Annotated in this window: 55 protein-coding genes and 1 tRNA gene (2 of these 56 running past the window's edge); 25 read left to right on the top strand and 31 right to left on the bottom strand. The window is 66.6% G+C overall.

Going from position 1 to position 55,753, the window contains the following annotated elements; translation table 11 throughout:
- The 3 genes in view from rimM to ffh are tightly spaced (at most 52 nt apart) and all read right to left on the bottom strand, a layout consistent with a single transcriptional unit that may run on beyond the window.
- Positions 1–188, bottom strand: the 5' end (the start) of a protein-coding gene (gene rimM / locus J2X37_RS02480; protein WP_310017340.1) for a ribosome maturation factor RimM. 328 nt of this gene lie to the left of the window's left edge; only the first 188 of its 516 coding nucleotides appear in the window; the start codon lies at positions 186–188; its stop codon lies beyond the left edge, outside the window.
- A 6-nt stretch (positions 189–194) separates the two neighbouring features.
- Positions 195–659, bottom strand: coding sequence for a 30S ribosomal protein S16 (rpsP, locus tag J2X37_RS02475; RefSeq protein ID WP_310017338.1), 465 nt, complete (start codon positions 657–659; stop codon positions 195–197).
- Between the two features lie 52 nt (positions 660–711).
- Positions 712–2,175 carry a signal recognition particle protein gene (ffh, locus tag J2X37_RS02470; RefSeq protein ID WP_310017336.1) on the bottom strand — a complete coding sequence of 488 codons (1,464 nt, stop codon included), beginning with the start codon at positions 2,173–2,175 and terminating at the stop codon, positions 712–714.
- A 395-nt stretch (positions 2,176–2,570) separates the two neighbouring features.
- On the opposite strand from ffh, the gene J2X37_RS02465 reads away from it, so the two are divergent.
- The 7 genes from J2X37_RS02465 to J2X37_RS02435 all read left to right on the top strand — a co-directional run bounded on the left by J2X37_RS02465 (position 2,571) and on the right by J2X37_RS02435 (position 9,080).
- A complete protein-coding gene (locus J2X37_RS02465; protein WP_310017333.1) occupies positions 2,571–4,241 on the top strand; it encodes an EAL domain-containing protein in 1,671 nt (556 codons plus the stop codon).
- A gap of 60 nt (positions 4,242–4,301) precedes the next feature.
- Positions 4,302–5,138, top strand: a complete 837-nt coding sequence (gene dapF / locus J2X37_RS02460; RefSeq protein WP_310017325.1) for a diaminopimelate epimerase — start codon at positions 4,302–4,304, stop codon at positions 5,136–5,138.
- Positions 5,135–6,397, top strand: a complete 1,263-nt coding sequence (locus J2X37_RS02455) for a MiaB/RimO family radical SAM methylthiotransferase (protein ID WP_310017323.1) — start codon at positions 5,135–5,137, stop codon at positions 6,395–6,397. Before dapF ends, J2X37_RS02455 begins: the two co-directional genes overlap by 4 nt.
- On the top strand, positions 6,394–7,329 hold the full coding sequence (gene ftsY / locus J2X37_RS02450) for a signal recognition particle-docking protein FtsY (protein WP_310017320.1): 936 nt from the start codon (positions 6,394–6,396) through the stop codon (positions 7,327–7,329). The genes J2X37_RS02455 and ftsY overlap by 4 nt, the downstream gene beginning before the upstream one ends.
- Complete coding sequence (locus J2X37_RS02445; protein ID WP_310017318.1) at positions 7,329–7,994, top strand: inner membrane-spanning protein YciB; 666 nt, start codon at positions 7,329–7,331, stop codon at positions 7,992–7,994. The genes ftsY and J2X37_RS02445 overlap by 1 nt, the downstream gene beginning before the upstream one ends.
- A gap of 143 nt (positions 7,995–8,137) precedes the next feature.
- Positions 8,138–8,710, top strand: a complete 573-nt coding sequence (locus J2X37_RS02440; protein WP_310017316.1) for a urate hydroxylase PuuD — start codon at positions 8,138–8,140, stop codon at positions 8,708–8,710.
- Positions 8,711–8,810: 100 nt separating this feature from the next.
- Entirely contained in the window at positions 8,811–9,080 is a 270-nt protein-coding gene (locus tag J2X37_RS02435; protein WP_310017315.1) for a DUF1294 domain-containing protein, read from the top strand.
- Positions 9,081–9,098: 18 nt separating this feature from the next.
- On the opposite strand, the gene J2X37_RS02430 is transcribed toward J2X37_RS02435, so the two are convergent.
- The 10 genes from J2X37_RS02430 to J2X37_RS02385 all read right to left on the bottom strand — a co-directional run bounded on the left by J2X37_RS02430 (position 9,099) and on the right by J2X37_RS02385 (position 17,594).
- Positions 9,099–11,000 (bottom strand): potassium transporter Kup, encoded by a 1,902-nt coding sequence (locus tag J2X37_RS02430; RefSeq protein WP_310017314.1) that lies wholly within the window; start codon positions 10,998–11,000, stop codon positions 9,099–9,101.
- Between the two features lie 103 nt (positions 11,001–11,103).
- The gene (locus J2X37_RS02425; protein ID WP_310017313.1) at positions 11,104–11,907 is read right to left on the bottom strand and encodes a tetratricopeptide repeat protein; all 804 of its coding nucleotides are present in this window, start codon (positions 11,905–11,907) and stop codon (positions 11,104–11,106) included.
- A complete protein-coding gene (locus J2X37_RS02420; protein WP_310018054.1) occupies positions 11,907–12,269 on the bottom strand; it encodes a cytochrome c-type biogenesis protein in 363 nt (120 codons plus the stop codon). Before J2X37_RS02420 ends, J2X37_RS02425 begins: the two co-directional genes overlap by 1 nt.
- Before the next feature lie 68 nt (positions 12,270–12,337).
- Entirely contained in the window at positions 12,338–12,904 is a 567-nt protein-coding gene (locus J2X37_RS02415; protein WP_310017312.1) for a DsbE family thiol:disulfide interchange protein, read from the bottom strand.
- Positions 12,901–14,883: a heme lyase CcmF/NrfE family subunit gene (locus J2X37_RS02410; RefSeq protein ID WP_310017311.1), complete on the bottom strand. Its 1,983-nt coding sequence runs from the start codon at positions 14,881–14,883 to the stop codon at positions 12,901–12,903. The genes J2X37_RS02415 and J2X37_RS02410 overlap by 4 nt, the downstream gene beginning before the upstream one ends.
- On the bottom strand, positions 14,880–15,338 hold the full coding sequence (gene ccmE / locus J2X37_RS02405; RefSeq protein ID WP_310017310.1) for a cytochrome c maturation protein CcmE: 459 nt from the start codon (positions 15,336–15,338) through the stop codon (positions 14,880–14,882). The genes J2X37_RS02410 and ccmE overlap by 4 nt, the downstream gene beginning before the upstream one ends.
- The gene (locus J2X37_RS02400) at positions 15,335–15,487 is read right to left on the bottom strand and encodes a hypothetical protein (RefSeq protein ID WP_310017309.1); all 153 of its coding nucleotides are present in this window, start codon (positions 15,485–15,487) and stop codon (positions 15,335–15,337) included. The genes ccmE and J2X37_RS02400 overlap by 4 nt, the downstream gene beginning before the upstream one ends.
- Positions 15,484–16,269, bottom strand: a complete 786-nt coding sequence (gene ccmC, locus J2X37_RS02395; RefSeq protein ID WP_310018051.1) for a heme ABC transporter permease CcmC — start codon at positions 16,267–16,269, stop codon at positions 15,484–15,486. Before ccmC ends, J2X37_RS02400 begins: the two co-directional genes overlap by 4 nt.
- 120 nt (positions 16,270–16,389) lie before the next feature.
- Entirely contained in the window at positions 16,390–17,448 is a 1,059-nt protein-coding gene (locus J2X37_RS02390) for a Glu/Leu/Phe/Val dehydrogenase dimerization domain-containing protein (RefSeq protein WP_310017308.1), read from the bottom strand.
- 69 nt (positions 17,449–17,517) lie between these two features.
- Positions 17,518–17,594, bottom strand: a tRNA-His gene (locus J2X37_RS02385).
- A gap of 232 nt (positions 17,595–17,826) precedes the next feature.
- Between J2X37_RS02385 and J2X37_RS02380 the strand changes: the two genes are divergently transcribed.
- The gene (locus J2X37_RS02380) at positions 17,827–18,459 is read left to right on the top strand and encodes a 2OG-Fe(II) oxygenase (protein WP_310017307.1); all 633 of its coding nucleotides are present in this window, start codon (positions 17,827–17,829) and stop codon (positions 18,457–18,459) included.
- An 85-nt stretch (positions 18,460–18,544) separates the two neighbouring features.
- On the opposite strand, the gene J2X37_RS02375 is transcribed toward J2X37_RS02380, so the two are convergent.
- The 5 genes from J2X37_RS02375 to J2X37_RS02355 are packed head-to-tail and all read right to left on the bottom strand — an operon-like array spanning position 18,545 to position 20,963.
- Positions 18,545–18,847, bottom strand: coding sequence for an antibiotic biosynthesis monooxygenase family protein (locus tag J2X37_RS02375; protein WP_310017300.1), 303 nt, complete (start codon positions 18,845–18,847; stop codon positions 18,545–18,547).
- Between the two features lie 5 nt (positions 18,848–18,852).
- Entirely contained in the window at positions 18,853–19,155 is a 303-nt protein-coding gene (locus J2X37_RS02370) for an antibiotic biosynthesis monooxygenase (RefSeq protein WP_310017298.1), read from the bottom strand.
- A gap of 13 nt (positions 19,156–19,168) precedes the next feature.
- Positions 19,169–19,723, bottom strand: a complete 555-nt coding sequence (locus J2X37_RS02365; RefSeq protein ID WP_310017296.1) for a nuclear transport factor 2 family protein — start codon at positions 19,721–19,723, stop codon at positions 19,169–19,171.
- A complete protein-coding gene (locus tag J2X37_RS02360; protein ID WP_310017295.1) occupies positions 19,720–20,343 on the bottom strand; it encodes a nuclear transport factor 2 family protein in 624 nt (207 codons plus the stop codon). Before J2X37_RS02360 ends, J2X37_RS02365 begins: the two co-directional genes overlap by 4 nt.
- Positions 20,340–20,963: a nuclear transport factor 2 family protein gene (locus tag J2X37_RS02355; RefSeq protein WP_310017293.1), complete on the bottom strand. Its 624-nt coding sequence runs from the start codon at positions 20,961–20,963 to the stop codon at positions 20,340–20,342. Before J2X37_RS02355 ends, J2X37_RS02360 begins: the two co-directional genes overlap by 4 nt.
- 236 nt (positions 20,964–21,199) lie before the next feature.
- Here J2X37_RS02355 and J2X37_RS02350 point away from each other — a divergent pair, with 236 nt between their 5' ends.
- The 3 genes from J2X37_RS02350 to J2X37_RS02340 all read left to right on the top strand — a co-directional run bounded on the left by J2X37_RS02350 (position 21,200) and on the right by J2X37_RS02340 (position 27,434).
- Positions 21,200–23,728, top strand: coding sequence for a TonB-dependent receptor (locus J2X37_RS02350; protein ID WP_310017290.1), 2,529 nt, complete (start codon positions 21,200–21,202; stop codon positions 23,726–23,728).
- A 186-nt stretch (positions 23,729–23,914) separates the two neighbouring features.
- Positions 23,915–25,285 (top strand): aromatic ring-hydroxylating dioxygenase subunit alpha, encoded by a 1,371-nt coding sequence (locus J2X37_RS02345; protein WP_310017288.1) that lies wholly within the window; start codon positions 23,915–23,917, stop codon positions 25,283–25,285.
- A gap of 28 nt (positions 25,286–25,313) precedes the next feature.
- The gene (locus J2X37_RS02340; RefSeq protein ID WP_310017285.1) at positions 25,314–27,434 is read left to right on the top strand and encodes a PQQ-dependent dehydrogenase, methanol/ethanol family; all 2,121 of its coding nucleotides are present in this window, start codon (positions 25,314–25,316) and stop codon (positions 27,432–27,434) included.
- Between the two features lie 31 nt (positions 27,435–27,465).
- On the opposite strand, the gene J2X37_RS02335 is transcribed toward J2X37_RS02340, so the two are convergent.
- Both J2X37_RS02335 and J2X37_RS02330 read right to left on the bottom strand, forming a co-directional pair.
- Complete coding sequence (locus J2X37_RS02335) at positions 27,466–27,927, bottom strand: nuclear transport factor 2 family protein (protein WP_310017284.1); 462 nt, start codon at positions 27,925–27,927, stop codon at positions 27,466–27,468.
- Positions 27,917–28,666, bottom strand: a complete 750-nt coding sequence (locus J2X37_RS02330) for a helix-turn-helix domain-containing protein (protein ID WP_310017283.1) — start codon at positions 28,664–28,666, stop codon at positions 27,917–27,919. The genes J2X37_RS02335 and J2X37_RS02330 overlap by 11 nt, the downstream gene beginning before the upstream one ends.
- A gap of 226 nt (positions 28,667–28,892) precedes the next feature.
- Here J2X37_RS02330 and J2X37_RS02325 point away from each other — a divergent pair, with 226 nt between their 5' ends.
- Positions 28,893–31,232, top strand: a complete 2,340-nt coding sequence (locus tag J2X37_RS02325; protein ID WP_310017282.1) for a TonB-dependent receptor — start codon at positions 28,893–28,895, stop codon at positions 31,230–31,232.
- Positions 31,233–31,338: 106 nt separating this feature from the next.
- Here J2X37_RS02325 and J2X37_RS02320 read toward each other — a convergent pair whose 3' ends face one another.
- Positions 31,339–32,826: a tetratricopeptide repeat protein gene (locus J2X37_RS02320; protein WP_310017281.1), complete on the bottom strand. Its 1,488-nt coding sequence runs from the start codon at positions 32,824–32,826 to the stop codon at positions 31,339–31,341.
- Positions 32,827–32,858: 32 nt separating this feature from the next.
- Here J2X37_RS02320 and J2X37_RS02315 point away from each other — a divergent pair, with 32 nt between their 5' ends.
- The 7 genes from J2X37_RS02315 (at position 32,859) to J2X37_RS02285 (ending at position 39,640) form a co-directional block, all read left to right on the top strand.
- On the top strand, positions 32,859–33,137 hold the full coding sequence (locus J2X37_RS02315; RefSeq protein WP_310017280.1) for an antibiotic biosynthesis monooxygenase: 279 nt from the start codon (positions 32,859–32,861) through the stop codon (positions 33,135–33,137).
- 87 nt (positions 33,138–33,224) lie between these two features.
- Positions 33,225–33,677 carry a cupin domain-containing protein gene (locus J2X37_RS02310; RefSeq protein WP_310017279.1) on the top strand — a complete coding sequence of 151 codons (453 nt, stop codon included), beginning with the start codon at positions 33,225–33,227 and terminating at the stop codon, positions 33,675–33,677.
- On the top strand, positions 33,674–34,975 hold the full coding sequence (locus J2X37_RS02305) for a M24 family metallopeptidase (protein WP_310017278.1): 1,302 nt from the start codon (positions 33,674–33,676) through the stop codon (positions 34,973–34,975). Before J2X37_RS02310 ends, J2X37_RS02305 begins: the two co-directional genes overlap by 4 nt.
- 13 nt (positions 34,976–34,988) lie before the next feature.
- Positions 34,989–35,990: a thiamine pyrophosphate-dependent dehydrogenase E1 component subunit alpha gene (locus tag J2X37_RS02300; protein WP_310017277.1), complete on the top strand. Its 1,002-nt coding sequence runs from the start codon at positions 34,989–34,991 to the stop codon at positions 35,988–35,990.
- A 14-nt stretch (positions 35,991–36,004) separates the two neighbouring features.
- Complete coding sequence (locus tag J2X37_RS02295; RefSeq protein ID WP_310017276.1) at positions 36,005–36,997, top strand: transketolase C-terminal domain-containing protein; 993 nt, start codon at positions 36,005–36,007, stop codon at positions 36,995–36,997.
- 24 nt (positions 36,998–37,021) lie between these two features.
- Positions 37,022–37,264 carry a biotin/lipoyl-containing protein gene (locus J2X37_RS02290; protein ID WP_310017275.1) on the top strand — a complete coding sequence of 81 codons (243 nt, stop codon included), beginning with the start codon at positions 37,022–37,024 and terminating at the stop codon, positions 37,262–37,264.
- A 3-nt stretch (positions 37,265–37,267) separates the two neighbouring features.
- Positions 37,268–39,640 carry a membrane-bound PQQ-dependent dehydrogenase, glucose/quinate/shikimate family gene (locus J2X37_RS02285; protein ID WP_310017274.1) on the top strand — a complete coding sequence of 791 codons (2,373 nt, stop codon included), beginning with the start codon at positions 37,268–37,270 and terminating at the stop codon, positions 39,638–39,640.
- A gap of 32 nt (positions 39,641–39,672) precedes the next feature.
- Here the strand turns inward: J2X37_RS02285 and J2X37_RS02280 are convergent, their stop codons facing one another.
- A complete protein-coding gene (locus tag J2X37_RS02280) occupies positions 39,673–40,209 on the bottom strand; it encodes a VOC family protein (RefSeq protein WP_310017272.1) in 537 nt (178 codons plus the stop codon).
- 172 nt (positions 40,210–40,381) lie between these two features.
- Here J2X37_RS02280 and J2X37_RS02275 point away from each other — a divergent pair, with 172 nt between their 5' ends.
- Positions 40,382–41,731: an aromatic ring-hydroxylating dioxygenase subunit alpha gene (locus J2X37_RS02275; protein WP_310017269.1), complete on the top strand. Its 1,350-nt coding sequence runs from the start codon at positions 40,382–40,384 to the stop codon at positions 41,729–41,731.
- Positions 41,731–43,077: an aromatic ring-hydroxylating dioxygenase subunit alpha gene (locus tag J2X37_RS02270; RefSeq protein WP_310017267.1), complete on the top strand. Its 1,347-nt coding sequence runs from the start codon at positions 41,731–41,733 to the stop codon at positions 43,075–43,077. The genes J2X37_RS02275 and J2X37_RS02270 overlap by 1 nt, the downstream gene beginning before the upstream one ends.
- 82 nt (positions 43,078–43,159) lie before the next feature.
- Here J2X37_RS02270 and J2X37_RS02265 read toward each other — a convergent pair whose 3' ends face one another.
- The 4 genes from J2X37_RS02265 to J2X37_RS02250 form a co-directional block, all read right to left on the bottom strand.
- Positions 43,160–44,338, bottom strand: coding sequence for an epoxide hydrolase (locus J2X37_RS02265; RefSeq protein ID WP_310017265.1), 1,179 nt, complete (start codon positions 44,336–44,338; stop codon positions 43,160–43,162).
- Between the two features lie 20 nt (positions 44,339–44,358).
- Complete coding sequence (locus J2X37_RS02260) at positions 44,359–45,117, bottom strand: SDR family oxidoreductase (protein WP_310017262.1); 759 nt, start codon at positions 45,115–45,117, stop codon at positions 44,359–44,361.
- Between the two features lie 44 nt (positions 45,118–45,161).
- Positions 45,162–46,082 (bottom strand): SDR family oxidoreductase, encoded by a 921-nt coding sequence (locus J2X37_RS02255; protein ID WP_310017260.1) that lies wholly within the window; start codon positions 46,080–46,082, stop codon positions 45,162–45,164.
- Between the two features lie 126 nt (positions 46,083–46,208).
- A complete protein-coding gene (locus J2X37_RS02250; protein WP_310017257.1) occupies positions 46,209–46,889 on the bottom strand; it encodes a TetR/AcrR family transcriptional regulator in 681 nt (226 codons plus the stop codon).
- Positions 46,890–47,146: 257 nt separating this feature from the next.
- On the opposite strand from J2X37_RS02250, the gene J2X37_RS02245 reads away from it, so the two are divergent.
- From J2X37_RS02245 to J2X37_RS02235, 3 genes are all read left to right on the top strand, one after another.
- Positions 47,147–48,802 carry an AMP-binding protein gene (locus tag J2X37_RS02245; RefSeq protein ID WP_310017255.1) on the top strand — a complete coding sequence of 552 codons (1,656 nt, stop codon included), beginning with the start codon at positions 47,147–47,149 and terminating at the stop codon, positions 48,800–48,802.
- Positions 48,803–48,957: 155 nt separating this feature from the next.
- A complete protein-coding gene (locus J2X37_RS02240) occupies positions 48,958–49,719 on the top strand; it encodes an SDR family oxidoreductase (RefSeq protein WP_310017253.1) in 762 nt (253 codons plus the stop codon).
- Positions 49,719–51,086, top strand: coding sequence for an aromatic ring-hydroxylating dioxygenase subunit alpha (locus J2X37_RS02235; protein WP_310017251.1), 1,368 nt, complete (start codon positions 49,719–49,721; stop codon positions 51,084–51,086). The genes J2X37_RS02240 and J2X37_RS02235 overlap by 1 nt, the downstream gene beginning before the upstream one ends.
- A gap of 3 nt (positions 51,087–51,089) precedes the next feature.
- On the opposite strand, the gene J2X37_RS02230 is transcribed toward J2X37_RS02235, so the two are convergent.
- From J2X37_RS02230 to J2X37_RS02210, 5 genes are read right to left on the bottom strand one after another with little or no spacing between them, the layout of a single operon-like run.
- Complete coding sequence (locus J2X37_RS02230) at positions 51,090–51,593, bottom strand: MaoC/PaaZ C-terminal domain-containing protein (RefSeq protein WP_310017248.1); 504 nt, start codon at positions 51,591–51,593, stop codon at positions 51,090–51,092.
- Complete coding sequence (locus J2X37_RS02225; protein ID WP_310017245.1) at positions 51,590–52,558, bottom strand: acyl-CoA thioesterase domain-containing protein; 969 nt, start codon at positions 52,556–52,558, stop codon at positions 51,590–51,592. Before J2X37_RS02225 ends, J2X37_RS02230 begins: the two co-directional genes overlap by 4 nt.
- Positions 52,539–53,003, bottom strand: a complete 465-nt coding sequence (locus tag J2X37_RS02220; protein ID WP_310017243.1) for a VOC family protein — start codon at positions 53,001–53,003, stop codon at positions 52,539–52,541. Before J2X37_RS02220 ends, J2X37_RS02225 begins: the two co-directional genes overlap by 20 nt.
- Entirely contained in the window at positions 53,000–53,803 is an 804-nt protein-coding gene (locus J2X37_RS02215; protein ID WP_310017241.1) for an SDR family oxidoreductase, read from the bottom strand. The genes J2X37_RS02220 and J2X37_RS02215 overlap by 4 nt, the downstream gene beginning before the upstream one ends.
- A 49-nt stretch (positions 53,804–53,852) precedes the next feature.
- Positions 53,853–55,079, bottom strand: a complete 1,227-nt coding sequence (locus J2X37_RS02210) for an aromatic ring-hydroxylating dioxygenase subunit alpha (RefSeq protein ID WP_310017239.1) — start codon at positions 55,077–55,079, stop codon at positions 53,853–53,855.
- Between the two features lie 210 nt (positions 55,080–55,289).
- On the opposite strand from J2X37_RS02210, the gene J2X37_RS02205 reads away from it, so the two are divergent.
- Positions 55,290–55,753, top strand: the 5' portion of a protein-coding gene (locus J2X37_RS02205; RefSeq protein WP_310017237.1) for a TetR/AcrR family transcriptional regulator. It continues 166 nt past the right edge of the window; 464 of the gene's 630 nt are visible here — the first part of the coding sequence; it begins with the start codon at positions 55,290–55,292; its stop codon lies off the right edge, out of view.

Genomic DNA, 55,753 nt, shown 5'->3' with positions numbered 1-55,753 from the left:
GCGATCGCGCCGCCCTTGCCGTCGTCGCGGATCGACTGCAGGGTCAGCGGACCGTCCCACCCCGGAACGAGGAAGGCGCGGAATCCCTTGAGGGACGCCACGCCTTCGCCGAACAGTTTGAGGCGGACCTCGCCCGTCACGCCGTGCGCGCCGGTGATGGCGGCGAGCGTGACGGTGCGGTCAGCCACGAAGAATCAGCCCTCGGCCTGTTCTTCGGTGGTGGCTTCGGCCGGAGCTTCCTCGGCAGCGGCTTCCTCGGTCGCTTCTTCGACGGCGGGGGCGTTGGCCTCGGCCTCGGCAGCCTTCTTGGCTTCCTCGGCTTCGCGCAGCTTCTCGGCCTTCTCCTCGGCGCGCTCCTTGGCCTTGTCGCCCGGCTCGGCCTTCTTGGGGTTGTTGCGAACGGCGCGCTCCTTGATGCCGGCGGCATCGAGGAAGCGGGCGACGCGATCGGTCGGCTGCGCGCCGACGCCCAGCCAGTAGCGGGCGCGGTCCTCGGTCAGCTTGACGCGGTTCTCGTCACCCTTGGCGAGCAGCGGGTTGTAGGTGCCGATCTGCTCGAGATAGTTGCCGTCGCGCGGGCTGCGCGCATCGGCGACGACGATGCGATAATAGGGACGCTTCTTAGCGCCACCGCGCGACAGACGGATCGAAACTGCCATTTTCCTGTTACCTTCTTCTTGAACCAGAAATCGTTACGGATACTTCAAAAAATCACTTCTTGTTGAGCAGGTTGGCGAGATCCGGCGGAAGCCCGCCCTGACCGCCGCCCAATCCGGGCATGCCGCCACCCATGCCGCCCAGCCCCGGCATGGCGGCATCGAGTCCGCCCTTGCCAAACAGGGCGCCCAGGCCCTTCAGCCCGCCCATCTTCTTGATCTGCTTCATGGCCTTGGCCATTTCCTGGTGCATCTTCAGCACCTTGTTGACGTCCTGGACCTGCGTGCCACTGCCCGCCGCGACGCGCTTCTTGCGCTTGGCGTTGAGCAGTTCGGGGTGCGCGCGTTCCTTGGGCGTCATCGAAGAGATGATCGCGTCCATGCGCAGCAGCACCCGGTCGTCCATGCCCGACGCGGCCATCGCGGCCTTCGCCTTCTTCATGCCCGGCATCATGCCCGCGATGGCGCCAAGTCCGCCCATCTTGGTCATCTGCTGCAACTGCATGCGCAGGTCGTCGAGGTCGAACTTGCCCGCCGCCATGCGCTTGGCGAGGCGTTCGGCGTCCTCTTCCTTGACCGTCTGCGCCGCCTTCTCGACCATCGAGACGATGTCGCCCATGCCGAGGATGCGGTTGGCGACGCGGCTGGGCACGAAGGGCTCGATCGCGTCGAGCTTTTCGCCGGTGCCGGCAAACTTGATCGGCTTGCCGGTGACGGCGCGCATCGACAGCGCCGCACCGCCGCGCGCATCGCCGTCCATGCGGGTCAGCACCACGCCGGTCAGCGGCACTTCGCCGGTAAAGCTCTGCGCGACGTTGACCGCGTCCTGGCCGGTCAGCGAATCGACGACCAGCAGCACTTCCTTGGGCGCCGAGACGGCGGCCACCGCCTTCATCTCGGCCATCAGCGCCTCGTCGACGTGCAGCCGGCCCGCGGTGTCGAGCATCAGCACGTCGAAGCTCTGCAGCTTCGCGGCCTGGATCGCGCGGTTGGCGATGTCGACCGGCTGCTGGCCCGCAACGATCGGCAGAGTGGCGACGCCCGCCTGTTCGCCCAGCACGGCGAGCTGTTCCTGCGCCGCGGGGCGGTTGACGTCGAGCGAGGCCATCATGACCTTCCGCCCCTCGGTCTCCTTCAGACGCTTGGCCAGCTTGGCGGTCGTCGTCGTCTTGCCCGAACCCTGCAGGCCGACCATCATCACCACGACCGGCGGCTTTGCGTCGAGGTCGAGCTTCGCCTGTGCGACCCCGTCCTCGCCGCCCAGCATCTCGACCAGCGCGTCGTTGACGATCTTGACGACCTGCTGGCCCGGCGTCACCGAACGCAGCACTTCCTGGCCGACGGCGGCCTCGGTCACCCGGTCGATGAAGCGGCGCACGACCGGCAGCGCGACATCGGCCTCGAGCAGCGCGATCCGCACTTCGCGCATCGCGGCGCGAACGTCGTCTTCCTTCAGCGCCCCGCGACCGCGCAGCGAATCGAAGACGTTGCCGAGCCGGTCCGACAGCGAGTCAAACATGGCGTGTCCTGGCGAACATCGTTGTCTCCTCTTGCGCGCCAACGGATCGACGCCAAAACCCTGATACCGAACGGGAAAAGCGAAAAACGCCGGTGGGCGAAACCTCGCCGACCAGCGCGTGCCAATCCCGCACGGACCTGTGAATGCACGGACCTTCGGCACACGTGGCACCGCTTTTCCGTGACGCGCCCTTACCAACCGCGGCGCGCGAAGGCAAGGCGTCGGCCTTCGCCACTCGGCCGAGGCATGCCCCGGACGACGAAGCGCCCTTCGCGCAGGACGTTCCGCAGCCGGCGCTTAACCCGATCTTTAGAGCATTGGCGATACTCCAGTCCTTCGTTCCGGCCCACGGTGTGCCGGGACAAGAGAGTCGCACGAAAGGACGCCGCCCCTCGATGACCGAGCCCGTTGCCGAATTCGACGAAGGGGCCGAGCACGTCTCGGACAACCTTCCGGCGGAACGGGACATCGTCGCCATCGGCATCATCGCGGCCGCGCTGATCATGTTCGTCGGCCATGCCGCCGCGGCGATGCCGGGGGTCATGGCCTATCTCGAAGGCCACGGCGAAGGCCCGGCGACCTATCTCGCCAGCGCCCTGCTGCTGAACATCGCGCTGATCCTGTTCGGCTGGCGTCGCCACAGCGAACTGATGCGCGAAGTCCGGTCGCGCCGCGCCGCAGAAGTGGAGGCGCGCCGCCTCGCCTTTACCGATCCGCTGACCGGCTCACTCAATCGCCGCTCGATCGGGCCGGAGGTCGACGCGCTGGTCGCCGAAGTGCGCAAGGACGCGAGCGGCCATGCGGCGGTCGCCTTCGTCATGCTCGATCTCGACCATTTCAAGCAGATCAACGACCTCAACGGCCACCGCGCCGGCGACTTGCTGCTCACGACGCTGGCGGAACGGGTGCGCTCCGTCCTGCCGGCGCGGTCACAGCTGGCGCGGCTGGGCGGCGACGAATTCGCCTGCGCCATTCCCTACGACCGGCGCGACGTATCGACCATCGACCGCATCGCCCGCGACATCATCGCCAAGGCGCGCCAGCCCTTCGACGTCGCGGGCGGGCAGCTGGCGATCAGCATTTCCGTCGGCATCGCCTGCTCCAGCGGGCTTGCCGAAGACAGCGCCAAGCCGTCCGAGGACCTGTTGCACATGGCCGACATGGCGATGTACCATGCCAAGAAGAACGGGCGGAACCGCTACGACTGGTTCGAACCCAGGATGGAGCAGGAGCTGCGCTCTCGCGCCGAGCTGGAGAACGGGATCCTGGCCGGCATCGCGCGCGGCGAATTCGTCCCCTTCTACGAGCAGCAGGTCGACGTCGAAACCGGCGAGCTGACCGGGTTCGAAATGCTGGCCCGCTGGCAGAGCCCGCAGTTCGGTCTTGTCGGCCCGGACCGTTTCATTCCGGTGGCGGAGGAGCTCGGCGTCATTTCCGATCTTTCGGAATGCGTCATCGCCCAGGCCCTGCGCGATGCGCGCGACTGGGATCCGCGGTTGACCCTGGCGGTCAACATCTCGCCCGTCCAGATGCGCGACCCGTGGTTCGCCCAGCGCCTGCTCAAGCTGATGGCGGAGGCCAACTTCCCGCCCGAGCGGCTGGAGATCGAGATCACCGAGATGTGCCTCAACGAGAACATCGGCCTCGTCCGTTCGCTCGTCATCAGCCTGAAGAACCAGGGCGTCACGGTCAGTCTCGACGATTTCGGCGTCGGCATCGCCACGCTGGCGCAGCTGCGCGCCCTGCCGTTCGACCGGATCAAGATCGACCGCGCCTTCGTCTCCCGCCTCGCCCGCAGCGAGGATACCGCCTCGGTCATCTCGACCATCGCCGCGATCGGCGAAGGCATGAACCTTCCGGTCACGGCGGAAGGGATCGAGAACGAGACCCTGCGCGATTCGCTGCTGCGCATCGGTTCGTTCAAGGGGCAGGGCTATTTTTACGGCAGGCCCGAGACCGCCGAACAGGTGCGCGCGCGCCTGCGCAGTGAGGCCAGGCTGGCGGCCGACCGGCGCAATGCGGTAGCACTCTCCACGCTGGAGGAAGTGCGCGTCGCGGGCGTCTGATCCGCGCCGGAACCCAAGCGACACTGGACGCGGAGGCGGCGGGTGCATAGATGCGCTGCCATGCGCATCGCTTTCACCAAGATGCATGGCCTGGGCAACGACTTCGTCGTGCTGGACGCGCGTGCGCAGGCGCTGCCGCCGCTGACGCGCGCCGCGGTCGCCGCGCTGGCCGATCGGCATACCGGCATCGGCTGCGACCAGCTGATCGCGATCGAGCCGAGCACCGCCGCCGACTGGCGCATGCGCATCTTCAACGCCGATGGCGGAGAGGTCGAGGCCTGCGGCAACGCCACCCGCGCGGTCGGCCTGCTGATCGGCGGCGAGGTCGCGCTGGAAACGCTGGGCGGCACCATCGTCGCGCGGCCCGATCCGCGCGGCGTGGCCGTGGACATGGGCGTGCCCCGCTTCGAGTGGGACCGGATCCCGCTGGCCTATCCGGTCGACACGCTCGCCATGCCGGTCGGCTACCCGGTAATCCTGGCGGACGGAAGCGAGCTGACGCTCGAAAATCCCGTGGCGGTGAATGTCGGCAACCCGCATGCGGTGTTCTTCGTGCCCGACACCCACGCCATCCCGCTAGCCGAAATCGGCCCGCAGATCGAACACGACCCGCTGTTTCCCGAACGCGTCAACGTCAATGTCGCGACCGTAACCGGGCGCGGCGCGATCGACCTGCGCGTCTGGGAACGCGGCGCGGGGCTGACGCGGGCCTGCGGCACCGGCGCTTGTGCCACCGCCATCGCCGCGATGCGCTGCGGGCTGGTCGACCGCGAAGTCACCGTCACCCTGCCCGGCGGGCCGCTGGTGATCGCGTGGAGGGGCGACGACCGCATCGTCATGACCGGCCCCGCAACGGTAAGCTTCACCGGCGAGTTCGAGTGGGACGATTACGCTTGAGCCTCGCTGCCGCGCCTGACGCCCCCTCGCCCGCGACGAACGCACCCGAAGTCATTACCCTGGGTTGCCGCCTCAACGCGGCGGAAAGCGACCGCATCCGCGCCATGCTGGACGGGCGCGGCGACATGGTCGTCGTCAACTCCTGCGCAGTGACCGAGGAGGCGGTGCGCCAGACGCGGCGCACCATCCGCCGCCTGCGCCGCCGCCGGCCCGACGCGCGCCTGCTGGTGACCGGCTGTGCCGCCGACATCGAGCGCGAGGCGCTGGCCGCGATGCCCGAAGTCGACACGATCGTCGCGAACGCCGACAAGCTGGCCCCGGCAAGCTGGGGCGCGGGACACAATGCCGCCGCCCTGCCTCCTTTGAAGATGCACCAGGGCAGCAGCACCGCCGCCACGCCCCGCACCCGCGGTTTCGTCGCGGTGCAGAACGGCTGCGACCATGCCTGCACGTTCTGCGTCATCCCGCAGGGGCGCGGGCAAAGCCGCTCGCTGACCGTGCCACAAGTGCTCGGCGAAATCGAACTGCACCTGGCCGAAGGCTGCCGCGAAGTGGTGCTGACCGGCGTCGACGTGACCAGCTGGGGCCACGACCTGCCGGGCGCGCCCGCGCTGGGCACGCTCGTCGCCGAGGTGCTGCGCGCCTTTCCCGCCCTGCCCCGGCTGCGGCTTTCCTCGATCGACGGGGCGGAGATCGATCCGCTGCTGGAGGATCTGTTGGCGGGCGAGGCGCGGGTCATGCCGCACGTCCACCTCTCGCTGCAGCACGGCCACGACTTGATCCTCAAGCGGATGAAGCGCCGCCACACCGCCGCGCAGGCGATCGCGCTCGTCGCGCGGCTGAAGGCGCGCCGTGCCGACATCGCGGTCGGCGCCGATCTCATCGCCGGTTTCCCGACCGAGGACGAGGCGATGCACCGCGCCAACTTCGCCATCGTGCGCGACTGCGCGGTGGTGCACGGCCACGTCTTTCCGTTCAGCCCCCGTCCCGGCACCCCCGCCGCGCGGATGCCGCAGCTGGATCACGCCACCATCATGCGGCGCGCCGCCGAACTTCGCGCCGCCGTCGCCGATACCCGCGCCCGTTGGCTCGGCTCGCTCATTGGCCAGCCCCTCGACGTCCTGGCCGAAAACGACGGCACCGGCCACGCCCCCCACTTCGCGCCCGTCCGTCTGCCCCCCGGCATGCGCGGCGGCGCCATCGTCCCCCTTCGCGCCGCGCGCGTCGAGGACGGCCTCATCATCGGAGAACAGGCATGAGCGAAAGCTGGTCGGACCGGCTTTTCGGCGGATTCCGCAAGACGAGCGAGAAGCTGACCGGCAACCTTTCCGGCGGCATCGTCTCCCTGGGGGGCGGGTCGACGAAACTGACCGAAGACCAGCTCGACGAGCTGGAAGACGCGCTCATCATGTCGGACCTCGGCCCGCGGGCGGCGATGCGCATCCGCGATGCGCTGGCCCAGCGCCGCTTCGCCAGCGGAGCGGACGAGCGCGCCGTGCAGGAAGCCGTGGCCGAGGAGATCGCCGAGATCCTGCGCCCCGTGGCCAAACCGCTCGAAGTTACCGCCTTCCCCCGCCCGCACGTCGTGCTGGTCATCGGCGTCAACGGCAGCGGCAAGACGACGACGATCGCCAAGCTCGCCCACCTGTTCCAGGAGGACGACTACGCCGTGATGCTCGCCGCCGGCGACACCTTCCGCGCCGCCGCGATCGGCCAGCTCAAGGTCTGGGCCGACCGGCTGGGCGTGCCGATCGTCACCGGGCCCGAAGGCGGCGATCCGGCGAGCGTGGTGTTCGACGGGGTCAAGGCCGCGACCGCCACGGGCATCGATGCGCTGATTGTCGACACCGCGGGCCGCCTGCAGAACAAGCGCGAACTGATGGACGAGCTGACCAAGATCCGGAAGGTGCTGGGCCGCCTCAATCCCGAAGCGCCGCACGACGTGGTGCTGGTGCTCGACGCTACCAACGGGCAGAACGCCTTGCAGCAGATAGACGTGTTCAAGGAAGTCGCGGGCGTCACCGGGCTGGTCATGACCAAGCTCGACGGCACGGCGCGCGGCGGCGTGCTGGTGGCGGCGGCGGAGCAGTACGGTCTTCCCATCCATGCCATCGGCGTGGGCGAGAAGATAGACGACCTGCGCCCCTTCGACCCCGACCTTGTGGCGCGCGTGATCGCGGGAGTGGCCTGATGACCGAACCGACCGGACCCGACGCACAAAGCCCCGCGAAGAAGAAGAGCGGCTGGCTCAACATCGCCATCGACTACGGACCGCTGCTGGTCTTCTTCGGCGTCTACAAGGCTTACAGCCCGGCGGTGGACGGCGATGCCGTCGGCCAGGTTCTGGCCATGGTGAAAGGCACCGGCGCTTTCATCGTTGCCGCGCTGGTGGCGGTGGCGGTATCGAAGTGGAAGCTGGGGCACGTCACCCCGATGCTCATGCTCTCGACCGCGCTGATCGTGTTCTTCGGCGGCCTCACCATTTTGTTTCAAGACCCGGTCTTCGTGCAGGTCAAACCGACGATTATCTACGTCGTCTTCGCGGTGGCGCTGCTGGCCGGATACTGGCGGGGCAAGGCGCTGCTCAAATACCTGCTCGACGCCGCGTTCGAAGGGCTGTCCGATCGCGGCTGGCTGGTCCTGTCGCGCAACTGGGGCTTCTATTTCGTGGCGCTGGCCGGGCTCAACGAAGTGCTGCGCCAGGTGCTGAGCTTCGAATCGTGGCTGGCCGCCAAGCTCTGGGTCTTCCTTCCGCTCTCGTTCCTGTTCACCTTTACCCAGTTGCCGATGATGCTGCGCGAAGGACTGGGCAAGGACGAGAAGGACGAGGCCGTCACCGAGCATCCGCCCGCCTGACGGCCCGCGCCGCGGCGCCTTGGATTGACCATGACCGGCCGGGGATTATCCATGACGGGATCGTGACAAGGCGGCAAATTTGGTGAAGCTATCGGCCCAGGGTCGCGCCGGGACGGTGGAAGTGCCGTCAGGGGGAACGACTCATGGCAAAACTTTTCGGCAACCTGCATCTCGTGCTGGTCATCGGCCTCGTTCTGGCGGTGGCGCTGATGGTGGCTTTCGCACCGGCGGCGCCGATCGACCTCAACACCGTGATGCGCTGGCTGCACCTGTTCTTCGGCGTGGTCTGGATCGGCCTGCTCTACTACCTGAACTTCGTGCAGGTGCCGACGATGCCGGCCATCCCCGCCGAACAGAAGGGGGCGATCACCGGGCACATCGCGCCCAAGGTTCTGTTCTTTTTCCGCTATGGCGCCTTGCTGACGGTGCTGACCGGGCTCTTCATCGCGATGGTCAACGGCTACATGATAGAGGCGCTGACCTTTACGGGCGAAGGCGCGGTGGCGCTGATCGGCATCGGCATGTGGATCGCGCTGATCATGGCGTTCAACGTCTGGTTCATCATCTGGCCATCGCAGAAGAAGATCCTCGGCATCGTGCCCGCCAGCGACGAGGCGAAGGCCGCCGCCGGGCACCGCGCGCTGATCGCAAGCCGCACCAACACGCTGCTGTCGCTGCCGATGATGTGGGCGATGGTCAGCGCGAACCTGGGCTGACGTTTCCGCAATCGGCGACAGGGGCGTGCCCGGCGGGCGCGCCCCTTTTCGCATTCGGCGAAAATCCCATCTTAACCCGCGGCATGGGATGGGCGGGGCGATGCTGATGCCTGTCGCGCTCTATCTCGTTGCGGTGAACCTCTGGACGCTTGCCGCCTTTCGCCATGACAAGCGGCAGGCGGTGGCCGGGCATCGTCGGATTGCCGAGCGTGACCTGCTGTTGCTGGCCGCAATCGGCGGCAGTCCGGGCGCTTTCGCGGGCCGCCACGCGTTTCGCCACAAGACGCGCAAGGAGCCGTTCTCGACCCTGCTGCAACTGATCGCCGCGGTTCAGGTCGGCCTCGCCGCGGGGTTGCTGGTTCTGGTCTGACCGCGCCGCGGCCTCCGCTCAGATCCTGACCTGCGAGCCCAGTTCGACGACGCGGTTGGTGGGCAGGCGGAAGAATTCCATCGCCGTGGCCGCGTTGCGCAGCATCCAGCTGAAGATCTTTTCGCGCCACAGCATCATCGCCGGCTTTTCGCTGGGCAGCAGCGTCTGGCGCGACAGGAAGAAGCTGGTCTGCATCATGTCGAACATGCCACCGCAGTGGTCCACCGCTTTCAGCGCGGCTGGCACGTCGGTTTCCTGCATGAAGCCGTAGTTCAGCACCATGCGGTAGAACCCGTCACCCAGGTCCTCGATCTCGACGCGCTGGCTCTGGTCGACATAGGGGACTTCGGCGATCGCCACCGTCAGCACCACGACGCGTTCGTGAAGCACCTTGTTGTGCTTGATGTTGTGGAGCAGCGCCGAGGGGACGCCCGCCGTGCTCGATGCCATGAAGATCGCCGTGCCGGGGACGCGGGTCGCCGAATTGGCCGCGCTCTTGGCGAAGATCTCGATCGGCAGCGCGATCTCGGTCATCCGCTCGCGCATCAGGCGTCGGCCCTTGGCCCAGGTGGTCAGCAGCGTGAAGGCGACCGCGCCGACCAGCAGCGGGAACCAGCCGCCGTCGGGAATCTTGGTCGCGTTGGCGAAGAAGTAGGCGCCGTCGACGATGGCGAAGAGCGCGATCACCGGCACCGCGAAGAACCACTTCCACTTCCACACCGCCAAGAGCAACACCGCCATGAGGCAGGTGTCGATCAGCATCGCGCCGGTCACCGCGATGCCGTAGGCGCTGGCAAGGTTCGACGAGTTCTCGAACGTGAGGACCAGCAGGACGACCGAAACCAGCAGCGCCCAGTTGATGAACGGGATGTAGATCTGCCCCGCCTCTGTCTCGCTGGTGTGAAGGATCGACAGGCGCGGCAGGAACCCCAGCTGCATCGCCTGGTGGGTGACCGAGAACGCGCCCGAGATCACGGCCTGGCTGGCGATGAAGGTCGCCGCCATGGCAAGGATGACGAGCGGCAGGCGGAACATGTCGGGCGCCATGATGAAGAACGGGTTCTTGATCGCTTCCGCCGCCTCGGCCCCGGTCAGGCTGGTGACCATCGCGGCCTGCCCGAAATAGTTGAGCAGCAGGGCGGGCATGACGAAGCTGAACCATGAAAGGCGCAGCGGCCCGCGCCCGAAGTGGCCCATGTCGGCATAAAGCGCTTCGGCCCCCGTGACCGCCAGCACGACCGAACCGAGCGCGAGGAACGCCAGCCACCTGTCGACCATGAAGAACTGCAGCGCGTACCACGGGTTCAGCGCCACCAGCACGCCCGGGTTGTAGAAGATCTGGATCGTGCCGAGCACCGCGAGCACGATGAAGTAGGTGATCATCACCGGTGCGAACAGCGCGCCGACCTTGGCCGTGCCGCGCCGTTGCAACAGGAACAGGAAGATCAGCAGCGCCAGCGCGATGGGGATGACCCAGACCTCGAACCGCTGTTCGACGACGGTCAGGCCTTCGACCGCCGAAAGCACCGAGATCGCCGGCGTGATCATCGAATCGCCATAGAACAACGAGGTCGCCAGTACGCCCAGCATGACCGTTATCCAGCCATACCGCGACCGGCCGATGTGGCGCGAGATCAGCGCCAGCAGAGCCAGGCTGCCGCCCTGCCCCTTGTTGTCGGCGCGCATCAGGATGGTGACGTACTGGATCGCGACGACCAGCGTCATCGACCAGAAGATCAGGCTGACCACGCCGAGGATGTGCAGCCGGTCCAGCGCCAGCGGATGCGGCCCGACGAAGGTTTCGCGAAACGCGTAAAGCGGGCTGGTGCCGATGTCGCCGAAGACGATACCGATCGCGCCCGCGGCCAGCTTCACCTTGGCGCTTGTTCGCGAGTCGTCGCCGTTTGCTGCCTGACTCATCGCCGGAAACTGCCCCTTGCGAAGCCCGCATCGATGACGCCGGCCATAAGGGGGGTGCGATTAGCAGCCTCTTTTCGCACCTGCAAGAAAAGCCGCGCGGGCGTCACGGGACGGCACGATCCGTCGTCGGAGAGGACGTTTCGGGCGAAGCGGAGGCAGATGGCGATGCGACCGGCGACGCAGCGGGCGCGTCCTGTTCCACCGGCACCGGGCCGGACGGCATCGCCGCGCCGAGGTTGGGGCCGGGGTTCGCTCCGGAGTTCGGGCCGGGGGCGGCGCCGCGAGTCATGGCGATGATCTGATCGAGCCGTTGGAGGCGGATCACCAGATCCTGCCGCCACGGCTCCTGCGGATCGCCGGGGCGGTCGAGCAAGCCTTGCCAGATCGCGCGGCCTTCCTCGAACTCGCCCGACTGGGCCAGCGCCAGCCCCTTGAAGAACGGCGGACCGGGATGATCGGGCGCGATCGCCGCGGCACGGTCGAAGGCGAAGGTCGCGGCGGGCGTGATGATCCCGCTGGAATGGGCGACCAGCGCATTGCCGAGCGCGACCCAGACATCGGGATCGTTGGGATTGCGATGCGTCGCCCCGCGCAGCAGCGTGGCCGCCGCGCCGAATTGCCCGGCGCGCATGAAGGCATCGGCGGTGATCAGGTCGCTGACCCCTGCGCCGTACTGGTTGCCCATCGCCTTGCGCGCCTCGATCATCGCGGCCTGGCCCTGCTCCTCGGTTTCGCGCGGTTCGGTGGGCGAGCCAGCCTCCCACGGGCTGCCTTGCAGGGCATAGCCGGCCAGCCCGAGCATGAAGGCGGCGGCAGCGAATTCCCGCCCGCCACGCGGCAGCCGGATCGCGAATGCCATGATCGCGAAGGCGACCGCGGCGAGACCGATGACGACGAACCAGCCCATCAGCCTTCACCCCCCGGCAAAGTGCGCGCCCGCCGGAACCGCCGCCGCACCAGCAGCAGAGCGATGACCAGAAGCGCCAGCGGCGCGGCAAACAGCGGCCAGGTCAGCGCGGTCAGCTCGGGCTTGTAGCTGACGTATTCGCCGTAGCGATCGACCAGCCAGGTGCGGATCGCCTCGGGGTCCTCGCCCGCCTTGATGCGCAGACGGACCTGGTTGCGCATGTCGCCGGCCATGCTGGCGTCGGAATCGGCGATCGACTGGCTCTGACACTTGAGGCAGCGCAGCGTTTCCATGAGCGCCTGTGCCTCGGCCTCCTGCGCCGGATCCTCGAGCTGGCGATAGGCGTAGGGCGCGGGCGGCATCGTGTCCTGGGCCAGCACCGGCTGGGCGAAGAGCGCTGCGAAGACCGCGAACAGGACGAGGACGCGCGTCACAGCGGCTGCCTCGCGTTGTCCAGTTCCACCAGGATCGTGCCGATGTCGCGCTCCATGATCGGGCCGATATGCTGGTAGCGGATCACCCCGTTGCCATCGATGACGAAGGTTTCCGGCACCCCGGACGAGCCGATGCCCAGTTGCACTTCGCTGATGTCGTCCTTGCCGATGGTGGCGAAGGGGTTGCCGTACCGGGCGAGGAACTTGGCGATGTCCTCCTTGCGGTCGCGGATGGCGACGCCGTCGATCGGCACGCCCGCGCGCTTCATCTCGTCGAGCTGCGGCGCTTCGGCAGCGCAGGGCACGCACCAGCTGGCAAAGACGTTTAGCAGGCGCGGCTCCCCCTTGCGGAAATCCGCGGTGGCGAGCCCCGGGCGGTCCTGGGTCGCGGGCGGCAGCGTGAATTCGGGCAGCGGCTGGCCGATCATCGCGCTGGCCACTTCGGTCTGCGCCGGGCGCAGCAGCCCGCCGAGGAACAGGGCGACAAGCGCGCCGAAAAGCACCAGCGGCAGCCAGATGGCCCAGGGGCGGCCCTTGGGCGCGGGACTGTCGGACCGGCTCACGCTGCGGGCCCCGAAAGCGGCCTGGGCAGGGGATTGTCCTCGCGCCGCATGGCGATGCGGCGGCGTTGCAGCGCGCGGCGGATGTCACCCAGCACGCGGCCGACCAGCGCCAGCGCGCCGCCGAGCGCGACGATCAGCCCGCCGATCCAGATCAGCGGCACGAACGGCTTCCACCACAGGCGCAGTTGCCAGCGCCCGTCCTCGCCCTTTTCGCCCACGACGGCATAGAGCTGCCCGTTCCAGCGGGTCGAAAGCGCCGATTCGTTGGTGGTCTGCGGCGGCTGGGTAAACGTTCGCGACTGCGGGTGCAGGGTCACGAGCCGGCCACCCTGGTAACGCGCCTCGATCGTCGCTTCGAGCGCGGTCCAGTTCGGGCCGGCCACCGGCTCGATCGAGCGGAGCCGCATCTGCCAGGGCCCTACCTCGACCGCGTCGCCGGGCCGGGCCGCGACCAGCCGCTCGGTCGAAAAGGCGCTCTCGCTGGCCATGCCGAACAGCGCGACGGCAAGGCCGAAGTGGCCCAAGACCATGCCCCACGTGGCCAGCGGCGTGCGGCGCAAGTCGCGGCCCAGTAGCGGCAGCACGCTGGCGATGGCGAGGCCGACGGAAAGGCACAGGCCCAGGGTTGCCATGACGCCGATCCCCGGGGCCAGCACCGCCGTGCCCGCCAGGACCGCGAGCGTCAGGACGACGGGCGCGATCAGGCGCTTGCCGATGCGGGCCAGACTGTCGCCGCGCCAGCGAAGCAGCGGGCCGACCATCATGACGACGATCATCGGGAACGCGAAGATCGCCGAGACCGGGTTGAAATAGGGCGGACCCACCGAAACCTTGGTGTCGAACGCTTCCGTCAGCAGCGGGTAGAGCGTGCCGAGCAGGACGATGCCGAGGATCGCGGTGAGCGCGATGTTGTTGAACACCAGCCCCGCCTCCCGGCTCACCAGGCTGAACTGCTTGCCTTCGCTCACTGTCGAGGCGCGTGCGCCGAACAGGGCCAGCGCGCCGCCGATGTAGATCGCCAGCAGGACGAGGATGAACGAGCCGCGTTCCGGATCGACGGCAAAGGCATGGACCGAGGTGAGAATGCCCGAACGCACCAGGAAAGTGCCGACCATCGACATCGAGAACGCGACGACGCCGAGCATCAGCGTCCAGATCCGCAGCGCATCGCGCGAGGCGAGGACGGAGGCCGAATGGAGCAGCGCGGTCGCCGCCAGCCACGGCATCAGCGAGGCGTTTTCGACCGGGTCCCAGAACCACCAGCCGCCCCAGCCCAGCTCGTAATAGGCCCAGTAGGATCCGGCGGTGATGCCGACCGTGAGGAAGATCCAGCTGCCCAGCACCCATGGCCGCATGGCGCGGGCAAAGGCCGGCCCGACCTCGCGCGTCAGCAGCGCGCCGACCGCGAAGGAAAACGCCACCGACAGCCCGACATAGCCGACGTAGAGCGTGGGCGGGTGGAAGGCGAGGCCGATGTCCTGCAGCAGCGGGTTGAGGCCGTTCCCTTCGGCGACCGGCGGATCGAGCCGCTCGAACGGGTTGGAGGAAAACAGCAGAAAGGCGTAGAAGCCGAGGCTGACGAATGCCTGCGCCGCCAGCGTCGCGATCATCGTACGTTCGGGAAGGCGACGCTCGAACAGTCCGACGAACGAGCCCGACAGCGCCATGACCGTGACCCACAGCAGCATCGAGCCTTCGTGGTTGCCCCATGTTCCGGCCAGCTTGTAGATGAACGGCTTGGCGCTGTGCGAGTTGGTGGCGACCAGCAGCACCGACAGGTCGGTGCGGATGAAAAGCCAGATCAGCATCGCGAACGACAGCGCGACCAGCGGACCCTGCATGATCGCGGCGGGGCGCACCAGCCCGGTCATCTCGGCGCTGCCGTCGCCGCCCTTCAGCGCCATGGCCGATGCGAAGAGCTGCAGCACCGCCAGCGCGGCGGCGAACCAGAGGAGGGCAAGTCCGGCTTCTGCGATCATTGGGTTTCGGCCACCACTGCCTTGGCCTGCGCGTCGGACATGTCCTCCAGCTCGCGCGGCATGTAATTCTCGTCGTGCTTGGCGAGCAGCGTGTCGGCAACGAACGTGCCGTCCGCCGCCAGGCGCCCATCGGCGACGACGCCCGATCCCTCGACGAACAGGTCCGGCGTGATGCCGGTATAGCGGACGTTGACCCGCGCCTTGCCGTCGCCGACCACGAAGGCCTTGGTCACGCCGTCGGGCAGCGTCTCGATCGAGCCAACCTCGACCATGCCGCCGAGCCGCACGGCGCGACCGGTTTCGGGCGGATCGGCCACCATGTCGCTCGGCACGTAGAAATAGCTCGCCTGCCCGCGCAGGCCCCAGATCGCCAGCAGCGCCGCGCCGATCAGCACAACGACGGCGAGCAGGACCAGCGCCAGCCGCTGATGCTTGGGCTTGAGCGCGGCGCTCATCGCGACCGGCCCCCTTCGCGCGTGGCATCGCGCCGCGCCTCGGCCCGGCGCATCGCCAACCAGCTCCATCCGGCCATCGCCAGCGTGCCGATAACGCCGATCGCATAGGCCGCGATGACGAATGGCCAGTGGTCGAGATTTTCGCTCACGCCGTCTCCCCGCCCTTCGTTTCGTAGGCGCCCTGCGCGTCATGAGCGCCCAGCGCCTCGCTCTGCATCGCGCGGCGGCGCAGGCGCGCCTCTGCCTGGTAGTCGGCCAGGATCGTGCGCATCCGCGCCAGCACCACGCCGCCGAACAGCAGCGAAAAACCGATCGTCGCGACCAGCAGCGGCCATAAGAACGCCGGATCGATCGCCGACTTGCCCATCGTGATGCTGGCGGGCTGGTGCAGCGAATTCCACCACACGACGGAGCGGTTGATCACCGGCACGTTCACGGCGCCGACAATGCCGAAGATGGCGACGATGCGGCTGCTCCCGGCGACCCCGTCCTTCTGCGCCGCGTTGGCCAGCGCCATGTAGCCGAAATAGAGGAACAGGAGCACCAGCATCGAGGTCAGTCGCCCGTCCCACACCCACCAGGTGCCCCAGGTCGGGCGGCCCCAGATCGAGCCTGTGGCAAGGCAGATCGCGGTGAACACCGCGCCCGGCACCGCCGCCGCGCGCGCGGCGATCGTCGCCAGCGGATGGCGCCAGACCAGTTCGACCAGCGAGGCGACGGCAATGGTCGTCCACCCGCCCATGCCGAGCCATGCGCTGGGCACGTGGATATAGAGGATGCGGACCGTATCGCCCATCAGCCGATCGGCGGGGGCGAAGAGCAGGCCATAGATCAGCGATGCCGCCATCAGGACCAGCCCCGACACGAACAGGAGCGGGGTCAGCCAGCGGGCGAGGCGCAGGAACCGGGCGGGATTGGCGAAACCGTGCATGTTGCTTTCGCGCACCGCTTTGGCAGGCGCCGCGCGCCGCTTCAAGTCAAAGCGGCGCGCGACTGGCCAAAGAACGAGATTCGCCGGGGATTTGCCGCCGTTCGTGCCGGGTGCGCGACGTCAGCGACCGATGGCGGCGCGCGCCATCGCGTCGGCGACGCGGTTGGCGGCAAGCCCTTCGGCTTCCGATTCCTGCCAGATCGACTGGAGACGGCCGGGGATCTGCGCGATGCGGCGGTCGACTTCCTCGAACGTAGCGGGAACGCTGCCGTCGCGCGACAGGTACTCGACCGCGACCGAGATAATGCCGCCCGCGTTGATGACGTAATCCGGCGCCCAAAGGATGCCGCGCGCGTGCAGCCTGTCGCCGTCCGCGACAGTGGCGAGCTGGTTGTTCGCCCCGCCCGCGACGACCGCGCAGTCGAGCGCGGCGATCGAATCGGCGGTGAGGATGGCGCCCAGCGCATTGGGGCTGAACACATCGCACGGCGTCGTCAGGATCGCGTCGGCGGGCACCGCTTTTGCGCCCAGTTCGTCAGCGAGGTTTGCCGCGCGCGCCGCGTCGACATCGGCGAGAGTCAGGGTCGCGCCATCCTTCGCCAGGTGACGGGCCAGACCCGACCCGACGCTGCCGGTTCCCTGCAGCGCGACATGGACGCCCGCAACGCTGTCTTTGCCCAGCTTGTGCTTCACCGCCTGCTTCACGCCGAGATAGATGCCGTACGAGGTGAAGGGACCGGGGTCCGAACCCACGGTCGGCTCGTCGCCCTTGGCCGAAAGGCCGGTCACGTGACGGGTGCGGCGGTGGACGATGTCCATGTCCGCCTCGGTGATGCCGACGTCTTCGGCGGTGACGTAATCGCCGCCCAGCTTCTCGATCGCGTCGCCGAACGCGAGCATCATGTCCTCGGTCTTGGTACGGTCCGCGTCGGCGAGGATCACCGCCTTGCCGCCGCCCATCGGCAGGCCGGCCAGTGCGTTCTTGTAGCTCATCCCTTGCGACAGGCGCAGCGCGTCGGTCAGGGCTGCGGCGCTGTCCGCATAATGCCAGAAACGGGTGCCGCCGGCCGAGGGGCCGAGGTGCGTGGAGTGAATCGCGATGATGGCGCGAAGCCCGCTCCCGCGATCATGGACAAGGGTGATCTTTTCGTGATCGTCGAACGCGGGATTGTTCCACATGCGAGCTGACGCCGCCTCTCCGGTCGGGTCGCGGGGCGTGGATTTCGCCCCCGATCCGGCAGTGAAAGCTGGGGCGACCGATGGGGTTCGAACCCACGACCTCCGGTACCACAAACCGGCGCTCTAACCAACTGAGCTACGGTCGCCACAAAGCCATTTGACCGCCCGCGGACGCGGGTGGGAACGGCCTGTTTTCACTGCCGCGCGGATGCGTCAAGCGCTATCGGCGGCGGGCTGCGCCTGTTGCACAAGCCGCCTCCAAAGGGAAGCAAAAAACGTATCAAATCCTCGGCTGCGCAATTTTATTACGCGGGCCGTCTGCGCGGCGCCGATGACCCGCCCTTGGCGCGGCGCGGCGATGCCCCTATCGCCCTGTCCATGCAGGATTTCGGCGAATCGGTGGCATCGCGTCTTCGCACCTGGCCCGGGATGCAGCGCGTCCCCTCGCCCAAGCTGGAGCTGTTCACCCTGCGCGGTTTCGTGCCGTCGGACATGCGCGCCGAACTGGTTGCCATGATCGATGCGAACCGCCGCCCGTCGACCATCGCCGACGCGAACGGCGACCATTACTTCCGCACGAGCGAGACCTGCGACCTGCCGCTGGGCGAGCCGGTGGTGCAGCGGCTGCGCGACCTGTTCACCGAAATTTCGGGCATCGACCCGCGCTTTGCCGAACCGTCGCAGGGCCAGCGCTACGAAGTGGGGCAGGAGTTCAAGGCGCACACCGACTATTTCGAGCCGCAGGGCGCGGACTTCGAGAAGTATTGCGCGGTCGCGGGCCAGCGCACCTGGACCTTCATGGTCTATCTGAACGAGCCCGATGCGGGCGGCGCGACGCGGTTCAAGGCAGCGGAGAAGATCTTCAAGCCCGAGGCGGGCCGGCTAGTCTGCTGGAACAATCGCCGGCCCGACGGCTCACCCAACCCCGCCACGATCCACCACGGCATGAAGGTGCGCAAGGGCACCAAGTACGTCATCACGCAGTGGTATCGCGAACGCGAGTGGCGCTGAGCGCGCCGTGGCGTGCTCAGCGCCATCAAGGCGACACGGGGCGGTCCTGCATCGCTGCCCGCCCCGCCCCGCCCTGTCGGGGGACTCAATCGGCCGGGTGCGAGCGATGGAAGGTCAGCGCCATGTCCTCCGCCAGGCAGTCGATGATCGGCGGGACCAGCCGGTCGTGGAAATCGATGTGCATGTGCTTTTCGAAGGCGGCATCGTCGCGGAAGGTGGCGATGACGTGGAACAGGTCGGGATCGTCGTCCGACTGGAACAGCTCGTAGACGAGGGCGTCGGGCTCATGCTCGAACACCAGGCCCTTCAGCTCCCTTTGCAGCGCGATCATCTCGTCCCGCTTTTCGGGCCTGGTGCGGAGCACCGCGATGAAGCTCTTGTGGGTCATCTGCGTCAGCCTTTCGGGTGCGGGGCCAGGTCGTGGAGCAGTTCGCGCACGTAGTGCCCGTCCATGCACCCGATCATCCCTTCGATCAGCGCCTTGTTCTGCGGATAGGCCATGTGCGCCTTGTCCGCATCCTCGTCGACAAAGCTTTCGAGCACCGCGAACATGCCCGGTTCGTCGAGGCGAAAGAACTGGAAGTGCAGCGTGCCCGGCTCGTCCGGGGCCTGCTTTTCCATCTTCCGCGCCAGGTCGATGAAGGTGTCTTCCATCTCGTCCTTGATGCGAAAGCGGGACAGGAAGGTATAGGCCATTATCATGCGCTCCTTACGCGGTTTCGCGCTGCTTGTGGTAGGCGATCCAGCTCGGCAACGCCTCGGGGAAGTCGGCCCGCCTGGGCGTATCGTAGGCATGGTTGCGGTTTTCGCTGAGCAGGATGTCGGGGTATTCAGACACCGGCACGTAATAGAGGAACTGGATCACCCGCTCCGCGAACTTCCAACCCCGCTCGGTATTGCGGTACCTGTCGTCGTAGCGGATTGCAGCGACCATCATCTTGCCCTTGCGCTGCAGCTCGGCATGACCCGACACGCGGCCTGTCGCTTCCTTCGTGCCGTCGCCGACGAAATCGATCTGCACGTCGTGCATGAAATGGTGCCCGGGACCGAGCACGTCGAAGCGGCCATGGTACTGCTCGATGATCGCGTCGGGCCCTTGCGCGAACATGACCCCGTCCTTCGATCGGATCACGCCGTCGTCGGTGAACAGGTCGCGCACCGATTCGATGATGCGGTCGTCGATGTCGAAGCTGTAGTGCGCGATCAGCTGGCGGATCTGGGATTCGGCCTCCAGCCGCGCGATGCGGGATTCAAGGTCGCTCATGGTGCTGCTCCTTCGAGAAAGCGGGAATTGGCATAGACGGGATCGCCATGGCCCCATTCGCCGATCGGGCGAAGGGTCTGGTGCATGCCCTGGTCGAGTATCTGGTTGGACGGATGGCTGGCGTTCCAGTCGGTCACGACTTGCCGGCGCAGGATGCGCCACTCGCCGTCGCGCCGCTCGAACCGGTCGAGATAACGGCCCGCCATGACGAACATCTCGTGTTCGGGATCCAGCCCGCTGCCGGCCAGCTGGCCGAAATAGTGGGAACCCAGCATCACCTCGGCCATGCCGTTGCGGATGCGGCAGGCGGAATAGAGCGTGGATTCGCTGGCCGCGAAATCGCCTTCTACGTCGATGTGGATGTTGAGCAGGCAGTGCGTGCCCATCGTGAAGTACCGGGTGATCTCGGAGATGATGAAGGGCACGAATTCGCTGGCCCGGCCGACGTAGATGCCGTGAATGTCCTCTCCGTCGGGCCAGTAGACGGTTTCCATCATCGCCAGGTCGGCACGGTCGAGCGCGCGGCAGTACCGGGTCAGCACGTCCTCGATGTCACGCACCGCCTTCAATTCGTTGAGCCGCGCCCTTGCGCCTGCCGCCGGACTTGCGCCGGTGCTCACGGGCGGTTGCTCCAGACAAGGTCGCCCGGCCCGCGTTCGCCCAGAGGGCGCAAGGTGGCGAACATTCCCTGGTCCATGATCTCGTTCGACGGGCGGTTCTCGTTCCAGTCCATCACCACCTGCCGCCGGAAGATGCGCCATTCGCCCTCGCGACGCTCGAACTGGTCGAGATAGCGGCCGCCGAAGAAGAAGTGATGATGCTTCGGGTCCAGCCCCTTGCCGGCAAAACGCTGCATGTAGCGCGATCCGAAGATTTCCTCGGCCTTGTCCTCGCGCACCTTGTGGTATGCGAAAAGGTAGGTCTCGGTCGCGGCGCGGTCGCCCGTTATCTCCATGTGCACGTTCATGAGCCCGTGCATCGTCACCTCGAACCATTCCTGGATCTCGCGGACGATGAATTCGGCGAACTCGGCGGCGTTGCCGTCGAAGACGCCGTGCGCGTCGGTCCCGTCGGGCCAGTAGACCGACTTCATCAGTTCGACATCGCACCGGTCGAGCGCCCGGCTGTAGCGGGTGAGCACGGCATAGATGTCGCGTCGCGCGACGAGGTCCGCGATGTCGGCGTCGGAAATGCCGGCATCGTCGGTCAGGTCGGTGGCGGGTGCTGCGGTGCTGGCCATCCTCTTCTCCATTGTCTCGTCCCGTTGGCCGGAATCGTCGATCGGGAGAGGATAGGGCCGGCGGTTAAAAAAACAATCATGTTTGACCGTATTATCGGCACGGCCTGAGGCTTTGCGACAACACTTGTGGGAAAAATGCGAAAAAAAACAAACATGGTTGATTGTAACTTTGCGGCGTGCTTTGGTCCGCTTCCGTTACCCGCAAGATGGTCGGGAACGAGGAGAGGAGCCAGGGGATGATTACCAAGTCTTTGTACCGCTCGACGTGTGCGGCCGCGCTTGTCGCTGCCAGCCTGTCCAGCCCCGCTCTCGCCCAGGACAAGCCGGACGTCGGCCCCGAAACCGCCCCCGCCGGACCGGTGGACGAGGGACAGGGCGACAACGCCCGCAATACCAGCGGTCTCGGCGAGATCGTCGTCACCGCGACCCGTCGTGCCACCGACCTGCAGACCACCCCGGTCGCGGTCTCGGCCGTCGACAGCAAGCTGATCCAGCAGGCGAGCCCGCGCGACATCGGCGACCTTGCCGCCTTCGTGCCGAACTTCTCGGCTGCGACGATCGCCAACTTCAACGCCGCCTCGTTCGCGATGCGCGGCGTGGGCCAGACTTCGATCATCATCTACTACGAACCGCCGGTTGCGGTGCTCGTCGACGACTTCGTCATGCCGTCGGTCCAGACGCAGCTGCTCGACACGTTCGACGTGGAACAGGTCGAAGTGCTGCGCGGGCCGCAGGGCACGCTGTTCGGCAAGAACACCACCGGCGGCGCGGTCACGGTCCGCACCAAGCGGCCCGAGCTCAACTACATCGGGGTCGAGGGCAAGGCCGAATACGGCGACTTCGGGACGTTCTCGATGAAGGGCGCGGCCAACGTGCCGCTGGGTGACTGGGGCGCGATCCGCCTCGTCGGCGGCTACGAATCGTCGGACGGTTATTACAAGAACGGTGCCTGCTACGGTCCGGTGCCGACCTTCAACGACGCCGACGGCAATCCGATCGTCTCGCCGTGGTCGGGCGTCTCGGGCTGCCTCGGTGGCGAGACGTTGGGCGGCACCTCGGTCTGGTCGGCCCGCGCGAAGCTGCTGCTGCAGCCGACCGACCGGCTTTCGGCGCTGTTCCAGTACGAATGGTTCCGCGACGATTCCGACGTGGTCCCCTCGGTCAACGTCAACAACGAATACACCGGCAGCGTGCCGTTCCTGACCGACCTGCTGAACCTGACCGGGCGCAATCCCGACAGCAGCGACCCGCTCGACAACGCGGCCTATACCGGGCGCACCCTGCTGGGCCTCGACAAGGGGCAGCGGATCTACGTCGACGGCGTCTACGCCAATATCGACTACGATCTGGACATCGGCACGCTGACCTCGGTCTCGGGCTATCGCTTCCAGCGTTCGCGCATCCCCAACTCGTATGCCGGCGCGACGGCTGTCAGCGCCGACGGCACCTATTTGTCGTTCTTCGACGCCAGCCGCGACGACGACCGCAAGACCTACCAGCAGGAACTGCGCTTCGCCTCCGACTTCGGCGGGCCGTTCGACTTCGTGGCGGGCGGCTTCTACCAGCGCGACAAGGCGAACTTCTGCGTGCCGCAGCTGCTCGGCTTCCTCGACATCACCAGCGGCCCGCTGCCTTTCGGCAACTGGAACGACACGATCTACACCCTGTGCAACGCGCAGAAGTCGACGTCGAAGGCGCTGTTCTTCGAAGGCACGCTGAAGGCGACCGACAAGCTGTCGATCACCGCCGGCGGCCGCTACACTTGGGAAGACAAGACCTGGTGGGGCCGCCAGCAGGCGTTCTACGCCACGCTGAACGGCGGCTTCGATCCGTCGATCGTCGACCTGATCAAGGAACCGCTTGACGCCAACGTCTTCGATTATCCCGCGGGCGTCATCCGCATCGACGACAAGTGGCGCGAGCCGACCTACCGCGCCAGCATCAGCTATCAGGCGACCGACGACCTCTTCACCTATGCGACATATTCGCATGGCTTCAAGGGCGGCGGCTTCAACGACCAGTCGGGTACTTTCGCCCCGTTCGGCAACGACCTCGACGCCTTCCGCGAAGCGGCGCAGGCCACCGAACCCGAACAGGCCGACAGCTGGGAGGCGGGCTTCAAGTCCGAATTCCTTGACAATCGCCTGCGCTTCAACCTCACCGCCTTCTACGTGAAGTACAAGGACCTGCAGAAGCAGCTCAACGTGCCGATCATCGTCAACGGCCAGCCGAACCAGGCGACCCGCTTCGTCAACGCCGCCAGCGCCACGGTGAAGGGGCTGGAAGTCGAGACGTCGGCCACCCCGTTCGAAGGGCTGACCCTGCGCGGGGTGCTGGGTTATCAGGATGCGAAGTACGGCACCTACGAACAGGGCGATGCCGGTTACGACCTGTCGACCGCCCCGCTCGACCGTGCGCCCAAGTGGCAGTGGACGATCGACGGCACTTACGAGCTGCCGGTCACGGCCGATCACCTGGTCCGCCTCAACGGCAGTGTCGCCCATGTCGGTCGCAACCTGAACACGCAGGCGATCACCGATCCGGACGGCAACACCTACCTCGAATCGCGGACACTGGTGAACGGGTCGATCACCCTGACGCAGGCCGACGACGACTACTACGTCCGCCTTGTCGGCCAGAACCTGACCGACAAGCGCTACAAGGTCGCGGTGCAGAACGTCGCTGGCCTGTGGCAGAACGCGCAGTACGGCCCGCCGCGCTACTTCGGCGTCGAGGTCGGCTTCCGCTTCGGCAAGGACATGTAAGGGCCAACCAGCCCGACGGGGTGCCCCGGCCTGCAGCGGCCGGGGCGTTTCGCCTTCAACGCTGCACACCGATGATTGCCCGCGTCCCGGCCCAAGAACGACAACAGGGGGCCGGCCTGAGGGGCTGACGGGCAGGAATCTCGAGAGCGATCTGGGCCGAAAGGCCGCTCTTGCCGAGAGGATGCCATGACCGAACTGACACTCGACCAGTACCGGCGCGACTGCGTCATCGATCCCGCCCTGCCGCAAGACGACCACGGCGCGAAGATCGAGAACGTCGACAACGGCTGCGGCCCGATCTCGCCCGAACGCTATTTCAGCGAGGAATGGGCCGAGCTGGAACGCACCCGCCTGTGGAACCGGGTCTGGAGCTGGGCCTGCCGCGAGGAGGACATTCCCGAACCGGGCGACTACGTCACCTTCGAGATCGCCCGCGAAAGCTTCATCATCGCGCGCGGCGACGACATGCGCATCCGCGCCTTCTACAATGTCTGCCCCCACCGCGGTAATCGGCTGGTCACCGATGAGGACGGGGCGCGGCCCGCCGGCTTTGCCTGCCGCTTCCACAACTGGCGCTTCGACCTTGCCGGCAACAATATCGAGATCAAGGACCGCGAGACTTTCCGGCCGGAGGCGCTGTGCCGCAACGCCGACCTGCGGCAGGCACGGTGCGAGACGTGGGAAGGCTTCGTGTTCATCAACATGGACAAGGGCGCGCCCTCGCTCCTCGAACACCTCGGCCCGCTAGTCGAACATGCGAAACCTTATCGCATCTCCGAGATGCGCATCATGCGCCGGGTGCAGGCGGTGTGGGAATCGAACTGGAAGATCGGCGTCGACGGCTTCAACGAGGCCTATCACGTCCATTCGATCCATCCGCAGATCCTGCCGATCTTCAACGACTATCACGCGCAGATCGACCTCTTCCCCAACGGGATGAGCCGGATGACCACCAAGTTCGCGCACCAGTCGCCGCGCATGAATCAGGACGGTCTGAACCCCGGCCTGCGCTGGCTGATGGAGGAAGTCGGGCTCGACCCCGACAGCTTCGCCGGGCGGATGGAGGAGGTCCGCCCCGCGATCCAGAAGGCCAAGCGCGCAATGGCCGAGCGGCTGGGTGTCGACTGGTCGGGCTTCACCGACAACCAGCTGACCGACGACTGGAACTACGACATCTTCCCCAACATCCAGCTGGGCATGCATCCGGAGGGCATCTCGATGCTCTACTTCCGGCCGCACAAGACCGACCCGCGCAAGTTCGTCTTCGACGTGATCGTCATGATGCACCCGCAGGAAAGCGGCGCGATCAAGGCCCCAGCCTACATGGGCCTGCCCGAAGGGTGGGACATTACCGGTCGCAAGCCGGCCGAGATCGAGCGGGTTGACTGGCGCGAGGGCGGGCTCGGCGAACTGTTCGACCAGGACGCCTCGCTCTTCGCCGATGTGCAGCTTGGCATGGAAAGCGAAAGCTACGAGGGCGCGATCCTGTCGGAACAGGAGCAGCGCATCGGCCACTTCCACGCCGAACTCGAGCGCTATCTGGGCCTGCGCTCCTGATCGCATCGCAACGCAAGGACTTCCTTCGATGATCCGACCTTTTTCCCGGGTGGCCCTTGCCCTCGGCCCGATTGCTCTTGCCGGATGCGGCACGCAGAGCGCCGACGCGCCGGCCATCGGCAACGCGACATGGCTGGCGCAGCTGTCCGACGACAGCGACGGCGACGACTGGCCCGCGTTCGGTCGCACTTACGGCGAGCAGCACTTCAGCCCGCTGACCAAGATCAACGCCGACAACGTCGACCAGCTCGGCCTCGCCTGGTATGTCGACCTGCCCGCGGGAAATCCGGCGACGGGGCCGATCGAGGTGGACGGGACCATCTACCTCGCCACCGGCTATTCGGTGATCCGCGCCATCGATGTCGAGACCGGCAAGGAGAAATGGACCTACGATCCCAAGGCGCCCGAAGCATCGGGCATCAAGCTGCGGCAGGGCTGGGGCAGCCGCGGCATTGCCTACTGGAACCACAAGGTCATCACCGCCACGCAGGACGGTCGGCTGATCGCGCTGGACGAGAAGAGCGGCCAGCCGGTGTGGACCGCGCAGACTTTCGGCAAGGACGAGCTGCGCTTCATCTCCGGCCCGCCCCGCGTGTTCGACGGCAAGGTCATGATCGGCAGCGGCGGTTCGGATTCGGGGCCCGTGCGCGGCCTGGTGCGGACCTATGATGCCGACACCGGCAAGATGCTTTGGGAATTCTACACCGTTCCCGGCAACCCCGCCGACGGTTTCGAGAACGAGGCCATGGCCATGGCGGCCAAGACCTGGGCCGGGGAATGGTGGAAGTACGGCGGCGGCGGCAGCGTCTGGAACGCGATGACCTACGACGCGGCCAACGACCAGATCCTGCTGGGCACCGGCAACGGCGCGCCTTGGAACCACAAGATCCGCTCTGCAGGCAAGGGCGACAACCTTTTCCTGTGCTCGATCGTCGCGCTCGACGCGAAGACCGGCGCCTACAAGTGGCACTACCAGATCAACCCCGGCGAAAGCTGGGACTTCAACGCCTCGATGGATATGGAACTGGCCGACCTCACCATCGAAGGCCAGCCGCGGCAGGTGGTGATGACCGCCCCGAAGAACGGGTTCTACTACGTCATCGACCGCAAGACCGGAAAGCTGATCAGCGCAAAGCCCTTCGTCGACGTGACCTGGGCGACGGGGATCGACCTTGCCACGAGCCGCCCGATCGAGGCGGAGAACGTGCGCTACGAAGACGGGCCGACCACCTTCCGCCCGACACCGCTCGGCGCGCACAGCTGGATGCCGATGGCCTACAGCCCGCAGACGGGGCTTGCCTATATTCCCGCCATCGACCTCGAGGTCACGTTCGACGACAGCGGCATCACGCCTGAAAACTTCAAGTGGAACCCCAAGATGGGGCTGACCCCGGGGGTCGGCTATTCGATCGGCAACGGCGGGAGAGAGCAGACCGGCTGGCTGGTCGCCTGGGATCCGGTGAAGCAGGAAGCACGATGGAAGTTGCCGATGGAAGCCCATCTCAACGGCGGCATCATGGCAACCGGCGGCAACCTGATCTTCCAGGGCCGCCCGGACAGCGGCTTCTCGGCCTATGACGCGCGCGACGGCAAGCGGCTTTGGAACTTCGACGCGGGCGCCGGCGTCGTCGCGCCGCCGATCTCCTACCGCCACAACGGCAGGCAATACGTCACCGTCGTCGCAGGCATCGGCACCAGCGCCGGGCTGTTCGGCCCGATGTTCACCAAATACGGCATCGACTACCGCCATCAGAAGCGCCGGGTGCTGACGTTCATGCTGGGCGGCAAGGCCACGCTGCCGAAGCAGGAACCGTACAAGCCGGTCGCCTTCGACGACCCAGACTACAAGGCGAATCCCGCGCTGGCCGCCAAGGGCGAGGCGCTGTTCAACGGGCGCTGCGCGGTCTGCCACGGCACCGGTGCGATCGGCGGCGGCACCGCCCCCGATTTGCGCACGCCGGGCGCTGCCGCCGATGCACAAGCCTTCGCCTCGGTGGTGCGCGACGGCGTCCTGGTGCCTGCGGGGATGCCCCAGTTCGGCGAATTCGGCGAAGAGCAACTGGGCGCGCTGCGCCAGTACATCCGCGCCCGCGCCGCCGAACTGCGCAGCGGCAGGAACGAGAGCGCGGCCGGCTCCACCAACAAGTGAGCCGGTCGCGCCGCGCACCTGCCTTGCCGGGTCAGACGACCCGGTAGGGCCAGGTCGTGGTCAGCTTGATGCGCGCGAATTTCCACTTGCCGTCGTGCCGGACATATTCGTCCTCGTATCGGCCGATCAGCAGCAGCGGGTTGTCATCGCCGCCGCGCGGCCGGCTGGGAGAACCCGCCTCGTGCCGCATGACCCAGTCGAGCAGCATGCACTGCCCGCGCGCGGTGTCCGGGCCGGTCATCTCGATCGTGTGGTTGCCGATGAAATGGACGGTGTCGTAGGGGTGCTCGGCGTGGACCCAGTTGTCGCGGAAGAGCTGCACCACGGAGTCGACGCCGCGATACTGGCCGCCAAAGGCCTCGGGATAGTCGCAGACCACCTCGTCGATGAAATTGGCGCGCACTTTCGCCTCGTCCATCTCGTCGTACCCGGTCGAATAGGCGACGCGCAGTTCGCGGATCTCCTCCCGCGCCAGCAATTCGTCAATCGTCATCGCTCTCTCCATCTGCGGGGTCTTGAAGCCCCTGTTCGATCTGCGCCAGCCGCGCCTGGATGCGGGCCAGCCCGGTCAGGTATTCCTCTCGTGCGGGATCCTTCAGCAGCAGCGATGCGCTGCGCAGGAAACAGGCGCGCAGCTCCAGCCGGCACTGCTCGCTGGTCGAGATCTGCAGGGTCCAGCGGCGATAGACGAGGAACTCGTGCATCACGTGATCGCGCACCACCTGCTGGATATCGAGATCGCCGCGCACCGCGCCCGCGCGCTCCTGCACCGCGTGCCAGCCGAGAAAGCGATTGCGCGCCACGCTGGTCAGTTCACGCACGGCCAGCGCGCGCGTTTCCGCCTCGAACACGAAGCCGACGACGACCCTCGCGTAGAGCGTGTCCCGCTCCATCTCGCTGACCATCCAGTCCAGTTCGTCGAAGACGACCGGCAGGGTATAAATCAGCCCACGCGCGGCAATCGCCTCGCGCACTTCGATCATGCGGTCGACGACGGTGGCACTGATCACGCCCTCCTTGTCGCCGAACAGGCGGTAGATCGTGCGCTGCGCCACGTGCGCTTCTTCGGAAAGGCGACGGATGGTCAGCGCGCCCACCCCCTCGCCCAGCAGCCGGTGCGCCATCTCGACGATGCGACGGCGACGTTCGCGCATCGCGGGCGAGGTATAGCGACGCCGGGGACGCTCTGGGACTTGCCCGGCCTGTGGCAGCGCTGTCTCGATGATCGGCACCCCTGATGACTCCCCTGGCGTCGCAATGAGGCGAGCCGTTCAGGGATCGCGCGACAGGCACGGGTGCACAAGCCCTTTCGCAACCGCGAACTAAAAAAACAAACATGATTGTGTTTTTCGCTTCACAAAAAAGAGCACATGCGTTCATTTGCTGCGTCGGCAGCTGTGCCGAGTGATTCGAACCGCCTCGCATGGAACGGGCGGACGAATGGGGAGAGTGGGAAAAATGACCGGCAAGAAAACGCTGAATTGCGCCCTGAAGACCCTCGCCGCGGGTCTCATGGCGACGACGAGTTCGCATGCATTGGCCCAATCGGCCACCGACGACACCGATGCCGCCACGACGCAGGCGACGACGCCCGACCGCAATGCCGGTCTCGAAGAGATCGTCGTCACCGCCCGCCGCGTGTCGGAATCGCTGCAGGATACGCCGGTCGCGGTGACCGCCTTCACCTCCGCCGCCATCGAGAACAAGTTCGCCACCGACATCCGCGGCCTAGCCGGCGACGTGCCCAACGTCGTCATCACCAACGTGCCCGGCTTCAACGCCGCCTCTATCGGCATTCGCGGCCAGTCGACCGGCGACATCATCCTGACGTTCGAACCGGCGGTGGGCGTCGTCATCGACGACTTCGTGCTGGCCCACGTGCAGACCCAGCTGTTCGACCTCTTCGACATCGATCGGCTTGAGGTTCTGCGCGGGCCGCAGGGCACGCTGTTCGGCAAGAACACCGTCGGCGGCGTGGTCAACGTGATCACCAAGCGTCCGACCGCCGACTTCGGCGGAGAAATCCGCCTCGGCTATTCCAGCTTCAACACCAAGGACGTGAAGGCGGCGATCAACATCCCGCTGTCCGACAAGATCTTCTTCCGCACCGCCGCATCGTTCCAAGACAGCGACGGCTACATCCGCCTGACCAAGAACAACGACGTCGACGGCATCCAGGGTGTGCCCGGAAGCGGCCAGCGCTGGAACGGCACCCACTACATCAGCGCGCGCAGCAAGCTGCTGTTCGAACCGAGCGCCGACACCAACCTGATGCTGACCTACGAACTGCTGCGCGATCGCGGCGATTCCCCGGCATCGACGAACGAATCCCCGGCCGATTTCCTGTTCTCGGTCATCGGTTTCCCCGGCATCCAGGTGACCGGCGGCGATCCGCTGGAAACCGGTACCACGCTGTGCGAGGGTTCGGCGACATCGGGCACCTGCCCCGGCACGCTCAGCGGCCACCGCATCGACGTCGACGGTTTCTACGCGCGCGGCGAACATACGATGGACGGGACCGGCACGGTCACGCTTGTCGGTGGCTATCGCCGGGTGGAGTCGCAGCTTCCTTCGGACTACACCGGCGAGAATGCCTACCTGTTCGTTTCCACGCGTGACGACGTGCGCAAGCAGTACAGCCTCGAGGCGCGCTTCTCCTCGGACTTCTCCGACGTGTTCAAGTTTACCGCCGGCGCGATGTACTGGGGCCAGAAGATGGACGCGAACGCGACCAGCTTCCTCGGCTTCCTGCGCTTCCTCGGCAGCCCGGGCTCGTTGACCGATCCGAACCTGTCGACCGCCTTTTACAAGGTCGATTCCTACGCAGCCTTCGGTGAAGCGGAATACCAGGTCGCCGATCCGTTCGCGGTCTTCTTCGGGGCACGCTACACCGCCGAGAAAAAGGACTTCGCGGTCCGTCCGCAGGTGCCGCGTTCGCTGGTGGAGGCGGGCAACTGGCCCGAATACAGCGACAGCAAGAAGTTCAGCCGCCCCACGATCCGGGCCGGCTATCGCTGGGACGTCGCGCCAGGCATCAACAACTACTTCACCTACAGCCAGGGCTACAAGTCGGGCGGCTACAACGAACAGGCCATGTCGGCCACTTCGGCCCTGCCCTTCGATGAAGAAACCGCCGACAGCTTCGAACTGGGCCTGAAGACCGAGACCGACGACAGGCGCCTGCGCGTCAACGTCGCGGGCTTCTACGTCAAATACAACGACCTGCAGCGTGACGCGGTGGTGCCGTTCATCGACCCCAACACCGGCCTGCCGGGTCAGGAAACGAAAACCACCAACGCCGGCAAGGCGCACGTCTACGGTCTCGAGGTCGAACTCTCGGCCGCGCCCACGGCGGGGCTGACGATCGGCGCCGGCCTCGGCTGGCAGAAGGCGAAGTACGACGAGTTCATCACCGACGTGAACGGCGACGGCGTCAACGACGACGCCTCGTTCCTGAAGCTGCGCAACACGCCCGAATGGACGCTCAACGGCAATATCCGTTATGAATTCGAGCCGACAGATATCGGCCAGTTCGCCGTCCAGACCGACGTGAACTACCAGTCGGAGTACGAGTCGGGCACGCTGAACGCCCCGTTCTCGCAAGGCGAGGCGCGCACGCTGGTCGGCGCCAGCCTCTCCTGGAACGATCCGACGGAAACCTACCGCGTCACGGTCTACGGCCGCAACCTGCTCGACAAGGTCTACCGCGTCAGTGCGAACTCGGTGGCGGGTCTTTTCAATTTCACCAACTACGCCCCGCCGCGCTCGATCGGTGTCGAAGTCTCGGCGCGGTACTGACCTGATGGCGACGCGCATTCCCCGCGTCGCCGGCGGCCCCGGTCCCTCCTCCCGGGTCCGCGTCCGATGCGGTCGCCTGTCCAGCCGGCAGGCGACCGCATCACACTCATCCTCGTCTGGCCAGCCGATGCGGATTGCCGATGCCTGCGGGCACGAGGTCGAACGCGAAGCTGACCCGGTCTTTTCCGCCGAAGGGCAGAGTGCCGTGCCACAGGTACGACGGGAACAGGATCATCCGCCCCGTCTTCGGGCGAAACACCCGGTGCGGCAGGTCAAGCCCGCCCAGTTCGTCCGGCAGCACGCCGATGGCGAACGCGCCATCCTCGCCATCGGCGAAATCGGGGTAGTAGACGCCCGACAACCAGTTCGGCGCATGGATGTGGGCCCCGACTTCGCCTCCGGCGCGCAGGATCGTGCCCCACAGGGTAAGGCTCCAGTCCCCGGGCATGGCGCGCAGGAAGGGATGGTTCCTGTCCATGGCCGCCAGCCGCGCCTGTTCGCGCGCCACCTTCGTGCGGGCAAGATCGCCAAGGGCGGCAATGGCGGGCGTTCTGTCATCGGCCAGTTCGTCGCTCTGGCGACCCTGCCGGGTGACCAGCCCTTCCGGCTCCTCGACCAGCGAGGGGTGTGCGGCGAGTTCGCCGACCAGCGCAGCGTTGAAGGTCGCGAGGTCGGTAAAGCCCTCCACCGCCTCGATGTCGTGGACGGTGACGAAGCGGTCGATGCCCATCAGCGTGTCGCGGGCCGCGCCCTGGCCCATCCGGTCGAGAGCCACGCTCGCCAGCGCGAGAGGCGTGGTGACCGACGGCGAGACCGCGAGCATCTGCTCGCAGACGCGCAAGGCCCGTTCCGCCTCGCCCGCACGGATCAGGTTGCGCGCCAGGTTGATGCCGAGCGCATGATGGGGGCGCGCAGCGTCGAACCCCTGCGCCAGCGCGCGGGCGGCGCCGGCATGGTCGCCGGCCCTTTCGCGCAGCAGGCCAAGCTGGTTCGCCGCGCGCGGATGGCCGGGAATTTCGGCAAGAACGGCGGCCGCCAGCCGTTCGGCCTCCGCCTCGCCCGCGACATCGGCGAGGTTGAGCCGCGTCTCAACATGACCGGGGCGCAGCGCCAGCGCGCGGGCATAGGCCTGCGCCGCTTCGTCCCGGCGGCCCAGGCGCGCCAGCGCCACGCCGCGATTGTTGCACAGGTCGGGATGGTCGGCCGCGCCCTCGATCAGGGCCAGCGCCTCGGCCGGGCGGTCGGCGGCGAGCAGGCACGACGCCATGTTGGCCAGCGTCGCCGCGTGGCCGGGCCGCAGCCGCAGCGCCTCCTCGAACGCGGCCAGCGCGTCGTCGAAACGCCCGGCGCCCTTCAGCGCGACGGCGAGATTCTGGTGGCGCGCGGGATGGCCGGGTTCGGCATCGCGCGCTGCCGTGAAACGCACGATCGCTTCGTCGCCCCGCCCGGTGCGCTGCGCCACCAGCCCCGCCAGCGTCAGCGCGTCGGCATCGCCGGGCGTCTCGCGCAGCAACCGGTCGACCAGCGGCGCCGCCGTCTCGGGGCTCGGCCCTTGGGCAAGGCGCGCCGCCTCGACCAGCAGATCATCTCTCATTCTTAAAGGCCCCTCCCGTGATTGGCGTCATCATGCATCTCCGCACCAGGCCGGACAAGACCGCCCGCTTCGTGGAACTGGTCACGCAATTGCAGAAGGACGTCCGCGCCAACGAACCGGACACCCTGCATTTCCAGATCATGCGCGATCCGCAGGACGCGCACGCCTTTACCTTCAGCGAGGTGTTCCGCGACATGGCCGCCAAGGAAGCCCACGCGCTGCAGCCCTATCACGTCGCGATGTCGGAAGAAGGCTGGGCCTGTCTCGACGGCGAGCCCGACATCCGCGTTCTCGACTGCCTGGACACATGAGCCGCGGGAACCAGCCTTTGCCATAGGGTGCAAGACCACGCGCACCGCGTAACATCGAACGAAACCGAACACGAGAGGAGAGAGACCATGGCACACGATCCCGGCAAACTGGGCGATCTCATCGTCAATGTCGACGACTGCCACGAAGTCGAACTGGGCACCGGCACGACCATCCGCCTGCTGCGCTACAGCGAGGAGACCGGCGACTGGGTGCTGTGGGTGCACATGGAACCGGGCGCGACCTTTGCGCCGCACTGGCACCTCGGCCACGGCCAGTATTTCGTCACCAAGGGCGAGCTCATCTACGACGTCGGCTCGGCCCCTGTGGGAACCTACGGTTACGAACCGATCGGTTCGCGGCACAGCGAGGCGCGCTGCGACGAGGTGACGGAATACCTGTTCATGGGCCACGGCGCGGTCGCCTTCACTGGCGAGGACGGCGAGATCCGCTTCATCCTCAACCATGAGTTCCTCCGCGACGTGGCGCGCGGCACCGTCGTCTCCAACGTCGCCAACGAAGGGCTGGAGGAAGCGGCGTGACCGCAGCCTCCAACCCGCGCGCCGAGCGCCTGCGCGCGATGATGGGCGCAGAGGGGCTCGACGCGGTCGTCCTGTCCCACCCGCATGACGTGCGCTACGCGGTCGGCTACCATTCCATCCTCGAACGCTGGGGCCAGATGGAGGCGATGGCCGCGGCGATCGTCTATGCCGATCCGGCCCGGCCCCTCACGCTTGTCATCCCGGAAGCGAACCTCGGCCTCGTCGCGGTGCTCAACAAGGACGGCGACGCCTGCACTTTCGGCGAGATCCGCACCTTCGAGATGCTGAACTTCTGCGAGGTCAGCCGCTTCATCGACCCCGACCGCAAGACCGGCCAGCTGGGCGAGGACGCGATGGCGCTGGCCGGGCGCATCGCCGGCGAATGCCAGGCCGACGTCTGCGCCGCCGTCACCTCGGCGCTGGCCGATCACGGCATGGCGGGCAAGCGCATCGGCTTCGACGAACACCGCATGTCGGCCCGCGTTGCCGAAAGCGTGCCGCACGATTTCGTCGACGTGCTCGATTTCATGATGCGCGTTCGCGTCGTCAAGACGGCGGAGGAGCTGGACCGTTACCGCAAGGTCGGCAAGCTGGCCGATCGCATCGTCCAGCACGCCGGCAGCCTGCTGCACGAAGGGGCGGACTGGAACGACGTTCAGGCGCGCATCTGCGACTTCATGGTGAGGAACGACACGATCCCCGTCGACGACGGCGGCATGCTGTTCGGCGGTTCGTACGAGGCGGACGAGTTCATCCCCGACCTGTTCCGGACCAGCGGCAACCGCGCGCTGCGCCGGAACGACATCGTGATCCTCGAAACGCAAGGCGTGCACGACGGCTTCTGGGTCGACATCAACCGCACCGCCCACATCGGCCCGCCGAGCGAGGCCTACCAGCGCCAGCACGACATCCTGCGCGATGCCTTCCTGAAAATGGTCGAGACGCTGCGCCCCGGGATGTCGACCGCCGACCTGCCCGCCATCGCTTACGAACACGTGAAGGCCGCCGGCGTCGCGACGCCGGAAAAGCTGCTCGTCGTGGCGCACGGCATCGGCCTGATGCCGCTCGAGATCCCGCGCGCCTATCCTTCCGCGGGTCTTGCCGGGGTGAAGCAGGGCTTCGTGCTCGAAGAGGGCATGCTGCTCTCGCTCGACAGCCTCTACTTCGGCGCCAGGATCGGGCCGTGCCACATGGAGAACGTCTACGCGATCACCAGCGGCGCGCCCGAACCGATGTACCACACCCCGCTCGAACTCATCGTCGCGCCGCTTGCCGCTGAAACCGAACCTGCCGAATAAGGAAACCCGCGATATGCCCACGGGCGAAAACGATCCCCGCCTCGAGAAATACCGCCGGATGCAGCGCATCCGCCAGTTCGAGGCCAAGGCCGAGGCCATCCACGCGCAGGGCGAGATTCCGGGCGCGCTGCACACTTACGCGGGCATGGAGGCGTCGGGAGTCGGCTGCTGCATGGCGCTGCGCGACGACGATTACATGGTCGGCACCCACCGCAGCCACGGCCACCCCATTGCCAAGGGCGCGGCGCTGCGCCCGCTGATGGCCGAACTGCTCGGCAAGAAGACCGGCATCTGCCAGGGCAAGGGCGGGTCCATGCACCTGTCCGACTTCTCGGTCGGGTCGCTGGGCGAAACCAGCATCGTCGGTTCGGGCGGCCCGGTCGCCGCCGGGGCGGCGCTGGGCGCGAAGCTGCAAGGGCTGGACCGGGTGGCGCTGTGCTTCTTCGGCGACGGGGCCAGCAGCGAGGGCGCGATCCACGAAGGCATGAATCTGGCCGCGGTCTGGTCCCTGCCCGCGATCTTCGTGTGCGAAAACAACCGGTTCGGCATGTCGACCCCGACCGACAAGGCCGTGGCCGGCAAGAATGTCGCCGACCGCGCGCACGGCTATGGCATCCCCGGCGTCATCGTCGACGGACAGGACGTCGACGCGGTGGAGGACGCGGTGCGTGAAGCGGTGGACCGCGCGCGGGCCGGCAAGGGGCCGACCCTGATCGAGACCAAGACCTATCGCTACGGCGACCACGCGGTGAACATGGGCCGCGAACTCACCCCGCGCGGGCCGGAGCACGAGGACTGGGTCGCGCGCGATCCGATCATGCTTTACCGCGCGCGCCTGATCGACAGCCGCGTGGGCGCCGACGTGCTCGACGCCATCGACGCCGCCGTCAGCGACGAAGTGACCGATGCGCTGCAATTCGCGCGCGACAGCGCATACCCGGCCTTCGAAGAGGCCTTCGACCATGTCTTCGTCGATCGCCTGCCGATCCCCGAAGACGTCGGCAAGTACGCCTGAGGAGGGACGCGAACATGGCCAGGATCACCTACCTCGAAGCCATCTACCAGGCACAGAAGGAAGAAATGGAACGCGATCAATCCGTGTTCCTGATGGGCGAGGACGTGCGCTGCAACGTCTTCGGCACCACCACCGGGTTCGTCGACCTGTTCGGCGAGGAACGGGTGCGCGACACGCCGATCTCGGAAAACGGCTTCATCGGGGCGGCGGGCGGCGCGGCGATGGTCGGCATGCGCCCGATCGTCGATACCACGATCTCGTCGTTCCTGTTTCCGGCGATGGACCAGATCTGCTCCATCATCGCGAAGTCGCGCTACATCTATGGCGGGCAGGCAACACTGCCGCTCGTCATCCGCTCGTGCCTTTTCTACGGCAATTCCAACGCGGCGCAGCACTCCGACCGGCCCTATTCGATGTTCATGAACATGCCGGGCCTGAAGATCATCGCCCCGTCGAACGCGGCGGACATGAAGGGCCTGCTGAAGGCCGCGATCCGCAGCAACGACCCGGTGTTGAGCTTCGAGGATTCGACCTGCTGGATGGCCAAGGGCGAAGTGCCCGACGACATCGACCACGTCGTCCCGCTCGGCAAGGGCGACGTGAAGCGCGAAGGCAGCGACGTGACCATCATCGGCATTGCCGGCGGCGTCAACGTCGCGCTGAAGGCGGCCAAGTTGCTGGAAGGCGAAGGAATTTCGGCCGAAGTGATCGATCCGCGCACGCTCGTGCCGCTCGACCGCGAGCTGATCCTCGCCTCGGTCCGCAAGACCGGACGCGCGATCTGCGTCGATCCCGCGCACCTGACCTGCAGCGCGGCGAGCGAGATCGCCGCGACCATCGTGGAACATGCCTTCGACGCGCTGAAGGGCCCGGTCGTGCGCGTCACCACGCCCGACACCCACCTGCCCTTCAGCCCGCACATGGAAAAACCGCTCTACCCCTCGGCGGAGCGGATCGTCGATGCGGCGCGCAAGGTGATGGGCGCGAAGCGCGCGGCAATGGCCTGATCAGGCCTACAGGAGAAATTGCAAATGGCTGAATTTACCGTGGTCCTGCCACAATACGGAATGGGGATGCAGGACGGCGAGATCGTGCGCTGGCTTAAACAGCCCGGCGACACCGTGGCCGAGGGCGAAACCCTCGTCGAGGTGGAAGCCGCCAAGACCACCGTGGAGGTCCCCTCTCCGGTCGCGGGCACACTAGTGCGGATCGTCGCGGAACCGGGAGAGACCATCGACGTCCGCGCGCCGATCGCGATCCTGGAAACCGCCTGATCCATGTCCGGGGGCAAGTTGGCGCGCCGGGCTGTGCGCGAGGATGACAGGGGCCATGGCGGCGCGTGGATGCGATGGATCTTCGGCATCCTGCTCATCGTCATCGGCGGGGTGCTGGCCGCAGGCGGCGGCTGGCTCCTGTCGCTCGGCGGCTCACCCTACTACCTCCTGACCGGCCTTGCCTGCCTCGGCTCGGGCTGGTTCATCCTCAGGCGCAACCGGCGGGGCCTGTGGCTCTATGCCGCAATGCTGGCGGGAACGCTGGGCTGGGCGCTGTGGGAAGTGGGGCTCGATTTCTGGCAGCTCCTGCCCCGTCTGGCCGGGCCGACCGTGCTCGGCGCCATCCTGTGCATCCCGGCCATGCGGCGCAGCGTCAGCCGTGCCCGCGACACCGGGACGATCATGGCCGCGCCGGTGGCGACGATCCTGTGCATCGCGGCGCTTGCCGTCGCCTTCTTCCAGGTCCGCCCGTTCGACGTCGCGCCCACCGGCGCGCCGGTCGCAGTCGCGGCGGCATCCGGCGGGCAGACCGACTGGACTGCCTATGGCGGCAGTCTTGCCGGCACGCGCCATTCGGCGTCTAACCAGATTACCGCCGCCAACGTGACAAAGCTGGAGCAAGCCTGGCACTTCGAGACCGGCGACACGATGGAGAAGCGGCCCGAGATCACGTCGATCTCGTTCATGGCAACGCCGCTGATGGTCGACGATCTCGTCTATCTCTGTTCGCCAACCGGCAAGGTCTTCGCGCTCGATGCCGACAGCGGCAGGCAGGTCTGGCTGCGCGATCCCAAGGCCGATCTCGGCAATGCGCAGATGCTGAACTGCCGGGGGGTTTCCTATCATGCCGACTCTGCGGCCACCGGCCTGTGCGCCAAACGCATCATCTCGATGACGGTCGACGGCCGGCTGCTCGCCAGCGATGCCGCGACCGGCCAGCCCTGCCCCGGTTTCGGCACCGACGGCGCGATCGACCTTCGCGCCGAGATGGGCAAGGTCGACCAGTTGCGCAGCTACACCACCTCGCCCCCGACCATCGTCGGCAACGTCGCGGTGGTCGGCTCCTACATCCGCGACAACTTCAGCGCGTTCGATCCGTCGGGCGTGGTGCGCGGATACGACGTGACGACCGGCAAGCTGCTGTGGGGATGGGATTCGGCCCGTCCGCCCGAGGCACCCGATCCCGGTCCCGACGGGACCTGGACACCGGGATCGGCCAATGCGTGGAGCGTGTTCAGCGCCGATCCCGCGCTCGGCCTCGTCTACCTGCCGACCGGCAACGCCACGCCCGACCATGTCGGCACGCACCGCACCCCGGACATGGAACGCTACGCCAGCTCGATCGTCGCGCTCGACGCCGCGACCGGCAAGGTGCGCTGGTCGTACCAGGTCGTGCATCACGACATCTGGGACTACGACGTGCCGGCTCAGCCGGTGCTGTTCGACTGGCAGGGCAAGGTGCCCGCGCTCGCCGCGCCGACCAAGCTGGGCGACATCTTCATCCTCGATCGCCGCACCGGCAAGCCGCTGACGCAGGTTACCGAGATGGCGGTCCCGGCGGGCAACCTGCCGGGCGAACGCTATTCGCCGACGCAGCCGCGCTCGACCGGGTTCGCCTCGTTCGCGCCGGACGACCTGACCGAGGCGGGAATGTGGGGCGCGACCCCGCTGGACCAGTTGTGGTGCCGCATCCGCTTCCGCTCGCTCGACTACAAGGGGGTCTACACCCCGCCCTCGGTGCGCGGCACGCTGCAGTATCCGGGCACCTTCGGCATGCTCAACTGGGGCAGCGTCAGCGTCGATCAGGCGCGACGGCTGATGATCGTGAATGCCTCTGCCATTCCGCAGGAGGCGATCCTGTTCAAGCACGGCGCCAATGCCGACACGCCCGCGCTGGCCAAGGATTCGCACGCCCCCGGCTACTTGCCGCAGGAGGGCACCAACTACGGCGTCAGCCTCAACCCGATGCTGTCGCCGCTGGGCCTGCCCTGCATCGCGCCGCCCTGGGGTCACATCGCGGCGGTCAGCCTCGATACCGGCAAGAAGGTCTGGCAGCGGACCCTGGGCACGACCGAGGATACCGCTCCGCTCGGCATCGCCATTCCCGGCGTGTTCAACCTGGGCGGGTCGGTGACGACGGCGACCGGCCTCACCTTCATCGGCGCGGCAATGGACCATCACCTGCGCGCGTTCGACACCGCGACGGGCCGCCTCCTGTGGCAGGGCCGCCTGCCCGCCGGGCCGCAGGCGACGCCGATGACCTACACTTCGCGCAAGACCGGGCGGCAGTACGTGGTGATCGCGGCGGGCGGCCACATGTACATGGGCACGACCAAGGGCGACCATGTCGTCGCCTTTGCCTTGCCCGCGAATTAGAAGGGGCGCGGATCGCCGCGCCCCTCCCCCTCTCAGAGCGAGATGGTCTTTGTCACCCCGTCCCAGTCGGCGGCGGCCTGCTTGATCATCGCGAAGGTGTCGAGCATCGGCTGGAACGGCTGCACGATCTCGACGATCGGGGTCAGCGCGTTCTCGCTCGCGGTGTCGAGATAAGCGAACTTCGACATCGGCAATTCGCCCTGAAGCAGCACATCGACCCCGCGCCGCTCCGCATCGGCCATGACCGCGTCATAGTCGTCGACGAAAGTGCCGATGTGGTGCAGCCCTTTCTGTCCGGATTCCAGGAACTCGGTGTAGGTCGTGCGGACGCTGCCCGGCTGGATGAACTCGATCATCATGTCGCCCGAATAGCCGACCGCGACCGCGCCGAAGATGTCGGCGTCGCCGGGGATCGGTTCGCCCCGCACCTTCAGCCCCTCGAACTGCAACGGCAGGGGAAATGTGAAGAACGGCCCCACACCCATCTTGCTGGTCCACAGGTCCACCGCCGCCATCGCGTCGGGCACGACGTAGGCCATCTGGAAGATCTTGCCATACAACGAACTCATCCGGTCTCTCCCAAGGTGCTGCCTGCCGGAATTGGCGGAGCTATCGCTTGCAAAACAATCATGCATGTTTTTAATTGGCAACCAAGGGGCGTGAGTCGATAATCCGTCAACCCGCCCGAAGATCCCGGTAAAACGACCGGGTCCAATCCCGGTGGAGAGGGATGCCTGCATCATGAAACTCGATTTCGAAGACTGGAACATTCACGTCGGCACGCCGCACGCGTTCAACGAGCGCGCGCCCCGGATCGACAACGGCACCGACCGCCCCGATCCGCGCCGCTATTACGACCGCGAGTTCATGCGGGAGGAGTGGGAGAAGGTCTTCTGCAAGTCGTGGCTGATCGCGTGTTCGGTCTCCGACGTGGCGGAACCGGGCGACTTCTACAAGTTCGACATCGGCCCCGAATCGATCATCGTCGTGCGCGGCGACGATGGCGAGGTGCACGCCCACTACAACGCCTGCCCCCACCGCGGCAGCCGGCTGGTCACCACCGATTTCGGCTCCCTGGCGCAGTTCACGTGCCCGTTCCATTCGTGGAAATTCGACCTGGAAGGCCACAACGTCGCAGTCACCGACAGGGAGACGTTCCGCCCCGAAGTCCTGTGCCACGGCCACGACCTCACCTCGGTGCGCTGCGAAGTCGCCGCAGGCCTCGTCTTCGTGTCGATGGACCCGGATATCGAGCCGGTGAAGGAATGGCTGGCGCCGATCCTCGCGCATCTCGAGCTCTACGAGATCGACAAGATGTACGTCGTCCAGCACCGCCGGTCGGACTGGGGTTCGAACTGGAAGGGCGGTGTCGACGCCTTTGCCGAGATCTACCATCTCCACGCCGTGCACCCTCAAACCCAGTGCCTGATGGACGACCGGACCCAGATCGACCTCTGGCCGGGCGGCCTGTCGCGCCAGTTCGTACCCTTTGCAAAGCCCGCCGAACGCTATCCCGATCAGGAAACGGTGAACCCGGGCATCCAGCTGATGCTGCGCGATGCCGGGATCGATCCCGATACCTTTGACGGCACCGCCGCCGAAACCCGCGCCGCCGTGCAGCAGGCCAAGCGCAAGCGGTCCGACGAACTGGGCCTTCGCTACGAGCGGTTCAGCGACAGCCAGCTTTCGGATTCGGTCGTCTATTCGCTGTTCCCCAACGCGCAGCTGGGCTGCCACCCGGAAGCGGTCTTCCTCCATCGCTTCATCCCGCACCCGACCGATCCCGACCAGTTCACCTACGACACGTGCATCCTCTACCGCCATGTCGACGCGCCGGGCTACTCGGCGCCGGCGTGGATGGGGATGGGGCCGGAAGTCGACCTGTCGGGCCGGACGCGCCCCGAGATCGTGCACACCGGCCTTGGCGAACCGCCGGGCCTTGGCGAAGTGCTCGACCAGGATTCGGACCTGCTGCCGATCGTGCAGGCGGGCGCCAAGTCGCGCGGCTTCAAGGGACCGCTGTGGTGCGAGCAGGAAGGCCGCCTGCGCCATTTCCACGCCGAACTCGATCGCCGGATGGCCGAAGGCTGATGGGGTACGATCCCCGCAGCTGGGCGGTGCACAAGGGTTCGGACCACCCGTTCGACCAGCCCGCCCCCGCCATCGACAACGGTGCCGAACGGCCCGATCCGCGCCGCTACACCAGCAAGGCGTTCTTCGAGGACGAGTGGGAGAAGGTCTTCACGAAAACCTGGCTTCTCGCCTGCCCGTCGAGCGACCTGCAGGAGGCGGGCGACTGGGTAAAGCACGACATCGGCCGGGAGAGCTTCATTGTTGTTCGAGGCAAGGACGGCAAGGTCCGCGCCCACTACAACGTCTGCCCGCACCGCGGTTCGCGGCTGGTCACGACCGAGATGGGCAGCCAGGACAGCTTCACCTGCCCGTTCCACTCGTGGAAGTTCGATCTCGAGGGTCACAACGTCGCGGTGACCGACCGGGAGACCTTCCGCCCCGAAGTGCTGTGTCACGGCACCGATCTCACCTCGGTCCGCGCCGAAGAGGCCGCGGGCCTCGTCTTCATTTCGATGAGCGACGATGTGCCGCCGCTGGCCGAATTCCTCGGCCCGATCCTGCCGATGCTGGAAACCTACCGCATCGACCTGATGCACGTGGTGCAGCATCGCCGTTCGGACTGGGCGGCCAACTGGAAGGGCGGCATCGACGCTTTCTATGAAAGCTATCACCTCCACGCCATCCACCCGCAGACAATGGGCGTGATCGACGACCGCACCCATATCGATCTCTACCCCGGCGGACTGTCGCGCCAGTTCGTGCCGATGGCGCAGCCCAATTCGCACTTCCCCGACCAGGAAGGCATCAACCCCGGCATCGCCATGCTGCTCGCCGACGCGGGCGTCGATCCCGCCAGCTTCACCGGCACCGCGATGGAAAGCCGCGCCGCGGTCGCTCAGGCAAAGCGGGACCGGGCGGCGGCGATCGGGCTCGACTACACCCACTTTTCCGACGCGCAGCTGACCGACGCCACGATCTTCGGGATATTTCCCAACATCCAGATCGGCTGTCACCCCGAAGCCGTGTTCCTGCACCGTTTCAATCCGCATGCCAGCGATCCGGAGAAGTTCACTTACGAAACGACGATCATGTATCGCCACGTCGATGCACCGGGCTACGGCGCGCCCGGGTGGATGGGCCTTGGCCCCGAAGTCGATGTGACCGGCGCGACGCGGCCGGAGGTGGTGCACACCGGGCTCGGCGAACCGCCGGGGATGGGCGAGGTGCTTGATCAGGATTCGGACCTGCTGCCCTTCGTCCAGGCCGGCGCCCGGTCACGCGGCTTTCGCGGGCCGCTGTGGTGCGAACAGGAAGCCCGCCTGCGCCATTTCCACGTCGAACTGGATCGCTGGCTGGCGAAATGATCTTCCCTGGGTTTCCGCGCCCTTCGTGCGGGAGCCGACTGCCAAGGGCGGGGCCGCTGCGTGCAGCCCCGCCCCTTTTTTATCAGCGATAGGGTCGCATGGTGGCGCGAATGTCGGCGGCGATCGCGTCCGGGTTTTCGACATGCGCGAAGTGTCCGCCGCGTGCATGCGTCACATCGAAAGTCATGTTGAAATCGCCGTCCAGACCGCTGCCGAGACCCGCCGTTCCGTCGAACGGAAAGCGGCTGACCCCGGTCGGCACCCGGACGATCGGCGTGCCGTCATGCGAGGGCCGCCACGGATGGCGCGCCGCTTCGGCATAGAAGCGGGCCGAAGTGACGAAGCTGTCTGTGAACCAGTAGATCGAGGCAGTCGTCAGCAGGAAGTCGGGGTCGAACGCGTCGAACAGCCCGTCGCGGCAATCGCCCCAGCTCTTGCGCCGTTCGACCAGCCAGGCGAGCAACGCGGCGGGCGAATCGTGCATCCCGTAGGACAGCGTCTGCGGATCGAGCACCTGGACGCAGACGTGTGATGCGATACGCCGTTGCCACGCGAGGAAATCGTCCCGCGCCTGCCCCTCCAGCTCCTTTGGGGCGAGCATGCCGCCGGTGACGTCCCACGGCCGTTCGTGACCGAAGAGGTAGAGCGGCGCGAGGGTCGAGAGGTGGATCGCATCGACCGCGTCGGCGTACTTGTGGCCCAGTTGCGCCGTCGTCAGCGATCCCCAGTCGCCGCCCGCGGCGAAATAGCGGTCGTGGCCCAGGATGTCGCGCATCAGGGTGTGCCACAGGTCGGCGGTCGTCCAGAAATTGACGCCGGTCCTGGCCAGCGGGGTCGAGAATCCGAAACCCGGCATCGACGGGACGATCACGTCGAAGGCATCCGCCGGATCGCCGCCGTGCGCCGCCGGATCGGCGAGCGGGCCGACGACCCGGTGCATGTCCCAGAAGGTCCACGGCCAACCATGCGACAGGATCAGCGGCGCTGGCTTTGGCCCCTTCCCCGGCACCCGCATGTAGTGGACCGGCAGTCCTTCGATCTCGACGCGCCAATGCTCGAAAGCGTTCATCGCCGCTTCGTGCTCGCGCCAGTCGTAACTGTCGCGCCACTGCTCGATCAGCGGCGCCATGATGCTGACCGGCGTGCCGTACGACCAGTCATCGTTGGCATAGTCATGCGGCAGGCGGGTCCGCGCCAGCCGCTCCTTCAGGTCTGCCAGCCGCTCTTGCGGGATGGCGATCTCGAAGCGGCTGGGCTGCATACCTGCCTCCTCTCGCGAAGTCAGAATGGCCGGATGGTGATGGCGTTGTCGATCACCAGTTCCGCCCCGTTGATGAAACGCGATTCGTCGCTGGCAAGGAACAGGACGAGGTTGCCAACGTCCTTGGGCGCGCCGGGCGTGCCGGGCGGCAGGACGCCGTCGGGGATGTCCCTGGGCTGGTCCGGGCGGCCTTCCGCCTTCTGCACCATCGGGGTTTCGATCGATCCGGGGTGCACCGAATTGCAGCGGATCTTGTAGCCCTTTTCCTGGCACATCACCGCGACCGACTTGGTCATCGAGCGCACCGCGCCCTTCGCCCCCGAATAGGCGAAGAAGATCGGATAGCCGAGCAACGCGCCGGTCGAGCTCATGTTGATGATCGATCCGCCATCGTTCTCGTTCATCAGCGGAATCGCGTATTTCATGCCCAGAAAGACGCCGTCGATCATGATCGAGTTGACCCAGCGGAACTGTTCGAGGGTCGTGTCCTCGACATCGGCGTTCAGGACCACGCCGGCGTTGTTGACCAGCACGTCGAGCCGGCCGAACTTTTCGCGGATGGCGTCGATCGCGGCGATCCACTGCTGTTCGTCCGCCACGTCCAGCGCCATTCCGATCGCGCCGTTGCCGATGCGGTCGGCCACCGCCTGCGCGGTTTCCTGCTTCACGTCGGTGACCACCACGGTTGCGCCCTCTTTCGCGAGGATCTCGCAATCTGCGGCGCCCAGCCCCGAACCGCCGCCCGTCACGAGCGCAACCTTGCCTTGAACCCGGCCCATATCTCTCTCCTGGAAGTGTCGTTATGCGGTAACGCGAGAAGGGCTCAGGCGGCCCCATCCTCGCTGAAATAATCCGGCATGCCCGCCGGCCACACCACGCCCCATTGTGCCTGGCCACCGTCGAGGATGATCAGGTCGCCGTTGACGAAACGCGCCGCCGGCGAGGCGAGATAGGCGATCATCTCGGCTACGTCCCACGCGTTGCCGCGCTGCTTCATCGGGTTCGCCTTGTGGAAGCGCGCCAGCGCCTCTTCGGGATACATGCGGAAGCCCTCGGTCTCGATAACGCCGGGGCCGATGCAGTTGACGCGGATGTTCCACTGCGCCCACTCGGTCGCCAGGGTCTTCGAGAGGTAGATCACGCCCGCCCGCGCCGCGCAGGTGTGCGCCGCCTGCGGCATGCCGCGTTCGACGTTGGCAACGATGTTGACGATGTTGCCCGGCTTGCCGTCGGCGCGCCAGCGCTTCGCCACCTCCTGCATCATCCACCACGTGCCGTTGAGATTGGTGTCGATCACCGCCAGCCAGCCCTTGCGGGAAAAGTCGATGGCGTCCTGCGGAAACTGCCCGCCGGCATTGTTGACCAAGGTGTCGATCGTGCCGAATTCGTCGCTGACACGGTTGATCGTAGCCTCGACCGCCTCGGCGTCGCGGATGTTGGTGCCGAGCGCGAGGACCGACTTTCCGGTTTCCTCCTTCACCAGCCTGACCGTGGTGTCGAGCTTCGCCTCGTCGCGCCCGCAGATCGCCACGTTCGCACCGAGCCGGGCGGCGAGCAGCGCCGTCGCCTTGCCCATGCCGCTGCCGCCGCCGCTGACCAGCAGCGTCTTTCCGGCCAGCATGTCGCCGCGGTAGATCGTGGTCTGGACGCGCAGGTCGTCTTCGTCGAGGCCGCGCTTCGGGCGTTCGTAATCGACGTCCTCGGGCCGGAATATCTTCGGTTCATGCTTGGGGGTGGCGTTCAATGCGCGGTTCCTTGCCGGTCTCTGCTTCGCGAAGCCGCAGTGCAGCTCCATCCTTCTCCGACCGGCACGCTAACGCGGCGCGATCAAAAAGACAAACAAGATTGTTTTATTGCGCTGGCGGCCGGATCAGGTCTCGGACGGGCGATAGAGCTGCTCGATCTGCCGCTCCAGGTGCTGAAGCATCGGCGGCACCTGTTCGGCGGTCATGGCGCCGGTGTGGATGCCGATCGCCATGCCCTCGAGGATCGTCTGCGACAGTGTCATCGCCAGCTTGAACTCAGCCGGAAGCACACGCCACTCGGGAAACAGGGTCTCCGCCTCGTTGTCGAATCGTTCGCGGAACTCGACCTGAAGCGGGTCCATGATAGCGGCAAGGCCGGGATCGGTCCGCGCCGCGATGGCCAGTTCGTGGAAGGCGATGAACGCGGGCTTCTGGACCTGTTCCCAGTATGTCTCGACCAGCTTGACCACGTCGTGCTCGGGTTTGTCCGCGGCGCGGCGAAACGCGCGGATGCGCCGGTCGTGCAGCTCGATGATCGTCGCCTTGATGAGCGCGGGGCCGTTTTCGTAGTGGTGCATCATCGCGCCGCGCGAAAGGCCGGCCTCCGCCGCGACGCGCGGCGTGGTCGTCCTGGCATAGCCGTACTTGACGAGACAGCGCACCGTCGCGTCGATCAGGCGCTTGCGGGTCTGCGCCGCCTTGGCCGCCTGGATGGTTCCGCCCCCGCCACGCGACGCCGCACGCGCCGGCGACCGGGCCGGGCCGTTGCGATCCGTGTTTCGGGCGCGCGCCGTGGTGCTGGTCATAACTGCTTTGTCTGCTCTGTCGTCGCTCGCGCCGCCCCGTCCGTCAGTCCGACGCGCTGCTCTGCGGAGCTAGAAACCAAGCCTGCGCAAAACGCAAGTCACGCGATGATGCGGTCCGTCGCAGCCACGCCTCGACCGACGCACAAAACAGTCAAGCATGATTGTATTTTTCCCGGGCGCTGATAATCTCCCCATCCATCACCAGTCGCGAAGCCGGCATCGTCCGCGCGCGTCACAAGAAGAGTGGGAGAGAAGACTTGGGCGATTCCACGCCAGCCAACCCGTCGGCGCCGGTTCTTACCATGGGCGCGATGATTCGCGCCTCTGCGGCGGCGCACGGGCCGTCGGACGCGATCATCTTTCCCGATGACCGGCTGACCTACGACGAGCTAAACCGGGCCGCGCGCGACTGGGCCAGGGCGCTGATCGCAATGGGCGTCAAGCCGGGCGAGCATGTCGGCATCCTGCTGCCCACCTGCATCGATTTCATCACCGCCTTCTACGGCATCACCATGGCAGGCGCGGTCGCCGTGCCGGTCAACGCCCGCTATCGCGCCAGCGAACTGGGCTACGTGACCGAGAATGCCGATCTCGTCGCGGTTATCACCACCGGCAAGGTCGCGGACAACCTCGATTTCGGCGAACGCCTCGTTGCCGCCCTGCCCTCGATCCGGGAGCAGGCCGATCCGCGCGCGCTCAAACTGGCGGAAGCGCCAGCCCTGCGCAGCATCGTCTGCCTCGACGACGATTGCGCGCCCTACCTGCTGTCGGCGAAGGCGGCGATCGCGGCGGGCGCGGCGGTGAGCGACGCAGACGTCGACGCGCGGATCGATGCGGTCCGGCCGGACGACACGGCGATGATCCTTTACACGTCGGGCACCACCGCGCATCCCAAGGGCGCGATGATCGCGCACCGGGCGCAGGTCGCCAACAGCCGCAATCTCGGCGTGCGCTACGAATGCACCAGCCAGGACAAGGTCTGGTCGCCGCTGCCGATCTTCCACATCGCGGGCATCCTGCCGATGACGATGATCCTCGACCTCGGCGGCGCGTACATGACCATCCCCCATTTCGACGCGGGCGTGGGCCTCGCCATGCTGGGCCGCGAAGGCGGCACGATCGCCTATCCCAGCTTCGTGACGATCATGCAGGACCTGATCACCCACCCGGACTTTCCCGCCACCGACCTGTCGAAGCTGAGAGTGATGAACTCAAACTTCGCGGTGCAGCCCGAATGGATCAAGCTGGCGGTGGCCAAGGCCATGCCGCACACGATCCAGGTCGGCACCTACGGCCTCACCGAAGGCGCGGGCACCGTTTCGACCAGCCGCCTGACCGACAGTTACGAAGTGCGCACGGGTCGCTGCGGCACCCCGCTCGACGAATGGCAGGTGCGCATCGTCGATGCCGCGACCGGCCAGGACTGCGCGCCGGGCGAACGCGGCGAGATCGTGCTTGGCGGGCCGAACCGGCTGCAAGGCTACTACAACGACCCGGAAAAAACGGCCGAGGCGATCCGCGACGGCTGGTTCCACACCGGCGACATCGGATCCATCGACGAAAACGGCGACGTCATGTTCCACGGGCGGCTGAAGGACATGCTGAAGGTCGGCGGCGAGAACGTCGCCGCGGCCGAGATCGAATCGATGCTGCAGACGCATCCGGCGGTGAAGCTGGCGCAAGTCGTGGGCCTGCCCGACGATCGCTATGTCGAGGTGCCCGCCGCGTTCGTCGAACTCGCCGACGGCGCGAGCGCGACCGAACAGGAGCTGATCGCGCATTGCAAGGAGCAGATCGCGGGCTTCAAGGTGCCGCGCCACATCCGCTTCGTCGACAGCTGGCCGATGTCCACGTCGAAGATCCAGAAGTTCAAGCTGCGCGACGACCTGATCCGCGAATTGCAGGACGCGTGATCGTTCGATCGCGATCATAAAAAAGTCAGGTGTGAATGTTTTTTGTTGAATAAGGGGGCCGGGGTGAGCTAGCCCCGCAGGCCAGAACGGACATCAAGGCAAGGCGCCGGCGCACGCGCGCACCGCGCCTCGCGGACAGGACAGGGAAAGCACGCATGGATCTCGGACTTCAGGGCAAGAAAGCCATTCTCGTCGGCGCGGCGCGCGGCATCGGCTATTCGGTGGCCGAGATCCTCGCCCGCGAAGGCTGCGACATCGCGCTCACCGCGCGGAGCGAGGACAGCGTGAAAGACGCGGTCGCCGAACTGTCGAAGTACGGCACCAAGGTGGTCGGCAAGCCCGTCAATGCCAAGAAGGCCGACGAGTACAAGGCCTGGTTCGAGTGGGCCATCGACGAGCTCGACGGTGTCGACATCATGATCCCGTTCACCTCGGCGGGCGGCGGCATGGGCAGCGAGAAATACTGGCACAACGCCTTCGAGGTCGACCTCATGGGCGCGGTCCGCGCGATCGAGGCGGTCATGCCGAAGATGGAGGAACAGGGCCGCGGCTCGGTGGTGCTGATCGGCACGACCTCGGTCCTGGAAGCGATGGGCGGCCCGCAGGCCTACAACGCGCTCAAGGCTTCCATCGTCACTTACGGCAAGCAGCTCGCGCTGCACCACGGCAAGCACAACGTGCGGGTCAACGTCGTGTCCCCCGGCCCGATCGAGTTCGAGGGCGGCAACTGGGACATGATCAAGGGCACGATGGAGAAGTTCTACAACGCCCAGCTTCGCCAGCAGCCGACCGGCCGGCTCGGCAAGCCCGAGGAAGTGGCCCGCGCCATCGTCTTCCTCGCCAGCGACGCGGCCAGCTGGTGCAACGGTTCGCACCTCGTCGTCGACGGGGGCTACACCAACCGGACGCACTTCTGATGAAAGAGCACGTCATGGGTTGGGACCGGGCCAACATGGACATCGTCCGCGATGTCGATGCCTGGCGCGTCGATCCCGCGACCACCGGCAACGGCACCCCGGTCGAACGCGCGCCCGATCCGGAGCTGGGCACCGCAATCATTCCGGCGGCGCGCTACTACTCGCCCGAATTCATGCAGCTCGAATGGGACCGGGTCTGGACCAAGACCTGGCTTCTGGGCGGACGGTCGGACGACCTGAAGGAGCCGGGCGACTACATCTGCACCGACATCGGCAAGGAATCGGTGCTCATCGTGCGCCAGGCCGACGGGTCGATCCGCGCCTTTCCCAACGTGTGCCTGCACCGCGGCAACCGGCTCCGCCCCGAGGGACGCGGCAATGCCGAACAGTTCCGCTGCATGTACCACCACTGGACCTACGGCCTCGACGGCAAGCTGGACCATATCCCGGACCTGTGCACCTTCCTGCAGGGCGGACCCGACGGCATGGCGCTGACCGCCCTGCCCTGCACCGAATGGAACAGCTTCGTCTGGTATTCGCTGAACCCGGATGTCGAGCCGTTCGACGACTTCATCGATCCGCTGAAGCAGCACTTGGAACCCTATCACCCCGAACGCATGGCCTGGACCCGCGACATCACGGTGGAGTGGGACTGCAACTGGAAGACGTCGGTCGACGCCTTTTCCGAGACCTACCATGTGCAGGGCATCCATCCGCAGCTGAAGTGGTATCTCGACGACGTCAACGTGCAGATCGACTGCTACGGCAAGCACAACCGCTACCTCATCCCGTTCGCCGCGATCAGCCCGCGAGTCCAGCTGCCCAGCCAGATTCCGCCCGCGATTTACGAGATCATGGTCAACGCCGGCATGGACCCGGCCGAATACGAAGGACGCACCAGCGACATCCGCCGCGACGTTCAGCTGTTCAAGCGCAAGCACGGCGCGGCGCAGGGCAAGGACTATTCCGAGCTCAACGACGAACAGCTGACCGACGACTATCACTACACGATCTTTCCGAACGTGTCGGTCAACGTCCATGCCGACGACATCATGCTGTTTCGCCAGCGCCCGCACGCGACCGACCCGAACAAGATGTATTACGACATCTGGATGTTCGAGCTGGTCCCCGAAGGCGAGGAATGGCCCGAACGCGTTAAGCACAAGCGCTTCAGGCACGGCGACAAGACGATCGGCCAGGTGCTCGACCAGGACGCTTTCAACCTGCCGACAGTGCAGACCGGCATGAAGTCGGACTTCTTCCCCGGCCTGTGGATCGGCGACCAGGAACTGCGGATCCGGCACTTCCACAAGGTGCTCGACGATTACATCTACGGCCCCGGCCAGAAGACGGCCGACGACCTTTAGGCGCTACCGGCGGGCCGTCCCCCTGGCCCGCGCGCGTCCTTCCCGCGTATAGACAAGGTTGATGCTGGTGAAGGTGACGCACTCCGTCCCGTCGTCCAGCAGCACCTTGTAGCGTGTCATTGCCGTGCCGCGATCGGTGCGGGTCCTGGAAGGCTCGAGGCTGACGATCTCGCTGGTGACATGAATGGTGTCGCCGGCGCGAACGGCGCGTTTCAGGCGCAGCTCGTCCCAGCCCACGCCGCAGACCCAGTCGATGTCCCAGTTGATTTCGTGATCCATCTGCCGCCACATCGCGAGTACGTGGATGCCGCTGGCAACGACTTCACCGAACACGGATTCGGTGGCGGCGTCAGGGTCGGTGTGAAACCATTGCGGATCGTATTGCCGCGCGAAGGCGAGGATCTCCTCCTGCGTGACGGTGCGCGGGCTGGATGTCCGGAACTCGCCGACGAGCAGATCTTCGAACGTGCGGTACGGTTCGCGCGCCTGCCACTTGTCCTCGCTCACAGCTTGCCCTCTCTCTTTTCGCTCAGCACCCGTGCCAGTCCCTGCTGCGTGACGGTGGCGACCAGCGTGCCGTCGCGGCGGAAGACATGGCCTTGGCCCAGCGCCATGGCATTGCCCGCCGCCGGGCCGTGCAGCGCATAGAGCAGCCAGTCGTCGACCCGGAAGGCCTCGTGGAACCAGACCGCGTGGTCAAGGCTCGACATCTGCATGTAATCGCTCGCCCAGCCCTGCCCCAGCGGGCCGAGACCGGTCTGGAAGATGTGGAGGTCGGAGGCATAGACCAGCAGCCGCTGGTGCACCGCGAGGGTGTCGCCGTCGCGCCCGGTGCCCACCGGCCCGTCGAAGCGGAACCAGAAATGCCGGCGCGCAGGTCGGGGCGGGCCGTCGAAGAAGGTGAAGGGCTCGACGGGGCGCCAATCGATTTGCTGCCGCCGGGTCCAGTATGCGTGGTGGCGCGTTGGAAGGTCCGCCTTCATCGCGTCGATCGTTTCGACGAGCGGCACGAGGGTTTCGGGCGCGGGAACGTCGGGCATCGCGATCTGGGCGCGGGGCGCGTCCTCGGGCGCCTTGAACGACACCATGCCGTTCATCAGCAACTCCGGCCCCTGCGTCATGCGAACCAGCCGCGTCGCGAAGGAGCGCCCGTCGGTTTCACGGCTGACGGCGAAGTCGTTTGGCTGGTCGATCCGTCCGGGCCGGGCGAAATAGGCGTGGAGGCTGTGAGCCACCTTGTCGGTGCCCACCGTCGCGCAGGCCGCGGCGAAGCATTGCGAGGTGATCGCTCCGCCGTACTGGCGCAGCAGGCCGGTCTCGATCGGATCGACCCGGAACCGGTCGGCGCCGGTCTCGCGAAAGGCATAGAGCGCCTCTCGCTCGACAAGGGGATCGTCAGGAAACGGGTTGGCCTGCCCGCGCGGGCCATCCTCGCCGCGTGGCGGCACCCGCTCAGGCGACGGCGAGGTCATGGAACTGGAAAGTGCACTCCGGCCCCGCGATCTGCAGCAGTTCGACGACGTTGCCGTCGCAATCGCGGCCATAAGTCGCGCGCAGCGTCCCCTCGCCCGGCGGGCCGTGGAAATGCATGCCGAGCGCCGAGAGCCGCTCGTATTCCGCGACGACGTCGTCGCAATAGAGGCACAGGTGGGTGATCCCCCGGTCGCACATGCGCGGGCGCACCTCGACCGGATCGTTGCTGGCGTATTCGAACACCTCGATGTGCAGGTTGCCGAGCCGGATGAAGGCGTATGTCGCGGTGCTGTCCTTCAGCCCGACCATCGTGTCGATGCGATCGTTGCCGACCTCCCAGCCGCCGCCGCCGACGCGTTCGAAGCCGAACCAGCGCTGGTAGTGATCGACAAAGCGTTCGAGGTCGGGCGTCGAGATCGCGAGGTGATGGACCCCGCGGATCATGCCGCGCCTTCCTGCGCGCGGGCCGCCTTCACCGCGCTGATGATCTCGCGGTTGGTGGGATTGCGGCGCAGCGTCAGCCCGCCGTTCACCTGCAGGACCTGCCCGCTCATGAAACAGGCGTCGCTGGCCAGCCACGATACCGCCTCGGCGATGTCCTCGCTCGTGCCGACCCGGCCCAGCGGGTATTCCTTGCGGAAAGTCTCGACGATGGCCGGGTTCTGCGCGGCATCCTCGGTCATCGGGGTGACGGTGAAGCCCGGCGCGACCGAATTGGCGCGAATGCCGCGATGGCCAAACTCGTTGGCGATGCAGCGGATGACGTGATCGGCCCCGGCCTTGGTGCCCATGTAGGCGGCGTGGTCTTCCAGCATGATAGAGGCGGTGGCGGACGAGATCTGGATCAGCGATCCGCCGTCGCGCATCACCCGCAGCATCGCCTGGTAGAACAGGATCGCGCCGGTGAACTGCAGCGCCGCGATCTTCTCGATCTCTTCCTTCGTGGTCTTGAGAAAGGGCTTCAACAGGCCCCAGCCGGTCGCGTTCACCGCGATGTCGACGCCGCCGAACCGGTCGACCGCCGCGTCGGCCAGCCTGGCCAGGGCTTCCTCGCTGGTCAGGTCGGTACCTGGCACCGCGAGCCCGCCGATCTCGTCGGCAAGCCGCTCCAGCTCCTCCGCCTTGCGCCCGGCGACGACGACTTTCGCCCCGTCTGCCGCCAGCCGCCGCGCGATGACCTGCGCCATGTTGTCGCGATTGGCCGCGCCGACGACGACGGCGACCTTTCCGTCCAGGTGACCCATTGCCTCTCCTTCTCCGGTATTATTCTTGTCGCCTGGCCCGGCGGGGCCGTCAGTCGTGCTGCACCCAGTCCTTCAGCACCTGCTCCACGCGGGCGTGTTCGGGAACACGGTTGAGGCCGATGCGGCGGTCCAGTTCCTCGTGCCAGTGGTAGATGCGGCGCTCCTGGTAATTCAGCGGCATGCCCTTGAAGCCGGGGCTTTCCAGCGACGCCTGGATCTGCGGGGCATATTGCAGGTCCTCGTAAAGGATCCGCTCCCAGTTGCCGAGGCGGGTCGGCCACAGCGGGTGGGGATTTTCGGGATCGTGCTTGGGGGCCAGCCAGCTCGACACCACGCGCGCCCGGCGCGGGCCCAGCGGCCAGAACTGCAGGATCGGGATCCCGGTCGGCGCCGGCGGCATCACGAAGTTGGGATAGATCTGGTAGCTGACGTTGTTCTTCGCCGGAAACTCGGTGATCGTCTCGATCTCCGGCATGCCGACGGTACCGGGATCGACCCAGTCCGGCCGCCGGTTCGGGGTCGCCATCCGGCTGTGCCCGTTGGGCCAGAGCGTCACGATCATCGACCGGTGATCGAGGAAACGGTCGACCGTGTCGACGTGGATCGACTTCAGGTGATAGACCTCCAGGAACGCGTCAAGGAGCACCTTGACGTTGCAGTCGACTTCGTATTCCCGGCTGTCAACTAGGCGCAGGTTGGCGAGATCGAACTGTTCGAGCTGCGCCGCCATCGGGCCGATGTGCTCCATCAGCGGCTGCGCCTCGACATCCTTGTTCACGAAGATCAGCGAGCCGAGCAATTCGCAGCGAACCTGCACCAGGCTGCGGCACGAGAAGTCGAGATCGACGAAATCGCGCTTGTCGCGCACCGCCGTCAACTTGCCGTCGAGCGTGTAGCTCCATCCGTGATAGCCGCAGACGAAGCCGCGGTCGGTGCCGCTCTCTTCGGTGACCAGCGGCGCACCGCGGTGCTGGCAGGTGTTGTAGAAGGCCTTGAACTCGTCGTTCAGGGTGCGCACGACGATGATCGGCACGCCCGCATTGCGCCACAGGAACCACGAACCCTTTTCGGGCAGCTGGTCGATGTGCCCGGCATAAAGCCAGGCCCGGTCCCACATCATCTCCTTTTCGAGCTGCAGGAACTCGGCATCGGTATAGCGGCTGCCGGGGATGTCGGGCAGCTTGGGAAAGCCCTCCGGCGGTCCCTTGCGCGAACCCTCGTACTCCATCCGGGCGAAATCGTTCTCGGGACGCTGGTCCAGTACCTGGTCGAGCATCGAGGTTCTCTCCTGTGCGGGGCCGCTCGCGACGGGGCGGCGGCATGGCTTCTCGCGAAATCGACAGGATTGCTCTTCGATTCGGCCCTGTCGCTTGCGCCGATGCTACGCGCGCGATCGGCAAACAGTCAACAATGATTGTTTTTTTGCTGGCGATATGGTTAGGTTTCGGGCCAAACGCGCGTTTGGTCGAAAGTCGGAGAGTTCGCCATGCCAGCCAGTGCCGCCCTTGCCGCGCCCAGCGCTTCGCCGAGCCCCCGGCGCGGCGGGCCCGATCGCTGGCCCGAACTGGTGACCGCCGCGGCCGAACTCTTCGCCGAGAAGGGATACGAGGGCACGTCGCTGCGCGATGTCGCGGAACGGATGGGCATGCTGAAGGGCAGCCTCTACCACTACATCAACGCCAAGAGCGACCTGCTCGTCCATGTCCTGCGGGAAGCGCACGAGCGGGGGGTGAAGTCGCTCTCCGCGATCGCGGCGGGCGATGGCCCGGCGATCGAGCGGCTGGAGGCGCTGGTCGGCGCGCATGCCCGCTACGTCTGCACCGAGACGGTCTTCACCGCGAGCTTCCTCGAGGCGCATCGCCACCTCGCCCCGGCCCGCGCGCAGGAGTTCGTCGCCGCCGAACGCGCCTATCGCCTTGCCGTCGAGGGGCTGATCGCGCGGGGGCAGGC

Source organism: Croceicoccus sp. BE223 (assembly GCF_031457155.1).
Classification (GTDB): Bacteria; Pseudomonadota; Alphaproteobacteria; order Sphingomonadales; family Sphingomonadaceae; genus Croceicoccus.
This window is presented reverse-complemented; position numbering and strand designations above follow the sequence as displayed.

Bases quoted from the DNA above. Each gene is read 5' to 3' on its own strand.
- rpsP (WP_310017338.1), bottom strand. From the start codon at position 659: ATGGCAGTTTCGATCCGTCTGTCGCGCGGTGGCGCTAAGAAGCGTCCC.
- ffh (WP_310017336.1), bottom strand. From the start codon at position 2,175: ATGTTTGACTCGCTGTCGGACCGGCTCGGCAACGTCTTCGATTCGCTG.
- J2X37_RS02465 (WP_310017333.1), top strand. From the start codon at position 2,571: ATGACCGAGCCCGTTGCCGAATTCGACGAAGGGGCCGAGCACGTCTCG.
- dapF (WP_310017325.1), top strand. From the start codon at position 4,302: ATGCGCATCGCTTTCACCAAGATGCATGGCCTGGGCAACGACTTCGTC.
- ftsY (WP_310017320.1), top strand. From the start codon at position 6,394: ATGAGCGAAAGCTGGTCGGACCGGCTTTTCGGCGGATTCCGCAAGACG.
- J2X37_RS02445 (WP_310017318.1), top strand. From the start codon at position 7,329: ATGACCGAACCGACCGGACCCGACGCACAAAGCCCCGCGAAGAAGAAG.
- J2X37_RS02440 (WP_310017316.1), top strand. From the start codon at position 8,138: ATGGCAAAACTTTTCGGCAACCTGCATCTCGTGCTGGTCATCGGCCTC.
- J2X37_RS02435 (WP_310017315.1), top strand. From the start codon at position 8,811: ATGCTGATGCCTGTCGCGCTCTATCTCGTTGCGGTGAACCTCTGGACG.
- J2X37_RS02430 (WP_310017314.1), bottom strand. From the start codon at position 11,000: ATGAGTCAGGCAGCAAACGGCGACGACTCGCGAACAAGCGCCAAGGTG.
- J2X37_RS02425 (WP_310017313.1), bottom strand. From the start codon at position 11,907: ATGGGCTGGTTCGTCGTCATCGGTCTCGCCGCGGTCGCCTTCGCGATC.
- J2X37_RS02420 (WP_310018054.1), bottom strand. From the start codon at position 12,269: ATGCCGCCCGCGCCCTACGCCTATCGCCAGCTCGAGGATCCGGCGCAG.
- J2X37_RS02410 (WP_310017311.1), bottom strand. From the start codon at position 14,883: ATGATCGCAGAAGCCGGACTTGCCCTCCTCTGGTTCGCCGCCGCGCTG.
- ccmE (WP_310017310.1), bottom strand. From the start codon at position 15,338: ATGAGCGCCGCGCTCAAGCCCAAGCATCAGCGGCTGGCGCTGGTCCTG.
- ccmC (WP_310018051.1), bottom strand. From the start codon at position 16,269: ATGCACGGTTTCGCCAATCCCGCCCGGTTCCTGCGCCTCGCCCGCTGG.
- J2X37_RS02390 (WP_310017308.1), bottom strand. From the start codon at position 17,448: ATGTGGAACAATCCCGCGTTCGACGATCACGAAAAGATCACCCTTGTC.
- J2X37_RS02380 (WP_310017307.1), top strand. From the start codon at position 17,827: ATGCAGGATTTCGGCGAATCGGTGGCATCGCGTCTTCGCACCTGGCCC.
- J2X37_RS02375 (WP_310017300.1), bottom strand. From the start codon at position 18,847: ATGACCCACAAGAGCTTCATCGCGGTGCTCCGCACCAGGCCCGAAAAG.
- J2X37_RS02370 (WP_310017298.1), bottom strand. From the start codon at position 19,155: ATGGCCTATACCTTCCTGTCCCGCTTTCGCATCAAGGACGAGATGGAA.
- J2X37_RS02365 (WP_310017296.1), bottom strand. From the start codon at position 19,723: ATGAGCGACCTTGAATCCCGCATCGCGCGGCTGGAGGCCGAATCCCAG.
- J2X37_RS02355 (WP_310017293.1), bottom strand. From the start codon at position 20,963: ATGGCCAGCACCGCAGCACCCGCCACCGACCTGACCGACGATGCCGGC.
- J2X37_RS02350 (WP_310017290.1), top strand. From the start codon at position 21,200: ATGATTACCAAGTCTTTGTACCGCTCGACGTGTGCGGCCGCGCTTGTC.
- J2X37_RS02345 (WP_310017288.1), top strand. From the start codon at position 23,915: ATGACCGAACTGACACTCGACCAGTACCGGCGCGACTGCGTCATCGAT.
- J2X37_RS02340 (WP_310017285.1), top strand. From the start codon at position 25,314: ATGATCCGACCTTTTTCCCGGGTGGCCCTTGCCCTCGGCCCGATTGCT.
- J2X37_RS02335 (WP_310017284.1), bottom strand. From the start codon at position 27,927: ATGACGATTGACGAATTGCTGGCGCGGGAGGAGATCCGCGAACTGCGC.
- J2X37_RS02325 (WP_310017282.1), top strand. From the start codon at position 28,893: ATGACCGGCAAGAAAACGCTGAATTGCGCCCTGAAGACCCTCGCCGCG.
- J2X37_RS02320 (WP_310017281.1), bottom strand. From the start codon at position 32,826: ATGAGAGATGATCTGCTGGTCGAGGCGGCGCGCCTTGCCCAAGGGCCG.
- J2X37_RS02315 (WP_310017280.1), top strand. From the start codon at position 32,859: ATGCATCTCCGCACCAGGCCGGACAAGACCGCCCGCTTCGTGGAACTG.
- J2X37_RS02310 (WP_310017279.1), top strand. From the start codon at position 33,225: ATGGCACACGATCCCGGCAAACTGGGCGATCTCATCGTCAATGTCGAC.
- J2X37_RS02300 (WP_310017277.1), top strand. From the start codon at position 34,989: ATGCCCACGGGCGAAAACGATCCCCGCCTCGAGAAATACCGCCGGATG.
- J2X37_RS02295 (WP_310017276.1), top strand. From the start codon at position 36,005: ATGGCCAGGATCACCTACCTCGAAGCCATCTACCAGGCACAGAAGGAA.
- J2X37_RS02290 (WP_310017275.1), top strand. From the start codon at position 37,022: ATGGCTGAATTTACCGTGGTCCTGCCACAATACGGAATGGGGATGCAG.
- J2X37_RS02285 (WP_310017274.1), top strand. From the start codon at position 37,268: ATGTCCGGGGGCAAGTTGGCGCGCCGGGCTGTGCGCGAGGATGACAGG.
- J2X37_RS02280 (WP_310017272.1), bottom strand. From the start codon at position 40,209: ATGAGTTCGTTGTATGGCAAGATCTTCCAGATGGCCTACGTCGTGCCC.
- J2X37_RS02275 (WP_310017269.1), top strand. From the start codon at position 40,382: ATGAAACTCGATTTCGAAGACTGGAACATTCACGTCGGCACGCCGCAC.
- J2X37_RS02270 (WP_310017267.1), top strand. From the start codon at position 41,731: ATGGGGTACGATCCCCGCAGCTGGGCGGTGCACAAGGGTTCGGACCAC.
- J2X37_RS02265 (WP_310017265.1), bottom strand. From the start codon at position 44,338: ATGCAGCCCAGCCGCTTCGAGATCGCCATCCCGCAAGAGCGGCTGGCA.
- J2X37_RS02260 (WP_310017262.1), bottom strand. From the start codon at position 45,117: ATGGGCCGGGTTCAAGGCAAGGTTGCGCTCGTGACGGGCGGCGGTTCG.
- J2X37_RS02250 (WP_310017257.1), bottom strand. From the start codon at position 46,889: ATGACCAGCACCACGGCGCGCGCCCGAAACACGGATCGCAACGGCCCG.
- J2X37_RS02240 (WP_310017253.1), top strand. From the start codon at position 48,958: ATGGATCTCGGACTTCAGGGCAAGAAAGCCATTCTCGTCGGCGCGGCG.
- J2X37_RS02235 (WP_310017251.1), top strand. From the start codon at position 49,719: ATGAAAGAGCACGTCATGGGTTGGGACCGGGCCAACATGGACATCGTC.
- J2X37_RS02225 (WP_310017245.1), bottom strand. From the start codon at position 52,558: ATGACCTCGCCGTCGCCTGAGCGGGTGCCGCCACGCGGCGAGGATGGC.
- J2X37_RS02220 (WP_310017243.1), bottom strand. From the start codon at position 53,003: ATGATCCGCGGGGTCCATCACCTCGCGATCTCGACGCCCGACCTCGAA.
- J2X37_RS02215 (WP_310017241.1), bottom strand. From the start codon at position 53,803: ATGGGTCACCTGGACGGAAAGGTCGCCGTCGTCGTCGGCGCGGCCAAT.
- J2X37_RS02210 (WP_310017239.1), bottom strand. From the start codon at position 55,079: ATGCTCGACCAGGTACTGGACCAGCGTCCCGAGAACGATTTCGCCCGG.